At 58.3% G+C, this 57,671-nt stretch carries 43 protein-coding genes, 1 tRNA gene and 1 pseudogene (1 of these 45 running past the window's edge); 16 read left to right on the forward strand and 29 right to left on the reverse strand.

Annotation, left to right across the window (positions count from 1 at the left end):
- Window positions 1-113: 113 nt before the first annotated feature.
- The 10 genes from HMPREF2651_RS06190 to HMPREF2651_RS06235 form a co-directional block, all read right to left on the reverse strand.
- Complete coding sequence (locus tag HMPREF2651_RS06190) at window positions 114-1,796, reverse strand: dipeptide ABC transporter ATP-binding protein (protein ID WP_049181796.1); 1,683 nt, start codon at window positions 1,794-1,796, stop codon at window positions 114-116.
- Entirely contained in the window at window positions 1,793-2,773 is a 981-nt protein-coding gene (locus HMPREF2651_RS06195; protein WP_049181794.1) for an ABC transporter permease, read from the reverse strand. The genes HMPREF2651_RS06190 and HMPREF2651_RS06195 overlap by 4 nt, the downstream gene beginning before the upstream one ends.
- Window positions 2,766-3,692, reverse strand: a complete 927-nt coding sequence (locus HMPREF2651_RS06200) for an ABC transporter permease (protein ID WP_038626862.1) — start codon at window positions 3,690-3,692, stop codon at window positions 2,766-2,768. The genes HMPREF2651_RS06195 and HMPREF2651_RS06200 overlap by 8 nt, the downstream gene beginning before the upstream one ends.
- Window positions 3,693-3,696: 4 nt before the next feature.
- On the reverse strand, window positions 3,697-5,442 hold the full coding sequence (locus HMPREF2651_RS06205; protein ID WP_049181793.1) for a peptide ABC transporter substrate-binding protein: 1,746 nt from the start codon (window positions 5,440-5,442) through the stop codon (window positions 3,697-3,699).
- Between the two features lie 527 nt (window positions 5,443-5,969).
- Window positions 5,970-7,586: a protein adenylyltransferase SelO gene (locus HMPREF2651_RS06210; protein WP_049181791.1), complete on the reverse strand. Its 1,617-nt coding sequence runs from the start codon at window positions 7,584-7,586 to the stop codon at window positions 5,970-5,972.
- Between the two features lie 48 nt (window positions 7,587-7,634).
- On the reverse strand, window positions 7,635-8,393 hold the full coding sequence (locus tag HMPREF2651_RS06215; RefSeq protein ID WP_235191276.1) for an MOSC domain-containing protein: 759 nt from the start codon (window positions 8,391-8,393) through the stop codon (window positions 7,635-7,637).
- A gap of 31 nt (window positions 8,394-8,424) precedes the next feature.
- Window positions 8,425-9,702, reverse strand: coding sequence for a PDDEXK family nuclease (locus HMPREF2651_RS06220; protein WP_168162261.1), 1,278 nt, complete (start codon window positions 9,700-9,702; stop codon window positions 8,425-8,427).
- A gap of 443 nt (window positions 9,703-10,145) precedes the next feature.
- Window positions 10,146-12,377 (reverse strand): 3-hydroxyacyl-CoA dehydrogenase NAD-binding domain-containing protein, encoded by a 2,232-nt coding sequence (locus HMPREF2651_RS06225; RefSeq protein ID WP_049181787.1) that lies wholly within the window; start codon window positions 12,375-12,377, stop codon window positions 10,146-10,148.
- A gap of 74 nt (window positions 12,378-12,451) precedes the next feature.
- Window positions 12,452-13,687 (reverse strand): acetyl-CoA C-acetyltransferase, encoded by a 1,236-nt coding sequence (locus HMPREF2651_RS06230; protein WP_049181786.1) that lies wholly within the window; start codon window positions 13,685-13,687, stop codon window positions 12,452-12,454.
- 227 nt (window positions 13,688-13,914) lie between these two features.
- Window positions 13,915-17,124, reverse strand: a complete 3,210-nt coding sequence (locus tag HMPREF2651_RS06235) for a type I restriction endonuclease subunit R (protein WP_049181785.1) — start codon at window positions 17,122-17,124, stop codon at window positions 13,915-13,917.
- Window positions 17,125-17,322: 198 nt separating this feature from the next.
- On the opposite strand from HMPREF2651_RS06235, the gene HMPREF2651_RS06240 reads away from it, so the two are divergent.
- A complete protein-coding gene (locus tag HMPREF2651_RS06240; RefSeq protein ID WP_049181907.1) occupies window positions 17,323-19,044 on the forward strand; it encodes a DUF5635 domain-containing protein in 1,722 nt (573 codons plus the stop codon).
- A gap of 136 nt (window positions 19,045-19,180) precedes the next feature.
- Here HMPREF2651_RS06240 and HMPREF2651_RS06245 read toward each other — a convergent pair whose 3' ends face one another.
- The 4 genes from HMPREF2651_RS06245 to HMPREF2651_RS06260 all read right to left on the reverse strand — a co-directional run bounded on the left by HMPREF2651_RS06245 (window position 19,181) and on the right by HMPREF2651_RS06260 (window position 23,971).
- Complete coding sequence (locus HMPREF2651_RS06245) at window positions 19,181-20,365, reverse strand: restriction endonuclease subunit S (protein WP_049181784.1); 1,185 nt, start codon at window positions 20,363-20,365, stop codon at window positions 19,181-19,183.
- Window positions 20,362-21,411, reverse strand: a complete 1,050-nt coding sequence (locus HMPREF2651_RS06250; protein WP_070559806.1) for a virulence RhuM family protein — start codon at window positions 21,409-21,411, stop codon at window positions 20,362-20,364. Before HMPREF2651_RS06250 ends, HMPREF2651_RS06245 begins: the two co-directional genes overlap by 4 nt.
- Window positions 21,404-22,981, reverse strand: a complete 1,578-nt coding sequence (locus HMPREF2651_RS06255; RefSeq protein WP_049181782.1) for a type I restriction-modification system subunit M — start codon at window positions 22,979-22,981, stop codon at window positions 21,404-21,406. The genes HMPREF2651_RS06250 and HMPREF2651_RS06255 overlap by 8 nt, the downstream gene beginning before the upstream one ends.
- Before the next feature lie 99 nt (window positions 22,982-23,080).
- Window positions 23,081-23,971 (reverse strand): class I SAM-dependent methyltransferase, encoded by an 891-nt coding sequence (locus HMPREF2651_RS06260; protein WP_239663075.1) that lies wholly within the window; start codon window positions 23,969-23,971, stop codon window positions 23,081-23,083.
- 93 nt (window positions 23,972-24,064) lie between these two features.
- On the opposite strand from HMPREF2651_RS06260, the gene HMPREF2651_RS06265 reads away from it, so the two are divergent.
- A complete protein-coding gene (locus HMPREF2651_RS06265; RefSeq protein WP_049181780.1) occupies window positions 24,065-25,243 on the forward strand; it encodes a glycosyltransferase family 4 protein in 1,179 nt (392 codons plus the stop codon).
- On the opposite strand, the gene HMPREF2651_RS06270 is transcribed toward HMPREF2651_RS06265, so the two are convergent.
- Complete coding sequence (locus tag HMPREF2651_RS06270) at window positions 25,223-27,055, reverse strand: MmpA family trehalose lipid delivery protein (protein WP_049181779.1); 1,833 nt, start codon at window positions 27,053-27,055, stop codon at window positions 25,223-25,225. The two genes, HMPREF2651_RS06265 and HMPREF2651_RS06270, sit on opposite strands and share 21 nt — an antisense overlap.
- A gap of 92 nt (window positions 27,056-27,147) precedes the next feature.
- Window positions 27,148-28,308, reverse strand: coding sequence for a cell envelope lipid trafficking protein PgfA (locus HMPREF2651_RS06275; protein WP_038626836.1), 1,161 nt, complete (start codon window positions 28,306-28,308; stop codon window positions 27,148-27,150).
- A gap of 256 nt (window positions 28,309-28,564) precedes the next feature.
- Here HMPREF2651_RS06275 and HMPREF2651_RS06280 point away from each other — a divergent pair, with 256 nt between their 5' ends.
- Window positions 28,565-29,761 carry an acyltransferase family protein gene (locus HMPREF2651_RS06280; protein ID WP_224792279.1) on the forward strand — a complete coding sequence of 399 codons (1,197 nt, stop codon included), beginning with the start codon at window positions 28,565-28,567 and terminating at the stop codon, window positions 29,759-29,761.
- 6 nt (window positions 29,762-29,767) lie between these two features.
- On the opposite strand, the gene HMPREF2651_RS06285 is transcribed toward HMPREF2651_RS06280, so the two are convergent.
- The 3 genes from HMPREF2651_RS06285 to HMPREF2651_RS06295 all read right to left on the reverse strand — a co-directional run bounded on the left by HMPREF2651_RS06285 (window position 29,768) and on the right by HMPREF2651_RS06295 (window position 34,279).
- Window positions 29,768-33,379 (reverse strand): alpha-(1->3)-arabinofuranosyltransferase domain-containing protein, encoded by a 3,612-nt coding sequence (locus tag HMPREF2651_RS06285; RefSeq protein ID WP_049181777.1) that lies wholly within the window; start codon window positions 33,377-33,379, stop codon window positions 29,768-29,770.
- Between the two features lie 29 nt (window positions 33,380-33,408).
- On the reverse strand, window positions 33,409-33,603 hold the full coding sequence (locus HMPREF2651_RS06290) for a DUF2613 domain-containing protein (protein WP_005510537.1): 195 nt from the start codon (window positions 33,601-33,603) through the stop codon (window positions 33,409-33,411).
- Between the two features lie 196 nt (window positions 33,604-33,799).
- Window positions 33,800-34,279 (reverse strand): universal stress protein, encoded by a 480-nt coding sequence (locus HMPREF2651_RS06295; RefSeq protein ID WP_005510532.1) that lies wholly within the window; start codon window positions 34,277-34,279, stop codon window positions 33,800-33,802.
- Between the two features lie 185 nt (window positions 34,280-34,464).
- Between HMPREF2651_RS06295 and HMPREF2651_RS06300 the strand changes: the two genes are divergently transcribed.
- Genes HMPREF2651_RS06300 through HMPREF2651_RS06310 form a run of 3 tightly spaced genes read left to right on the forward strand, consistent with a single transcriptional unit; the run spans window position 34,465 to window position 37,660 of the window.
- Window positions 34,465-35,796 (forward strand): MFS transporter, encoded by a 1,332-nt coding sequence (locus tag HMPREF2651_RS06300; RefSeq protein ID WP_049181775.1) that lies wholly within the window; start codon window positions 34,465-34,467, stop codon window positions 35,794-35,796.
- Between the two features lie 56 nt (window positions 35,797-35,852).
- Window positions 35,853-37,022 carry a sensor histidine kinase gene (locus HMPREF2651_RS06305; protein WP_038626830.1) on the forward strand — a complete coding sequence of 390 codons (1,170 nt, stop codon included), beginning with the start codon at window positions 35,853-35,855 and terminating at the stop codon, window positions 37,020-37,022.
- Window positions 37,019-37,660 (forward strand): response regulator transcription factor, encoded by a 642-nt coding sequence (locus HMPREF2651_RS06310; RefSeq protein ID WP_038626828.1) that lies wholly within the window; start codon window positions 37,019-37,021, stop codon window positions 37,658-37,660. The genes HMPREF2651_RS06305 and HMPREF2651_RS06310 overlap by 4 nt, the downstream gene beginning before the upstream one ends.
- 210 nt (window positions 37,661-37,870) lie before the next feature.
- Here the strand turns inward: HMPREF2651_RS06310 and HMPREF2651_RS06315 are convergent.
- Window positions 37,871-37,941 (reverse strand) — tRNA-Gly (locus tag HMPREF2651_RS06315).
- A 207-nt stretch (window positions 37,942-38,148) separates the two neighbouring features.
- Here HMPREF2651_RS06315 and dcd point away from each other — a divergent pair.
- Window positions 38,149-38,730, forward strand: coding sequence for a dCTP deaminase (gene dcd, locus HMPREF2651_RS06320; RefSeq protein WP_038626826.1), 582 nt, complete (start codon window positions 38,149-38,151; stop codon window positions 38,728-38,730).
- 201 nt (window positions 38,731-38,931) lie between these two features.
- The gene (locus HMPREF2651_RS06325) at window positions 38,932-40,314 is read left to right on the forward strand and encodes a UDP-glucose dehydrogenase family protein (protein WP_049181771.1); all 1,383 of its coding nucleotides are present in this window, start codon (window positions 38,932-38,934) and stop codon (window positions 40,312-40,314) included.
- Here the strand turns inward: HMPREF2651_RS06325 and HMPREF2651_RS06330 are convergent.
- From HMPREF2651_RS06330 to HMPREF2651_RS06340, 3 genes are all read right to left on the reverse strand, one after another.
- Window positions 40,311-41,759 (reverse strand): YibE/F family protein, encoded by a 1,449-nt coding sequence (locus HMPREF2651_RS06330; protein ID WP_049181769.1) that lies wholly within the window; start codon window positions 41,757-41,759, stop codon window positions 40,311-40,313. The two genes, HMPREF2651_RS06325 and HMPREF2651_RS06330, sit on opposite strands and share 4 nt — an antisense overlap.
- A 600-nt stretch (window positions 41,760-42,359) precedes the next feature.
- Window positions 42,360-43,730, reverse strand: coding sequence for a pyridoxal phosphate-dependent aminotransferase (locus tag HMPREF2651_RS06335; protein WP_275452450.1), 1,371 nt, complete (start codon window positions 43,728-43,730; stop codon window positions 42,360-42,362).
- Window positions 43,731-43,877: 147 nt separating this feature from the next.
- Entirely contained in the window at window positions 43,878-44,414 is a 537-nt protein-coding gene (locus HMPREF2651_RS06340; RefSeq protein ID WP_038626820.1) for a YceI family protein, read from the reverse strand.
- 138 nt (window positions 44,415-44,552) lie between these two features.
- Here HMPREF2651_RS06340 and HMPREF2651_RS06345 point away from each other — a divergent pair, with 138 nt between their 5' ends.
- Window positions 44,553-45,677: a CE1758 family FMN-dependent luciferase-like monooxygenase gene (locus HMPREF2651_RS06345; RefSeq protein ID WP_038626818.1), complete on the forward strand. Its 1,125-nt coding sequence runs from the start codon at window positions 44,553-44,555 to the stop codon at window positions 45,675-45,677.
- A complete protein-coding gene (locus tag HMPREF2651_RS06350) occupies window positions 45,674-45,943 on the forward strand; it encodes an NAD(P)H-dependent oxidoreductase (protein WP_053088418.1) in 270 nt (89 codons plus the stop codon). The genes HMPREF2651_RS06345 and HMPREF2651_RS06350 overlap by 4 nt, the downstream gene beginning before the upstream one ends.
- 235 nt (window positions 45,944-46,178) lie before the next feature.
- Here HMPREF2651_RS06350 and HMPREF2651_RS06355 read toward each other — a convergent pair whose 3' ends face one another.
- Window positions 46,179-46,370, reverse strand: coding sequence for a hypothetical protein (locus tag HMPREF2651_RS06355; protein WP_038626815.1), 192 nt, complete (start codon window positions 46,368-46,370; stop codon window positions 46,179-46,181).
- Between the two features lie 518 nt (window positions 46,371-46,888).
- On the opposite strand from HMPREF2651_RS06355, the gene HMPREF2651_RS06360 reads away from it, so the two are divergent.
- Genes HMPREF2651_RS06360 through HMPREF2651_RS06370 form a run of 3 tightly spaced genes read left to right on the forward strand, consistent with a single transcriptional unit; the run spans window position 46,889 to window position 48,812 of the window.
- On the forward strand, window positions 46,889-47,482 hold the full coding sequence (locus HMPREF2651_RS06360; RefSeq protein WP_016421574.1) for a hypothetical protein: 594 nt from the start codon (window positions 46,889-46,891) through the stop codon (window positions 47,480-47,482).
- 47 nt (window positions 47,483-47,529) lie between these two features.
- Complete coding sequence (locus HMPREF2651_RS06365) at window positions 47,530-48,204, forward strand: hypothetical protein (protein WP_016421573.1); 675 nt, start codon at window positions 47,530-47,532, stop codon at window positions 48,202-48,204.
- An 8-nt stretch (window positions 48,205-48,212) separates the two neighbouring features.
- Entirely contained in the window at window positions 48,213-48,812 is a 600-nt protein-coding gene (locus tag HMPREF2651_RS06370; RefSeq protein WP_038626812.1) for a hypothetical protein, read from the forward strand.
- A gap of 123 nt (window positions 48,813-48,935) precedes the next feature.
- Here the strand turns inward: HMPREF2651_RS06370 and HMPREF2651_RS06375 are convergent, their stop codons facing one another.
- The 3 genes from HMPREF2651_RS06375 to HMPREF2651_RS06385 form a co-directional block, all read right to left on the reverse strand.
- The gene (locus HMPREF2651_RS06375) at window positions 48,936-49,589 is read right to left on the reverse strand and encodes a response regulator transcription factor (protein ID WP_038626810.1); all 654 of its coding nucleotides are present in this window, start codon (window positions 49,587-49,589) and stop codon (window positions 48,936-48,938) included.
- Window positions 49,590-49,725: 136 nt separating this feature from the next.
- Complete coding sequence (locus HMPREF2651_RS06380) at window positions 49,726-50,829, reverse strand: histidine kinase (protein ID WP_222867072.1); 1,104 nt, start codon at window positions 50,827-50,829, stop codon at window positions 49,726-49,728.
- 249 nt (window positions 50,830-51,078) lie between these two features.
- Window positions 51,079-54,330, reverse strand: a complete 3,252-nt coding sequence (locus HMPREF2651_RS06385) for a heterodisulfide reductase-related iron-sulfur binding cluster (RefSeq protein WP_049181768.1) — start codon at window positions 54,328-54,330, stop codon at window positions 51,079-51,081.
- A gap of 373 nt (window positions 54,331-54,703) precedes the next feature.
- On the opposite strand from HMPREF2651_RS06385, the gene adhP reads away from it, so the two are divergent.
- A complete protein-coding gene (gene adhP, locus HMPREF2651_RS06390) occupies window positions 54,704-55,765 on the forward strand; it encodes an alcohol dehydrogenase AdhP (protein WP_049181765.1) in 1,062 nt (353 codons plus the stop codon).
- A 22-nt stretch (window positions 55,766-55,787) separates the two neighbouring features.
- On the opposite strand, the gene HMPREF2651_RS10975 is transcribed toward adhP, so the two are convergent.
- Window positions 55,788-56,186 carry an NAD(P)-binding domain-containing protein gene (locus tag HMPREF2651_RS10975; protein WP_070586005.1) on the reverse strand — a complete coding sequence of 133 codons (399 nt, stop codon included), beginning with the start codon at window positions 56,184-56,186 and terminating at the stop codon, window positions 55,788-55,790.
- Between HMPREF2651_RS10975 and HMPREF2651_RS06400 the strand changes: the two are divergent.
- A pseudogene (locus tag HMPREF2651_RS06400) lies at window positions 56,152-56,382 on the forward strand (AMP-dependent synthetase); the annotation flags it as partial. The gene HMPREF2651_RS10975 and the pseudogene HMPREF2651_RS06400 sit on opposite strands and share 35 nt — an antisense overlap.
- 260 nt (window positions 56,383-56,642) lie before the next feature.
- Here HMPREF2651_RS06400 and HMPREF2651_RS06405 read toward each other — a convergent pair.
- The gene (locus HMPREF2651_RS06405) at window positions 56,643-57,419 is read right to left on the reverse strand and encodes an enoyl-CoA hydratase (protein ID WP_038626800.1); all 777 of its coding nucleotides are present in this window, start codon (window positions 57,417-57,419) and stop codon (window positions 56,643-56,645) included.
- A gap of 247 nt (window positions 57,420-57,666) precedes the next feature.
- Here HMPREF2651_RS06405 and HMPREF2651_RS06410 point away from each other — a divergent pair, with 247 nt between their 5' ends.
- A protein-coding gene (locus tag HMPREF2651_RS06410) for a cyclase family protein (RefSeq protein WP_049181762.1) crosses the window boundary here: on the forward strand, window positions 57,667-57,671 show its start. 760 nt of this gene lie beyond the right edge of the window; only the first 5 of its 765 coding nucleotides appear in the window; it begins with the start codon at window positions 57,667-57,669; its stop codon lies off the right edge, out of view.

The following is a 57,671-nucleotide window of genomic DNA, read 5'->3' on the forward strand; positions in this document are numbered from 1 at the left end:
TCATGCCACCTCCACAGCTGGCACGAGGTGACATAGGTGTCGTGAAGTGCGATCTGCCCCAGCCCAGAGGGTGGAGTGAAGTGCTGTGTGTGGGGGGGGGCGGCACCGCCCAGCTACAGATCCAAATCCAGCGAAGCGCCCGGAATAGCGTCCAGCAGCCGCTGGGTGTATTCCTTCTCCGGGTGGTCGAAGAGATCGTCGGTAGGACGGTGTTCAACCATCTTGCCGTGCTCCATCACGATGACCTCATCAGCCACCTGCCGCACCACAGCGAGGTCATGCGTAATAAAGAGGTAGGCCAAATCCATCTCTTCCTGCAGCTCAGCAAGCAGTTCGAGCACCTGAGCCTGAACCACCACGTCGAGGGCTGACACCGCCTCGTCACAGACCACAACCTCAGGGTTCAGGGCCAGTGCACGCGCAATCGCAACACGTTGACGCTGGCCACCCGACAGCTCACCGGGGAAGCGGCGACCCATCTCCGCGGGCAGCGCGACGCGGTCGAGAAGCTCGAATACGCGCTGCTCACGCTCCTGCTTGGTGCCAATCTTGTGAATTTGCAGCGGCTCCTCGATGGAGGAATGCACCGTGCGCATCGGGTCCAGCGTCGCATACGGGTTCTGGAAAATCGGCTGAATGCGACGCCGCAGCTCGAGCTCCTCTTTACGATTCCGGCCCTGGACGCGGTTACCGTCGAAAAGCACTTCGCCCTCTGTCGGATCGAGCAGCCCCAGCGCCATATTTGCGACAGTGGACTTACCCGAACCGGACTCGCCCACGATTCCGATGGTGCGACCGCGGCGCAGCGTAAAGCTGATGTCATCGACGGCGCGAAAGGAATCCTTGCGCCACGGACGGTCGCCGGGGATGGCAAAGTCGCGCACCAAGTTCTTCGCGACCAGAATCTCCTTCTGATCCGCATCCGATGTCGTCGGCGCCGCCACCACGCGATCACCGCGGCGGGCAGCCAGCGACGGAGCCGCCGCGATCAGCTGCTTGGTGTATGGATGCTGCGGGCGAGTGAGGACTTCCAGGGCAGGGCCGGTCTCCACGACACGTCCTGCTTGCATAACGACGAGTCGGTCAGCGCGCTCGGCAGCCAAACCGAGGTCATGAGTAATAAGCACCACGGACGTGCCGAGTTCGCTAGTGAGCTTGTCGAGGTGGTCAAGGATCTTCTTCGCCACGGTCACGTCGAGCGCGGAAGTGGGCTCATCGGCAATCAGTAGCTTTGGGTGCGCGGCCAAGCCCATCGCGATAAGTGCGCGCTGGCGCATACCACCGGAGAACTCGTGCGGGTATTGGTCGATGCGCTTTTTAGCATTCGGCAGGCCGGCCTGTTCCAGCAGCTCAATCGCCTTTTTGTAGGCTTCAGAGCCAGTGGCGATGTTATTGGCGCGCAGCGCCTCCTTAATCTGGGAACCGATAGTCCACACCGGATTGAGGTTGGTCATCGGATCCTGGGGGACCAGGCCAATACCGTTGCCGCGGATGCTAACAAACTCGCGGTCCGTCAAGTGTGTGATGTCACGGCCATCGAAGGTGATGGTGCCACCGGTGACTTCACCATCACCGGGCAACAGCCCCAGTGCGGCGTGGACAGTGGTGGACTTACCCGAGCCGGACTCGCCGACAATGGCGACTGTCTCACCGGGGAAAACCTCCAGGTCGACGTTGTGCACCACATCGGTCAACGATTTACTGCGGCGGCCGGACGCTGTGGTCGTCGGAAAGCCGATGCAGACGTCCTTCAGGGTGAGAATTGGTGCTGAGGAAGTATTGGTGTCGGTGCTCATCGACGACGCTCCTTCGGGTCGAGAGAATCCTTCAAAGCGTCACCCATGAGGATGAAGCCGAGAACGGTAATCGCCAGGGCGAGTGCTGGCCAGAACAGGTTGGACGGGGCCTGGCGGAGCACCTGCTGTGCGACAGAGATGTCGTTGCCCCAGGAAACGGTGGTCGTCGGAAGGCCAATGCCCAAGTAGGACAGCGTGGCTTCGGCGACGATGTAAATACCCAGTGAAGTCGTGGCCATAACGATGACAGGGGCGAGGCAGTTCGGCAGCACATGGCGGAAGAGAATGCCAGTGTTGGACAGACCGAGCGCCTTGGAAGCGGTGACGTATTCCTCGTTCTTCACCGAAATCACCGAGGAGCGCACCACGCGCGCCATCTGCGGCCAGCCGAAAGCAGCGAGCACGAAGACCACGGACCAGATGGTGCGTTCGGTAAACAGCTGCATCAGCACGATGCCGGCCAGAATCAGTGGAATGGCAAAGAACATGTCCGTGATGCGAGAGAGCACCGCATCGACCCATCCTCCCAGGTAGCCGGCGATTGCGCCGAGGATGATGCCGACGATGGTCACGGCCAGGGTGACGCCGATACCGACGATGACCGAGGCGCGGGCACCGTAGATGACACGGGCGTAGACGTCATAGCCCTGCTGCGTGAAGCCCATGGGGTGGCCTTCGCGGGCCGGCGCCAGGGAGTCGCGCAGGTTAGCTGCCGACGGATCCACCGAGGTGAACAGCGACGGGAACGCGGCCACTGCGATGGAGAGCAAAATGATGAATGCGGAAACCCAGAACAGTGGGCGGTAACGCAGGTTCTGCCAGGCCGAACCCCACAGACCAAGTGGTGGGTTGTCGGGCAGCTGCTTGTGGTCGGGGTTCGTCGCCGGATTTGGTGCCTGCGCGGTGTTGGCCTGTGCGGTGTTGGCCTGCTTTTCTGGCTGAGTCGAATCTAACTGCGTCGAATCTGGCTTAGGCATAACGAATCCTCGGATCCAGGACTGCGTAGAGCAAGTCGATGAGCAAGTTGGCGAACATGTAAATAACCACCAGGATGGTCACGATGCTGACCACGGTGGGAGCTTCACCAATCTGGACGGCGTGGAAGATCAGGCCACCGATACCGGGCACGTTGAAGATGCCCTCGGTGACGATTGCGCCACCCATCAGAGCGGCGAGATCAGCGCCGATGAAGGTCACAACGGGAATCAGCGAGTTACGCAAGATGTGGCGGCGGGTGACTTCAGAGGTTGGCAAGCCCTTGGCGCGGGCGGTGCGCACGAAGTCAGCATGGCGTGCCGACGAAACCTCCGAGCGCGTCAGTCGCAGAACATAAGCAACCGAGACGAGACCCAGCACGAATGCCGGAAGTAGCAGGGAAGTAAAGGACGCATCGCTACCGACAGTGGGGGAGACAATGTGCCAGCGCACACCGAAGAGGTAGCGGGCAACGAAGCCGAGCACGAAGGTCGGAGTTGCAATGACTAGCAGGGACAGAACCAGGACGGTGGAGTCGAAGAAGCCGCCCTTGCGCATGCCTGCGATGACGCCAAGGCCGATGCCGAAGATTGCCTCAATGGCAACGGCCATCAGTGCCAGGCGAATAGTAATGGGGAAGGCCAGAGCAATTTCCTCGCCGACTGAGCGGCCGGAGAAAGTCTCGCCCATATCCAGTGTGAACAGGCCCTTTAAGTATTCCCAGTACTGGACGAAGAAGGGTTCATCCAGGTGGTAGTGCGCGCGCAGCGCAGCGACCTGCTCCGGCGGCAACTGCTTGTCGCCGGCCAATGCGGCGATGGGGTCACCGGGCATGGCGAAGACCATCGCATAAATCAGCAGCGTGGCACCGAAGAAGACCGGCACCATCTGCAGGAGTCTCTTTCCGATATACCAACCCATGGCGCTAGTCCTTTTCAATCATTGGGTAGTCCAAAATGCCATCCCACATCACCACGGCATTACGCAGCTTCGGGTTCCACGCCACCGAAGCATTCGGGTACCACAGAGGGATTGCAGGCAGGTCTTCCATCAGCACAGACTGAGCCTTGACGTAAATCGGCTTGGCCTCCTCTGCGCTCTTTGCCGAGGACGCTTCCTGAATGAGCTTGTCGAACTTCGGATTCGAGTAGTGGTTGTCATTCGCGGAACCACCGGTGGCGAATTGCGGAATCATGTAGTTGGCAACCGATGGGTAGTCCGCTGACCAGCCGGTACGGTAGCCGCTGGTCAGGGTCTCATTAGTGATCTCATCGCGCAGCTGCTTGAAGGTCGGGTAGGCCTTGCCGTGAGATTCAATTCCGAGGGTTTCACCAATCATGTTGGTCACCGCTTCAACCCACTGCTGGTGCCCGCCGTCGGCGTTGTAGGCAATATCGAACGAGCCCGTAAACGGCGCAATTTTGTTGGCCTCGGCCCACAGTTTGCGAGCCTTGTCCGGGTTGTACTTCAACACATCCTGCCCAGGCACATTCGGATCCAAGTCACCGAGCGTCAGTGAGCTGAATTCGCGCGCCGGGGTGCGCGTGCCGAAGAAAATCTTGTCAGTGATGAGCTGGCGGTCAAACGCCATGGAAATTGCTTGACGACGGAGCTTGCCCTCTTCACCCGAAAAGCCTGGCAGATTTCGCGGAATTGCGAAGTATTGCGCTGAGGAAGTTGGGACGTTTGCGCTGGAGTCAGGGAAGTCGGTTTCAAAGCTGGCCATCGCCGTCGGTGGAATGGTGCGCGGCAGCGTGTCCAGGCGGCCTGCCTGGAGATCCGCGTACGCGGTGTCCATGTCCGAGTAGAAGCGGTAGACCAGACCGTTGTTGCGAGCCTTGTGCTCACCGGCGAAGTTATCATTTTTGACCAAGGTCAGCTGGTTATTATGCAGCCACGCACGACCTTCGGCCATCTTGTAGGGACCATTGCCGATGGGGTGTTCACCGAAAGCCTTCTTGTCTTCGAACGCTGCCTTCGGCAGTGGCATAAACGCGACATAGCCGAGGCTGAGCGGGAAGGAGGAATCTGGGGTGGTCAGATCTACGGTGAACTTCAGATCGTCGACCTTTTTCAGACCGGAGAGTGTTTTCTCCGTGGCCTTTTCTCCCGAGACAGCATCAAAGCCCTGCACGTTGGCGAAGAAGGACTGCTGCTTCTGCAGGTTCGGGCCGTAGGCAGCGTAATTCCAGGCATCGATGTAGCTCTGCGCGGTGACGGGTTCGCCGTTGTGGAAGGTCCAGCCCGGTTTCAGCGTGATGTCGAAATGAGTCGAGTCCTCGTTGGGCTTAATTTCTGCCGCATGGTCCAGGATCATCGAGCCGTCGGTGTCGTAGCGCACCAGACCTGAGTAGAGCACGCGGAGGATATCGCCACCACCGGTTTCATTGGTGTCAGTGGTGTACAGCAGCGACTGCGGTTCGGAGTTCTGAACCACAATGAACCCGGCGCCGACCTGTTGCTGGTCAGTGCTGCAGGCAGCAAGTGCAGCGCCCGGTAGGACAATTGCCAGCAAAGCCGCCAGGATTTGGCGGACATGCAGCGTGAACTTTCCTTTTTCGCTGAGCGCTGTTGCGTGCAGTTTTGTGGCACGGAACTTCTCTCGCTGTCGGAGCTTCCGCCGGAGTTCCTGCCGGGTGTGGAAGGGGCCGGAGGCAACGGGTCTATGCATCGCGAGCCTTTCTAGATTCTGCCAGCTAGGCGATATGAATTTGGTGATCGGCTCACTCCAAACGACTCAGCTACCCACCTCCCAGCTGCTTAGCAATGGTGGTGGTGAAACCTTTGGTTGTGACGGATTCTAAGGTTTGGATACGACCGTTCAATACAGTCTCTAACCTTACAAGTCCAAAAAACATATGAGTATTGATCAGGCGAACCATCCCTTATTTGACGGTGTCTTTTACCCTCGATTGGGGAGTTAATTCTGTGCAGCGGTGAAAGTCTGTGACACCCTGGCACCCCCGCAGGGGTTGTCCTCTGGTGCTCCGCGACGTTGGCGCTCAGCCAGGCTCCGTCCGCGTTGGGCTTATTCGCGTTGGTCCCATCCTCGGGCCCCGTCCGCGGGCCCCATCCGCGACTTCACGACAGCTATGTCACCTCATGCCACCTCCACAGCTGACACGAGGTGACACCCGTGTCATGAAGTGGGCTTTGGGGCTTGGTAGAGGGGCGCCGGAGCGCCGCCAAGCCAGCGCATTAAGTCCCGCAGTACGAGTGGAAAGCCCCCAACTCCCGCGGTGCCGGCTCAGTGAACCCCGCTGGGACGTCTTGCAACTCAAAGGGGTTGGTTACCGCCTCCAGCAGGTGCCGGTAGGCGGCCAAATCCCTCGCCCCTGCTTCTCCTGTCGCCCCTGCCTTCGCTAACGCTTCCGTGACCAGGTGATTCCGGGGAATATACAGCGGATTGGTTGCCTCCATCAGCGAAAGGGCCGTCGTCTGGTCGATTCCCAGCTCCTCCCGCGTCCGCTGCCACAACTGCCCCCACTCAGTCGCGGCAGCGGGGAGCGCAGAATCATCAGACAGCCTGGTCAGCGCGGTCAGCGCAGTGAAATCCTGCCCATCACCATCGGCCAGAGCCTCAATCAGCGCCCGATGAGCATTCGTGTGGTCGAGCCCAAACTTCGCCAGCAACGCCTGCCACTGCTGTACCAAGGGGATGGCCAGCGGGTCGTCGTAAAGCGAGGGGAGAATCCCCAACTTGGGCAGCCACCTGCGGCTGAGCGCATCGGTGAACTCGTCGGCGAATTCTCCCAGGATGTCGCGGGCGCGTGCGAGGGCATCCTCCGGGGTGCCTGCGAAATGCGGTAGCAAAGTCTCCGCGAGTTTCGACATGTTCCACCCCGCGATTGTTGGCTGCGCGCCGTACGCGTATCGACCGCCGCGATCAATACTGCTAAACACCGCCCGCGGATCGTGCGCATCCAGAAACGCACACGGCCCAAAGTCGATGGTCTCGCCCGCGATGCTGGCATTGTCGGTGTTCATCACGCCGTGGACAAAACCGCAGGCCAGCCACGCCGCAACGAGATTGGCTTGCCGCTTGACGACGTTTCGGAGAACCGACTCCGCCGAACCCTCGTAGCCATGCCGCTGCGCGGCGAAGTCGATGAGCCGGTCCATGATTCCGGTGTCCGCTCCGGAGCGTGCGACCAGCTCGAACGTGCCAACTCGCAGGTGGCTGGATGCTACGCGCACGACAATGCCGCCCGGTTGAAGTTCGGTGGTGGGATCGGTGTTGTCGAATGGGGTTTGCGAGCCGCGGTAAATCTCTTCGCCAGTTTTGACGACCGCCAGCGCGCGGGTGGTGGGGATGCCGAGCGCATACATGGCTTCGCTGATGAGGTACTCCCGCAGGGCGGAGGTCAGCGTGACTTTGCCGTCACCGCCACGGGAGAAGGGCGTGGGGCCGGTGCCTTTCGCCTGAATCTCGTAGGCCTGGGTGTTGTCGCTGTGGGGTGTCTCTTTGGGGTAATCCGGCAGCCCAGTCAGCCCCGGTTCAGCCTCAACTGTGGCAAGCAAGAGCGCGCGACCATCACCGAGTAGGCCTGCGAAGTTACCGAACTGGTGGCCGGCGTAGGCCGTGGCCATCGGGGTTGTGTATGCGCCGGGTGGGGTATCGGTTTCCTTGCCGACTCCGCGGCCAGTGAGGAACTTCAGGCCAGCGTCTGACCGGAGCCACTGTGGGGAGAGACCGAGCTGGCTCGCGAGTTCGTCGTTAAGCATGACGAGCTGCGGTGATGGGGCGTCAAACCCCTCCTGGTCGATAGCGAGTTCAGGAAGTGCAGTGGGTAGATCAGCGACGTTTCTAGCCATGTGCGCAGTTTAACGGGTAGGCCGGATTGAGAATATGCGCTTTTATGTTCAGGGCTTGCTGAGGCGAGCGGTGTCGTCTTCAAACTCGCCGTTCAAGCGGCGATAGAGCGTTGCTCGCCACCGCTCCGGAAGCTCAGGGGCGGCGAGGAGACGGTGGATGCCCTCGATGTCCTGGCGGTCGATGTTCATGACGCGATTGGTCTCTGCAACAGAGACAGCGCTTGGAAGACGTTTGGCCAGCCGCATGGTGTCACCTTCAGCGATGGTGCCGGGATGAAGGACCCGCAGGTAGTAGCCGGAACGGGACTTCGACTGCATGAGCCTGGGCAGTCGGCGATCACTCCAACGTGCCGAGACCGTGGCACACGGACGACGCGGTTGCGTGACCTGGACTGTCAGATCGTTCAGTTCGAAGATGTCACCCAGACAAACCACCTGGTCAGGAAGGCCTTCTAGCGTGAGATTTTCGAAGAAAGCGCCCTCCGGCAAATCGAATCCATCAGCCGCCCACTGAGCCATGAACTCGAATGGGTAGCAGCACATCGCTTTGTTTGGTCCGCCATGGACCTTCAAGTTGCCCTGGGCGTCGCCGTCAAGGCCGTTTTCTGCGACTATTACGCGGCCCGTGCGTGGTGATTTGGCGGCGCCGGTGCTGATTTCACGGCCGCTCCACTTTTGCGTCACTACCGGCCCGGTGCGGACACGGCGCACTCGGCCGATGAGTTCTGGGAGTTGGTGGCTCGGCTGTGGGCGGCTTGGTTGTTCCTGGCTTGGTCGTTGGTGGCCTGGCTGGGTCTGCGGGCTCATGTCTTGAGTCTGCCATGTGACTGGAAGCGTTTTAGCCAGAAAAGGAGAATTTATATGCGCCTCTTGGAAGTGCGGTAATGGCATCAAACCAGCGTCCGCGCGGTGTCGTTGAGGCTGCCAATGCCTTACGAATCATGCCCGCCGCCGAGCCGTCAAAGATCGCATCCCACGTCAGGTGGATGATGGCGTAGCCGAGGTTGGTGAGTTGGTAGTCGCGACGCCGGTCATGCCAGATGTTGGCGGTGCCCGCGTGGTGTTGGCCGGCGCCAGCGCGCGTTTCTGATTGCACTGTTGATTGCATTCTCGATTGCGCGGGCTCGTACTTCATTCGCCCGTCGCACTCGATGATGATTCCGTGAGCCGGAAGCAGGAAATCCACACGCGCAACGAACACCCCGGCCTCATCTACTATTCGTGGTTGCTGCACAAATGACAGCTTTAGCTCCACGAGCAACGCCTTTGTCACCGACTCAAATGCACTTTCCGACCACGGCGATGCCACCATCAGCACCTCCAGCATGCGGGGCCCACGCACTCGACCCCGTTGGTCGTGCACGTGGGGTAAGAAATCAGTACTGGAAATGGCCACGTGCCGCGGCGCTGCGAGCTGCGGAAACTCCTGTTCAATGTCCCAATTTGGTGGCTCAAAGCGCAGTGGCGCCTCCGGCCACGGCAGGGCTTGCTGAGGCTGCATTCCCGTCGAACCAAGTGTTCCGACCGAGCCACGCAGGGCGCCGTCGGCAAGCGCGATAGCTTCGGCAAAGCGTCGAAAGACCTCGGGTTTGCGGCGCGTGGCATCGTCGACGCGCGGCTGAGCAGCAGCGATATCAACCACGGTTCGCGCCAGAGTAGTGACCCGCACGCCATCGATGGTGGTCGTGGCACTTGGGGGCAATGCTAAGTAATTCTGGTGAAATTGCAGGCCATGGTGTGTTTTAAGTGTCGACGACCCACTTTTTACACTGGAACTGAGCGTCAGCGTTTGCGGAATATCGAGCAGTGGCAGGCTATGTATCAGCGCTGCTGCGATTCCGGTTAATACGCGATCTGGGTGTGCCTGTGAAATGGCAATGCATTGAATCCGTGCCCGGATGAGTTCCGCCTTAATGGCAAGAATTCCTCGTGGAAAATCGCTGTTAGATGGCCATATTCGTGCATCCGCGTAAGTGCCCCGAAACAACTGAACAAGTTCACCGCGCTCGACCGCCCGGCTGAGAATCCCTCGTGCTGTATTTCGGCTGATATGAGTCTGTTCTCGCAGGTGCACAATTCCGGAGGAATTGAAAATGAGCTCGCTCGTTTTCCGCATGGCGGACATTCTCATCGATGGTGCGGAAGCCCGCTGGCCAAAGACCGTTGTAAATCAACTTTCTGTGGATAGTTTTCGGACTGTGGATAACACATCAATTGAGCCAGACTGCAGATCCAAAAGTAACTGTTAAAGGCGTTTACAAGGGTCAAAATTACCTAGACTCGCATGTTTGGTGCCTTTTTTGCCCAAATCCAGGGAGCTGACCTGGGAGTTTCTAATTTGAAGCCCACCAAACATGCGAGTCTGCGTCAAAACACCCCTGTTAAATGGCGATAACCGTTGTTTTCGCTTTACGACGGATCCAAGTCCACCAACCTTCCCTCGAAAAGCCGAAACCCCGACCCGCAGTTAGTTAAAAACTGCCGGTCGGGGCTGGTTGGTGTGCTGTATGGCCTAAGCCGTATGAACTAGTGAACTAGCTAGCCGGGGTGAAAAGAGCCCTACTTCTTCAGGGATTCCGGAGCGTTGAAGCGCTCGCCGTGCTTATCGGCCAGCTCTTCGGCGCGCTCGACGAAGCCTGCGACACCGCGGCGCTCTGGGTGAGCTGCAGCCGGGTCGACGACAGTGGCGCCGTCGTAGTTCTTGATGAACTGGCGAGTACCACCGGTCCAGGCCGGGTAGCCGATACCGAAGATGGAGCCGATGTTGCCGTCGGCGTCGTGAAGCAGAACGCCCTCGTCGACGCACTTCTGAGTCTCGATGGCCTCGATGAAGAGCATGCGGTCGACCAGCTCCTGCAGGTCGGTGTCTTCCGGAGCGATCGGGGTGATGTTCAGCTCCTCGCGCAGCTCGTTGAACAGGCCCGGCCAGAGACCGGAGCGCTTGCCGTCGACGTACTCGTAGAAGCCCTTGCCCTCGAGCTTGCCCGGGCGTTCGAACTTGTGCAGCATGGCCTCGACCAGAGCCGGCACGCCGCCCTCGTCCAGGGACTGACCTGCAGCCTCGGCGGCAGCGCGGGTCTCGCCAGCGATCTTCTCCATGAGCTTGAGATTCAGCTCGTCGGCAAGCTGGAGCTGCGGTGCCGGGTAACCAGCCTGGCGGCCAGCGGCCTCGATGATGGCCGGGTCATAGCCCTCGGCAACCATGCGCAGAGCCTCGTTGATGACGGTGCCGATGACGCGGGAGGTGTAGAAACCGCGGGAGTCGGTAACGACAATCGGAATCTTGCGAATTGCAACAGCGAAGTCCAGCGAAGCGGCGAGGATTGCCGGGTCGGTGTTGTCGCCGGAGATGATCTCAATCAGCTGCATCTTGTCCACCGGGGAGAAGAAGTGCAGACCGATGAAGTCCTTCTCACGCTTGACGTGGGAAGCCAGCTCGGTGATTGGCAGGGTGGAGGTGTTGGAGCCCAGGATGCAGGTCTCCGGAACCGCGGCCTCGATTTCGGCGTGAACCTTGTGCTTGAGGTCGGTGTTCTCGAAGACGGCCTCGATGACCAGATCGACGTCGGACAGGTCGTCGTAGGACTCGGTCGGCTTGATGCGGTTCAGCAGTGCTGCGGACTTCTCCTCAGTGGTGCGACCGCGCTTGAGAGCCTTCGCCTCCAGCCCCTCAGAGTAGGCCTTGCCACGCTCGGCGTTCTCCAGGGAAATGTCCTTCAGGACAACTTCCATGCCAGCCTTTGCACACACGTATGCAATACCTGCGCCCATCATGCCGGCACCAACGACGGCAACCTTCTTGAACTCGCGCTTCGGGTACGGGGTGCCGTCAGCCTGCAGCGGACGGGAGCCGCCGCCCTGAGCGTGATTGAGGTCGAAGAAGAACGCCTGCATCATGTTCTTCGACTGAGTGCCGGTGACCAGCTCGGTGAAGTAGCGGGACTCGATACGCAGTGCAGTGTCGATGTCGACCTGAGAGCCCTCGACGGCAGCCTGCATCGCAAGGCGCGGAGCCTTCATCGGGGAGCCCTTGAGCTGCTTGGTCAGGTTTGCCGGGAAGGACGGCAGGTTCATTGCGAACTTAGGAGTCTTCGGGTCGCCGCCCGGGATCTTGAAGCCCTTCTCGTCCCACGGCTGTGTGGCCTTGGCATCTTCGCTGGTTAGCCATGCTCGAGCAGTGTCAATGAGCTGCTCCGGAGCAACAACCTCGTCAACGAGACCAGCTGCGAGGGCCTTGCCCGGGTTCATCTGAGCGCCGGTCAGAATGACCTTCATCAGCGCGTCCTGAATACCCAGCATGCGAACGACGCGGGAGACACCGCCGCCACCCGGCAGCAGGCCGAGGGTGACCTCTGGCAGGCCAATCTTGGAACCGCGGGCATCAGCCGCAACGCGGTAGTTAGCAGCCAGCGCGACCTCGAGGCCGCCGCCCAGTGCTGCGCCGTTGATGGCGGCAACAATCGGCACCGGGAGCTTCTCCAGGCGACGCAGGGAGGCCTTCATGTCCTCGACCATGTTGAACATGTCAGCTGCATCGTCCTCAGTGGCCTTGGACATCTGCTTGATGTCACCGCCTGCGAAGAAGGTCTTCTTCGCAGAGGTGATGATGATGCCCTTGATGGAGGTCTCAGAGCCGTCGCCAATTTCGTTTTCCAGGCGCTCCACGGTGGCGCGGATGTCGTCCTGGAAAGTCTTGTTCATGGTGTTGACCGGCGCATTCGGGTCATCCATGGTGAGGGTGACGATTCCGGCGTCGTCCTGATCCCACCGGAACATGTTATCTGTGCTCATAAATCAGTCAGTCCTTTGTGGTTATCGCGGTGTGGCCGCGGTAATTGTCGCTGTGAGTTTCGTTCCGGTTTGCTTTAGACGCGCTCGATGATGGTTGCAACACCCATACCGCCAGCCACGCAGAGCGAAATGAGGGCGTAGCGGCCACCGGTGCGGTGCAGCTCATCGATTGCGGCGCCGGTGATCATGGCACCGGTTGCCCCCAGCGGGTGACCCATGGCCATCGCGCCGCCGTTGATGTTGAGCTTCTCGTAGTCGATGCCCAGGTTCTGCTGAGCATGCTTGACGACGGCGGCAAACGCCTCGTTGATTTCCCACACGTCGATATCGTCGACCGTCAGGTTGGCCTTGGCCAGAGCCTCGCGGACGGCTGGCTCGATACCGGTGAGCATGATGGTCGGTTCGACACCATTGACGGCGGTGGCGACAACGCGTGCGCGCGGGGTCAGCCCCATGTCTGCGCCAGCCTTCTCAGAACCAACCAGGGTCAGTGCAGTGCCATCGACGATGCCGGAGGAATTACCTGCGTGGTGGACGTGGTTGATGCGCTCGAGCTGCGGGTACTTCTTCAGTGCAACTGCGTCGAAGCCACCCTGCTCACCCATCATGGTGAAGGCTGCGCGCAGGCCGGAGAGGGACTCTGCGGAGACGCCCTCGCGGATAGTCTCATCGCGGTCGAGGATGGTCAGGCCGTTAGCGTCCTTGACCGGGACGACGGAGCGGTCGAAGCGGCCCTCAGACCAAGCCTTTGCGGCACGGGCGTGGGAGAGTGCTGCCATTTCGTCGAGGGACTCGCGGTCAAAGCCGTCAAGCGATGCAATCAGGTCAGCGGAGATACCCTGCGGGACGAAGTCAGTTGCGAACGAGACCTGTGCATCCATTGCCATGGCGCCGCCGTCGGACATCATCGGCACGCGGGACATGGATTCAACGCCACCGGCAAGGACGAGCTCGTCCATGCCGGAGCGGACCTTCTGAGCTGCCAGGTTGATGGCAGACAGACCCGAAGCGCAGAAGCGGTTGATCTGGACACCGCCGGTGCGGTACGGCAGACCTGCGGTGAGCGCTGCGGTGCGGGCAATGTCCGCACCCTGGTCGCCGACCGGGCTGACGCAGCCAACGATGAGGTCGCTGATGCGTTCTTCATCCAGCTCCGGGAAGCGGTTGCGAATTTCGTCGATGAGGCCGACGAGAAGTGATACCGGGCGTACCTCGTGGAGGGAGCCGTCCTTCTTGCCCTTGCCGCGCGGGGTGCGAATTGCCTCGTAGATGAAGGCTTCGCCGCCCGGCTGAATGGTGGCGGAAGTCATGTGTTTTTACCTCACAGATTCGTCGTAAAGTGTCGTGCGTCACTCTATAACGAATGGCGGATTGCCGGGGGTGATTTGAGGGGTACTGGGGAGAAAGATGATCCGTTGCAGTCATTTACCTGCGGTTATGGGAGAAACCGGGGGTAATTACATAAGTAGTTTTGGGCGCAGAGTCGCGGAGGCAGACCGGCAAAAGTCGAATTTCCGCAAACGCCCGCCCGCAACCATCAAGCCGCCTCTTCACCATCGCCGGCGAACCCCAAGTTCCAATAGCGCTCGACAAAGGCCTGGATGCGCTGCAGCACCCGCGTCTTGACCTTCTCGCGCTCATTACCTGGGGTAAACCGCGACATTGGCGGAAGAACACGAACAATTCCGGTGCCAAGCGTGCTGACAATGCCGGTGGTCAGCGCCTCTTCAATGAAAGATTGCGCCGTCGGCATCCGCAGCTTTTCTTCAGTGATGATCGCATTGAGTTCTTCCGTGCGTTTGGTCCTGATGAATTCCTCCCACTGCTCGTCAACGGGCTGTGTCAGGCTCACGGTGCTGACGAACTCTTCAATCAGGTCGCGCTTGTTCCGTAGCGATGGGCTGGAGTTTGCAGCACGAGAAATCTGGGCACGAATTTCTTCTCTCTCGTCACTGCCGTGGGTTTCGCGGTATTGCTCGACGAGCATGAGAATGTAGTCGACATTGATCTCTACCTGCTTAATCAGCTCCATCTCGAAGACCACATCTTCGTTGATGGACTCCCGTTCCCCGTCGCTTTCAGTACGGAATTCCGCGAACAGGTCGAGGTAGATACTGCGGTAGTCCTGCTCCTGGCGAGGCGTCAGCAGCGCGTCATCGGCGAATTGGTCGAAGGAGGTCAGGATGTTTTGGACACACAGTATCGCTCCGAAAAGCTTGATGAACTCCTTTTTCGCCTTCTCGCCAACAATTGCCTTATCCAGCGGGTATTCCTGGAGCAGCTGATTCACCAGCTCGGCGTATTCGGCAAAGTACTCAGCGTAGGGCTTGAGCAGCACCACGCTTTGCGCTTTGGTATCACCGAAGAGCCGCAGCGCCTCATTTGTGGCATCTTCGAGGTCTCGGAAGCAGACAATGTTGCCGTACGTCTTAACTGAGTTGAGGATTCGGTTGGTACGCGAGAATGCCTGAATCAACCCGTGGTACTTCAGGTTCTTGTCCACGAACAGGGTGTTCAAGGTGGTCGCATCGAACCCGGTGAGGAACATGTTGACCACGATGGTCATATCGACTTCCCTGTTCTTCATTCGCAGGGAGAGGTCTTTGTAGTAGTTCTGGAATTTCTCGGCTGAGGTGTCGTAGTTGGTCTTGAAATACCCGTTGTAGTCGGCAATCGCCGCTTCCAGGTAATCGCGCGCAACCTTGGGTAGCTGCTCGGGCTCCATGCCTTCTTCAAGGAGCAAGCCTGTCTCGTCGGCCACGGCAGTAGCTGCCGCAGCGCTTTTCTTTTCGCTTGACGACGGAATCGTCGGTGACTCATCCTTTTCGGCCTCATTTGGCGCGAATGAGTAAATCATGGCAATTTTCAGCCGCTCTGCTTCCGGCAGTGACGCTTGCGCTTCTTTGAAGAGGCTGTAGTAGGTGTAGGCAGCCTCAACAGAAGCGGTGGCGAAGATAGCATTGAAGCCACGAACTCGTTGATTTTTCTTTATTTCCTTAATTCGACCGCGGTGCCGGGCCTTTGCTGAGGCGGATACGTTCTCGACAACGCGGTGTTCGTAGAAGGTTTCCCGCTTCGTTTTCTGCGCGAAGTGTTCGAGCGTGTAGTCGACGACGTTTTTTAGGCGTGGCTCGGCCAGGAGTGCGCCTTCAGTATCGATGCCTGTGACTTCCTTGTCCTTAACGTTTCCAACCGAGATGGTGTTGACGTAGTCGATCCGGAAGGGCAGGACATTTTTATCGGTGATGGCGTCAACGATGGTGTAGGCGTGGAGTCGTTTGCCGAAAGCCTGCTCGGTGGTTTTGAGGTTGGCCTTGGTGCCGCTGGTGGAGTTGTCAGCGAAGATGGGTGTCCCGGTGAATCCGAAGAGGTTGTACTTCTTGAATGCCTTAGTAATGGCAGTGTGCATGTCGCCAAATTGGGAGCGGTGGCATTCGTCGAAGATGATGACTACGTGCTTGCTGTAGACATCGTGGTGCTTGTTGCCTGCGATGAAGTTCGACAGCTTCTGAATTGTGGTGATGATGATGGCCGCATCGTCGTCTTCCAACTGCTTCTTCAGCACGGCGGTCGAGGTGTTGGAGTTGGCAGCACCCTTTTGGAAGCGGTCATACTCACGCATGGTTTGGTAGTCGAGGTCCTTGCGGTCGACGACAAAAAGGACCTTATCGACATGCGAGAGTTTACTAGCCAGCTGTGCTGCCTTGAATGAGGTGAGGGTTTTCCCCGAACCGGTCGTGTGCCAGATGTAGCCGCCGGCCTCCGTGGTGCCAAGGCGTTCACGATAGTTATTGGAAATCTCAATTCGTTGCAGAATCTTCTCAGCAGCGACAATCTGGTACGGGCGCATCACCAGTAGTTCTTCCGCGGCGGTGAAGACGCAGAATTTAGTCAGAATATTGAGAAGCGAGTGCTTGGACAGGAATGTCTTAGTGAAGCCAACAAGATCCCGGATGGGTTGGTTGTTTGCGTCAGCCCACCACGATGTGAATTCAAAGCTCTTAGCACCGCGTGCTGGGCGGCCTTTTCCTCCCGTTTCCTTGATGTGCAGTTCACGGGTGGTGTTGGAGTAGTACTTGGTCAGCGTGCCGTTACTGATGACAAACAGCTGCACATAATCGAACAAACCGTCGCCAGACCAGAAAGAGTCACGCTGGTAGCGCCTGATCTGGTTAAAGGCTTCACGCAGCTCTACGCCACGACGCTTGAGTTCGATATGCACCATGGGAAGGCCATTGACCAGGATGGTGACGTCGTAACGATTGGAGTGTTTCGCACCGCTTTCGCCCTTTTCCACCTCGTACTGGTTAATGACCTGCAGCCGGTTGTTATGGACATTTGCTTTATCCAGCAGTCGGATGTTTTTGCTTGTGCCGTCGTCACGCGTAAGAACCTGAATGTGGTCTTCGTGGATGCGACGGGTCTTTTCCTTGATTCCGTCGTTGGCGCTGGTGATGCAGGTGCGATAGAACCGTTCCCATTCCGCGTCGCTGAAGGTGACGTGGTTGAGGGTTTCTAGTTGGCGGCGAAGGTTGGCAACGAGGTCTGCTTCGCTGTGGATGGGCAGGTAGTCGTAGGCCTGCGACTGGAGGATGTCGATGAGCTCCTGCTCCAGTTGCGCCTCGGTTTGGTAGTCCTCCGAGGTGCGCTCCTCGGCCTGGTACTCCGCGACGACGGTGCTCTGCTCACCGACAGCGATCGGGTCGTACTTGGTTACTCGTCGCTTGCCGACGCCGTCCTGGTTCATGCTGCCAGCACCTTTTCCATAGTGTTAATTTGAAGCGTTACTTTTATGAGTCTCTATCTTAGAGAGTCCGGGGTAGCACGGGGTGGTGCAGCTAATCCACCAAGGTTCCCACAAAAACCACAACCACTGTTAGAATAAGGGGGCTCTAATCTAACAATCCCCAGGTGGTGGTTCGCTGTGGCTCCGACTTTGCCGGGAATGGAAGTTCGCCGGGAGCAGCTGATAGCTCAAGTTGACGCTATTTTGGAGTCGGCAATCGACGATTGTGTGCGTAAAACCAAAGAGACCCAGTCGATTGATTTCAAAGAGGAAGCTGGCCGACGTAGAGGTTCCCAGATTGAACCTGGTAAGTTGGAGAATCCGACAGCTGCCGACAAACTTGCCGACGAAGTGGCCTGCATGGCCAATACTCCTGGTGGCGGTGCCTTGATTGTTGGAATCGAGGATAAAACAGGGCGGATTATCGGTACCGAACTGGACATAGATTGGTTGCGGCAGGCTATCTATAGCCGGATTGATATTGCGCCCGATGTTGTCGAAAAGCGTGTGCAGGGCCAGCGAGTGCTTGTCATTTATGTTGCGGCAGCCTCTGAACCCGTTGAAGATACTGGGAACAGGCTGCGTTGGCGTGTTGGTGATTCGTGCAAGCCGGTGGACCGGTCGGAATGGTGGGAGTATCGGCGTGCGCAGGACGGCTTTGATTCAATGGCGCAGGTTAGTGCCGCAACACTTTCCGATGTCCGTCCCGGTGCCCTGGCGTTGGCCAGGAAATGGGACCCAGTGTTTGCCGAGCTTACCGACCAAGAAGTGCTGCACGGCATTGGTGCTCTTGATGCCAATGGATTCCTATCAATGGCAGGAAAGCAGCTATTTACTTCGGCAGGGCGTACGGTTATTGAGCTCAGCATTTTTGATGTTCACGGTGGTCAGGTGCTTAACAGAGTGGTGCCGGAACCTGAGAAGTCGTGTCTTGAGCAGCTTGCGTACATAGAGCAGGCTCTGAATGTGGTGAATAAAAACAACACTGTGGTGGAGGGGTTCGTACATAAGCCAGTGCCAGAGATTCCACGCGGTGCAGTGCGTGAGGCGATGCTAAATGCCATGATTCACCGCGATTGGAATCGAAGCGAAGCCATTGATGTGCGATGGATTGAGCTCGACAGCACCTTGATTGTGCGAAGCCCCGGTGGTTTTCCAGGAGCAATCACCGAAAACAATGTGTTAAGTAACCGTTCTGCTCGTTACCCCGCTCTGGCTGATGTGTATCGCGCAATTGGGCTCGTAGACAAGCAGGGTGTTGGGGTGGATCGCATGTACCAATCGATGATTGCCCTGGGGCATCGGCCGCCCACCATTGAAGAAGTAGCGGGCCCGTTTGTGGAAACGACTTTGGTGGGTGGCAGTCCCGTGCTGCCCGTTCTTGAGCTGATGTCAAGGATAATCCCGCAAGCACGGCAGGAAGATTACCGCATTGCAATCGTGTTGTATCTACTTTTTCAGCGCCCATTTGTCACGGTTGCGGAAGTAGCGCGTGGGCTGCAAGCCGGGCCTGAATCGGCTCACAATGCCCTGGATGCAGCCCGACAAACGACGGTACTGGGTGAACCGCTGATTGTCCCCCATGCTGGAGTGTGGGTGCTTGGCGAAACATGCCGAGCAATCTTGCGCAAAGCTGAACCGACGCCATTCTTGCCTGCGCGGTACCTCACCACCGATCAGGATGAACTCCAGAAAGCAGCGATGTTGTGGCTGTGTGAGGTTGGGGATATCGCTACAAGTGACCTCATGGTTCTGTCTGGAAGCTCCCGCGGCACAGTGAAGGCCTGTATCGACGTCATGGTAGAAACCGGCATTGTCACTGCCATTGGCAACGGCCGATCGCGCAGGTATCGGCTCACTAATCCGTCAAGGTCCCTGTAGAAACCGAAATCATTGTCAGATTAGACACTGCCTAATCTGACAATCCGGAGGTGGGTGATGAATGCGGAAGTATCGCTGACCTGATGGAGCGAGGGAAGTCCGGCGTCCCGCTGGGACTCGCCGACGCCTCCCTGGTTTATGCCGAAAGCTCCTTAAACGTGAGTAGTTGATCCCGGTAGAACTCGTACTGCTTCCGGCGAGCTTCAATCTCGGCAGGCAGGCCGGAGGTGAGGTCGTTCACGAGTGCATCGAACTTGTCGAGAATATTCACGATGCGCTGCTGCTCTTCGAGGGGAGGGATGGGGATTGGAACAGATTTCAGCCGCTGCACAGATAAACCTGGCTGGGCGGATTTTGTTGCGTATTGGTTTAAATCAAGAAATTTGAGCATGTGGTAGGCCCAGCGTGTGTTGACCGAATCATGGGCGTTCATGACAATCGCGTGTTCTGTTGCGTAGAAATCTTCAGGAGCCCAATTTACATTTCCGCAAAGAGCCCCTTGTCTGCCTATCAGCACAGCCCTTTCTGGATTGGATGCCTCCCGAACATAGCCGCGAACTCCATTTCCACCAAAGGCGGGAAATGGGTGAGAAGCCGTACGTACCGGACTGATTTCGTCTCGTCGTATCGCTTTGCCGGCTTTCATTTCGAATACGTCTCCTAGCGTTGTCCGCTGGACTCTCTCTCTCTCGGTGAACGTCAGCAGTTGATCACGATAAAATTCATACTGCTTTTTCCTAGCTTCCAGCTCCGCTTCCAGCTCCGCTTCCAGCTCCGCTTCCAGCGATTGGAAGGTGTCGAGGATTTTTACAATTTCTTGTTGGATTTCCAAAGGAGGGCATGGCAAGAGGATTCTCCCCATATTCGTGCCCGAGATGGAGCGGACCTTTGTGCCGAAAACAAACTTTCGTTTTTGTTTCTGGAAAGGCAGTGAGCGTAGAAAGTATGAAACAAACTTAGGATTTAATTCAGTTGTAAAGATCAATGTGTGGTTACTAACTGCGACTGAATCTTCACCTAGCCAAGCAACTGCTTTGCATAAATCTTCATCATTTTCACTGGTATCTGCGATGATAATGTCGCCTGGTTGAGCTTTCTTTGCTTTAGAGAATGTTAACGAGGAAACAAATGACTTAGTTTCCGTAGCCCAGATTCCGTAGTGGGTATAAATCTGGCCGTAGTGAATACAGCCGACACCGCTTTCGGTGAAGTCTTTCTTCTGGAGTCCGCCACCACGACTGAATTTTCCTAGCTCGCCCAAAGGCTTGTACTCCACACCATCCGGGCAGAGTTCCTCGATGAGTTTTTCGATCTGGTTCACTTCTGCTCCTTCGGTGGTTGCTGGATCTGCTTCTGAACTGCAGTGATTTCCTTGAGATAGTCCCGTTCCACACCACTCGGTTGGGCATCCATCACAGTTTTGTACTTCTCGTATTCCTCATGGGCCTTCTGTACCGCTTGGCGGTGGGAAACCGTTCCTGCTCCCTCCAAAGACTTGCCACCCATGGCCGCAATCATTGTGGTGAGATGATCCATCCAGTCCGCCATGTACGTCGGCTGGTGCATCTGCGCACGGAATTCTGCCGCATCGAAGTAGGCAGAAACCAAGGTATTTAGGCGTTTTAGCTCGTCCTCGGCAAGGAAATTCTTGGCAATCTCCATCTCGGCCTTGGTGATGCGTTCGCCCTTCCAATTGGTCAACCCCATGTTTGGCTTTGTGGCATCCGAACGCTCGAAAACCACCTCGGCTGCCGTGTGGCCGTGAGCACCAAAATGAAGCTTATTTTGGACCGTGGCAAAGAACTGCTTACTCACAGCGGCCCGTGGATCGTAATCCACGCTGGTGGCGTACAAATCTAGAACCTGGCGATGAATGACCTTCTCACTAGAGCGAATATCGCGGATACGCTCCAGCAATTCACGCCAATACGTTCCGCCGCCGCCTTCTTTCAGCCGCTCATCATCCATGGCGAAGCCCTTGATCAGGTATTCGCGCAAGACACCTAGCGCCCACTGTCGGAACTGAGTACCGCGCAGGGACCTCACTCGGTAGCCCACGGAGATAATCACGTCGAGGTTGTAGTGCTCCCGCTCGCGCGAAACTTCCCTTGAGCCTTCGAGTCGAACTGTTCGGAATTTCCGAACAGTTGCCTCTGACCTGGGCAGCTCGCCTTCCGCAAACACATTCCTAATATGTTCGGAGACATTCGCCTTCGACGACTGAAACAGCTCCACCATTTGGGCCTGGGTGAGCCAGACGGTTTCGTCGACAAGCCGTACCTCAATGCGAGTAGCGCCGTCGTCTGTGCGGAACATCACCAGCTCGCCTGCAGACGCCATGTTCATGTCGCCGTTCGTGTCAGGCATCGGTGCGGGTTCCCTCAAGGTCTGCCACGATCTCATCGATCGCCTCGCGTAGCTGGCGCTGGCGCTCCACAATGCCAACGATCTGCTTATTCAGCTCTACGATGTCTATGACCTCGCGGGTGTCTTCGGGTTCGACGTAGGAGGAAACTGCGATGTTGTAGTCGTTATCCGCAATCTCCTCAGCGGGCACCAGCTTGGTGAAATACTCCACATCCTCTCGGGCAGTGAAGGCATCCAGAATCTTCTTCTGGTTCTTGTCATTCAGTCGGTTCTTGTTGCCACTGCGCTCGAACTCTGCGGAGGCGTCAATGAAGAGGACCGAATTGTCCTTCTTCGACTTCTTCAACACGATTATGCAGGTTGCGATGGTGGTGCCGAAGAAAAGATCCGGCGGCAACTGAATAACCGTATCGACATAGTTGTTATCCACCAGGTACTTGCGAATCTTCTTCTCCGCGCCGCCGCGGTAAAGCACACCGGGGAACTCAACAATTGCGGCTGTGCCATTCGTCGCAAGCCACGAGAGAATATGCATCGTGAAAGCCAAGTCAGCCTTTGACTTCGGCGCAAGGACGCCTGCCGGTGCGTAGCGCGGATCGTTAATCAGCAGAGGATTGTTATCGCCCTCCCACTTGATGGAGTAGGGCGGGTTGGACACGATTGCCTCAAACGGCTGGTTATCCCAGTGCGCAGGTTCAGTGAGTGTATTGCCCAGCGCAATGTCGAAATTGTCGAAGTTCACATCGTGCAAAAACATGTTGATGCGCGCAAGGTTATACGTGGTCAGGTTGATTTCCTGGCCGTAGTAGCCCTCGCGGACACCGCCCACGCCCAGCACCTTCTTGAACTTCAACAGCAGTGAACCGGAGCCAACAGCCGGGTCATACACCCTGTTCACACTCTTCTTGCCCACCACAGTGATTCGAGTCAGCAGCTCAGAGACTTCCTGCGGCGTGTAGTACTCGCCACCGGACTTGCCTGCCTGAGAGGCGTACATGCCCATCAAGTATTCGTAGGCATCACCGAATAGGTCGATGGAGTTGTCATCGGCTTTAACCGTGAGAGGCATATTGCCGATATGTCGCATCAGATCGTAGATCTTGTTATTGCGTTCGATGACTGAGTTGCCGAGCTTGTTGCTGTCCAGGTTGATGTCGTCGAAAAGCCCTTGAAGATCGCTTTCGCTAGCGGTGCCTTTTGCAGATGCTTCGATATTTTTGAATACCTGCTGCAGTCGCTCATTGAGGTTCTCGCGGTAATGTTCGTCAGCCGCCTGCTTGCAGACATTCGTAAACAACTCAGAGGGCAAAATGAAGTAGCCCTTTTCCTCGACGATACTGGTGCGTCCCCACTCAGCATCCTTGTCAGAAAGGGAAGCGTAATCCGCGTCCTCATTTCCGGCGTCACGTTCGCCGTCATCGATGTACTCGGAGAGCTTCTCTGAGATGAAGCGGTAGAACATCATGCCGAGCACATAAGACTTAAAATCCCAACCGTCCACGCTGCCACGCAAGTCGTTGGCGATGTTCCAAATAGTCCTGTGCAGCTGTGCCCGGTCCGCGTCGCTCATAGTGAAAATCCCCGCTCAATCAGTAAAAATGCTTGAGCTCCCAGTCTAGTGGCAGACGATACGAAGTCAGGGGAGCACGCTCCGAGAGAAACTGGCCCCCTACCGCTTCCGCAGCACCAACACCAGGTTCGACACCGCGAACTCGCGCAGCCCCGGTACGTGCACCATCCACCAGGCCCACCACGGGTGGTAGCGCGGGAACGCGGCCAGCAGTTCGCAGTCACCAGCCTCCGCTGCAGCGCGCGCCCACTTCAACCCTTCACCGCAACCGACCTTGAACAGGGACTCGCCAAAGTAGTTCTTCGGCCGCTTGCCGTGCTTCCTCTCATACATGCGCCGCGCGCGGTCGCCGCCCAGGTAATGCGTCATCCCCATCTCGTGGCCGCCGAACGGGCCGTACCAAATGGTGTACGAGTACACGACCAACCCATCCGGCTTAGTTACACGCAGCATTTCCTCGCCCATCGTCCACGGCTCGGGCACATGCTCGGCGACGTTCGACGAGTAGGTCAGGTCAAACGCGTCATCGCGAAATGGCAGCTCCAGTCCCGATCCGCGTACCGACGACTCCAGCTTGATCCCCGCCGCCGCCATCTCGCCCACATCGGGCTCACAGGTGTAATATTCCACGCCACGCTGGGCAAACGCTCGGCCAAAGTACCCAGGGCCGCCGCCGACATCAAGGATGCGCTTGCCACGCAGTGCGGTATTCGTCGTAACGCTTGACGACGTGCCCCCTGCGCCCGGCGACTCCGCCGTACCAGCGGTGCCCCTCGCATCCACCGCGCCCACTGAACCATCCGCGCCAGCCGCGATGCCTTCTAGGAGGCCGATGGTGTCCTCGGCAAGGTGCCCGTAGAAGATATCGGGATCGGTTTGCTCGTATTTGAAGTCGTTGAGCAGCCCAAATGAGCGCGACAGTGTAGCAAAGCTGCGCAGCTCTTTCAGAGCGGGCGGGACGATAAAAGCGGGAAAGCGAAAGCTGGTCACGTCAAACAATCTAATGGACTGGTTGGGTCTGGGAGTATGGATTTGAGCTAAAGCGGCAACGAAAGCCGTGCCGAGCGTTAGGCTCATATTGTTATGAAAATCTTATTGTTGTGTTGGCGCGACACTGGTCATCCCGAAGGTGGAGGTAGTGAGCGCTATTTGGAGCGCGTCGCAGGTTACCTTGCCGACCAAGGCCACACTGTGGTGTTCCGCACGGCCAGCTACCCAGGCGCACCGGCCCTTTCACGTCGTGACGGCGTGACTTTCTCCCGCGCTGGTGGAAACTTCTCCGTCTACGTGCGCTCCTGGACCGCGATGCTGGGGGCTAGATTTGGCGTGGGGCCAATTGCCAAGGCGCTCGGCGGCAAGCCGGATGTCGTGGTCGATACCCAAAACGGTGTCCCCTTTTTCGCGCGGATTTTCTCCGGCGCACCGACGGTGCTCCTGACACATCACTGCCACCGCGAGCAGTGGCCAGTGGCGGGGCCGATTATTAGCAAGCTTGGGTGGTTCATCGAGTCGCGTCTGTCGCCGATGATTCACCGCCGCAGCCGCTACATCACCGTTTCCGAACCAAGTGCCGCTGAACTGGTAGAACTCGGAGTGTCGCCGGGGCGCATCGCGGTGATTCGCAATGGTGTGGACCCGATTCCGGAGGAGTTGCAGTCGACCGAAATCATGGCAGACCTATCCGAGTGCGACGGTCCGGCACCGCATCTGGTGACGCTGTCGCGATTGGTCCCGCATAAGCAGATTGAGCACGCCATCGATGTGCTCGCAGATCTTGTGCAGGATTGTCCAGGTGCGATTCTCGATGTTATTGGCTCGGGGTGGTGGCACGACAACCTCGTGGAATATGCCCGTGACAAGGGTGTTTCGGATCACGTGGTCTTCCACGGGCAGGTCACAGAGGCGGATAAACACCGCATCCTCTCCAAGGCGTGTCTGCATCTGATGCCTTCCCGCAAGGAGGGCTGGGGGCTCGCCGTCATCGAATCGGCGCAGCACGGCGTGCCAACGGTCGGTTACCGTTCCTCGGCGGGATTGCGCGACTCGGTCAACGACGGTGAAACTGGCCTGCTGGCCAGCGATGAAGCTGACCTAATTACCAAGACACGACAGATTCTCGATAACGGCGAACTGCATCGCGCCATGTCCAAGGCCTGCGTCGCCCGTGCTGCGGAATTTGGCTGGGACAAAACCGGCGAGGCAGTTCTGAATGTCTTGGAAAACCCAACTCTGGACAATCTGCTACCTGCGGCGGGGCAGTAGCGCTTCCTTTACTCCAGCCAGTAGTCCCGCCAGTAGCCCAGCGAGTAGGCAAAGAGTCCAGATTGCAAAGGCTATCCACGCAGCTGTATAGGCACCTTGGCTCGGTCGCGTGGTCGGATCGATAACGCCGGGAACATGGTATAGCTGCAGGTCAGGTGTTTCATAGACGGGATCTAGCGCTGCCACAATGTCAGCTGAATCGCCGAAGTTGCCGGGCGAATTCTCCACTAGGATCCAGCCAACGCCCTGGTCCCGAAGGCTCTGGAGCGCAGACGCAAGCTCCTCCTTCCTCTTTGCACCGCCGAGCAGCGTACGCTCAACGGTTGTGGCTCCCTCGCCAGACACCGACTGCCCAGACACGATCAATTCGCCGGAGCTCACCACCGGAGCGGGCAAAATCTTCGTAGCCGGGTCGAGGACAGGGCGCCCATTAATGATGCGGTAAGAACCGGCAGGTAGAACCGCAACGCGATCGTCGTCAAGCGCGACGACACCGGAAACCGCCGACCAGCCCTCCCATGACGGAATGGGGCGGAGTGGAGCGACATCGGCGGGCAGCGTGGGGACAGCGGCAATGATGATGAGCGCGCTGACGCCAGTAGCCAACCACTGGCCGATATTGACGGTGGCGCTGCGAGCGCGGCGTGCCAGGTACTCCGCACCGCTGGCGGCGAGGATGACATAGGCAGGGACAGCGAGCGCGATCCACTTCTGTGCATCGCGAAGCAGACCCGCCCCCGGGATGTGCTCGAGCGCCCAACCCATCATCAAAATGCCCGGCGTTGTTGCGGCGAGAGCGACGAGCACAATGCTCACGGCGCCGGTGATAATCAGCCCCCGCCAGCGCTCTTGCGAATGCCAGACACGACGGAATCCCAGGCCCATGAGTACCAAGAGCACCAGCACCATGATCGCCGAAAAACCAGCCTCGCGAGTTAGCGGCACAGCCTGCTTATTCCAGATACCGCCCAGCCCCAACAGGCTGCCGAGCGTGCCGACGTGTGCCTCTGCTCTGGCCGCAAATGCGGCAGCGCCAGCAACATCGGAGGACCTAGCTGCACTCGGGTTCAGCAAAGATGCCACCAGCCACGGTGAACTGACCGCCACTGTTGTGGCCGCAACCCAAGCGCGGTCGCGGTTATTGCGGGCGGCAACAATGCCGGTGATACCAGCTAAAAGGGCACCGGTCGGTGTGAGGCCCGCAGCGGCAATGGCGCTGGTGCGCCACAAAGCACTACCCATCTGTGTTGCCAGAACTACTGCCGGAAGTAACAATACGGCGATGACCAGTGACCACTGTCCCTGGAGTAAACGCTCGACCACGAACGGGTTCCAGAGCAGCATCGTCGGTGCGATCAGCTGACTGGCCAAGCTCGGAGTCATGGGGATAAGGCCGGCACTGGATGCGCTACTGGCACCAGAGCCGTGGCGAGTGAACCTGCGGGCGAGCTCAGCAGCTGCAAGACCACCAATCAAACAGGCGCCCACCATGGCGAAGCGCACCCAATGGCTGGCATCCACAAAGTATCCCAGTGCCCACAGTGCGGTGTCCTGAGGGACAGCTCGTGCCGCAGCGGGGCCGAGTCCCAGGGCCGCGTCGGTAAGCGGTGGGTGATTGGGGATGACCATGTCGCGCAGCAGGAATATCGGCGCCCCAAAGCGACCATCAGCCGGGGCCTTGAGGGGCGCAAAGAGAGGCCAGCACACGGCAGCGGTCAGTAAGAGAATCCACGACGACACAAAAACCCAGGCGACTCGCTCCGAATGAGAGCGAGCCGACTGGGTCAGAGTAGTGCGGAAACGTTGTGTCACGTGCCCTATATTAAATTATTTTTCGCTTTCCTCAGTGAAACTTAGGGTAAGCGAGAGCCTGAGGCATCTTAAGGGCCTCGTGGCTTGGTCTCTTAGGCAGACTTGCTGCGAATGCGGAAGCCAATCACGATGAGAACCAGGCCGAGGATACCGAGGATCCACGGTGCGACAGTGCCACCGATAGTCAGCGACTTACGTGCTTCCTTAGCGCGGTCCATCTGACGGCCCTTGGAGCCTTCGTCCCACTGAGCGGTGTACTTCATCGCGGTACGGTTCTGCTCCTTGGCTTCCTTCTCACGGCCAGCCTTGGAAGCAATTTCTTCCGCTTCCTTGTCGTCCTTGGCGTAGAACATGAACATCTCTTCAGTACCGTTGACGATCACGCCAGAGGTTGGCTCGACGCGAACAGTACGGACGTTGGTGTAGTAACGATCCAACTCGACATCGTCGTCACCCTCCAGGCCCCACTTGTGAGCCGGGAAGCTCAGGCGCATGGAAGCCAGCGAGGACTTGTCAGCCTCGGTGAGCTTGCGGCCGTCGCGAGTGAAGTGCTCGGTCAGGGACTCGTAGAGGTTCTGCGGCGGAATGGTCATGGAGTACTTGTAGACCTTGACGCCATCCTGAGTTTCCTCACCGACGAAGTCGATCTCGAAGTTACGCATCGCCTGGACGTCATAGTACGGGTAGGACTTCTTCTGAGCACCAAACGGGAACTGGTACTGGATGCCCGGGCGGGTGAACGTCGGCGGCTTGGTGTCCGAACCACCCTGGGGTGCGTTAATAGCAACGCTGGAGATCGGGTCATCTACCGGGTACGCAGTACTGCGATCAACAGTGATGCGGTCGAGGGTCGCATTGATGAGGTTCTTCGGCTCTTTGCGGTCATCGCGCAGCAGGGTGGTACCGACCTGGAGAGTTGCGATCTTCTCGTCGGCCGGCTCCTCGATCTCAACGTGGCGCTTCGACTGCATCGGAGTCTTGTCGTTGATGAAGCAGTGGACCGGGAGGTCGCGCTTCTCTTCGTCCGTCTCTGCCTTGCAACGCGGGTCATTCTTGCGGTTTGGCGTTGGCTCATTCTTGCCCAGCTGGCTGGAGTCCAACAGGGTGCCGTCGCGCACCTCCGTGATGGTGTCGCTCACAGTGTCAAGTGGGATGACCCGGAGGCGAGGCACCAGGAAGGTTGGCAGAAGGACGGCAATGACAATCAATGCAGCACCGATGATAATCAGTGCATGTCCGAGAGTTCTCTTCATCAGCGGATAGTCCTTTAACTGTACGTAACTTTCTGCTGCAAAACCTAGCAGGAAGTTAGGAGTTATGTGGTGTGTTTTTAAAAAATAACTTGTCGGGAAAACAAAAGAGTTTTGGAAAAACAGGTCTGAACAGGATTTATTTCATAATAGAATACAAGTGATTTTACTCATTCCAGTATCCGTGTAAGAAAGTACTATGACGTCCAAGGCATTTGCGGCAGCTCCAAGCGCTAGGCAAGACACAGCGTCGAGCGCTATGCCGAACCCTACGCCGAGCGCTATGCCGAACTCTGCCACCACATTCCGCCCAGGCTTCCTGCCCTCGCTGGAGGGGCTGCGCGCTGTGGCTTCGATGGGCATCATCGGTACGCACGTCGCATTCCAGACCGGGCATGATGTGGGAGCCCTGTGGGAACGCGTCCTCGGCCGCTTCGACTTCTTCGTGGCTGTTTTCTTCGTGCTGTCCGGATTCCTGTTGTGGCGTTCTCACCGCTCGGGTTATGGCGGAATCCCCCGTCGTAAAGCATTGGCCGATGCCGACGGCGGACGGAAGAAGAGCTGGGCGAAGTATTACAAGAAGCGCGTCGCGCGCATTATGCCTGCGTACTGGGTGCTGGTGCTTATTGTGCTCATTGCACTGCCGGTGGGGCGTGGCGCGGATCTCAAGATTTGGCTGACAAACCTGACGCTGACACAGGTGTATTTCTCCGGCTCTCTGCACGGTGGGTTGACGCACCTGTGGTCATTGTCGGTGGAGGTCGCGTTCTACATCGCGCTGCCGCTGTTTGCCATCGGGCTTAGCCGGTTGGACCCACATCGCCAGCAGGGGCGCCGCATAGTGGCAATTTCCCTGCTCGCAATCTTGAGCTTCGGTTGGCCCTACCTACCGCTGCCGTACCCGGAAGGCGTTAACCCGCATATTCAGCCGATCGCATACTTTTCCTGGTTCGCAGCTGGCATGATTCTCGCCGAGCTGGAATCGCTCCAGGGTGTCGATACCGATGCTGCCCGCGCGAGGGTGGGAACCATGCAGCGCTGGGCGCGCCGCCGTTCGCTGTGGCTGGCTATCGCCGTGGGCGCGCTGGTGCTGGCTTCCTACCTGGGGCCCGAAGGACTAGTCGAGCTAACCAACTGGGAATTCACTCGCCGCCTGCTGTGTGGGCTGGTCTTCGGTGCCGCCATCATCGGCCCCTGGACGATGGCGCCGGAATCGCGCTTCCTCGAACACCCCATTATGCAGGCGCTGGGGCGCTGGTCTTACGGCATCTTCCTCTGGCACGTGGCGATGCTCTCCATCGCATTCCCGCTGCTTGGTGTGAAGCTATTTACCGGCCATCTGCTCAGTGTCACCATTGTTACGGTCGCACTGTCGATTCCCGTGGCCGCCGCCTCCTACGCGCTCGTCGAGGAACCTGCCCGCCGCTTCTTCGCACGCGTCTGGGTCAACCGCTAACGGCTCTTAATCAGCGGCGTTGTCGGTGTTGTCGACGTCGCTGTCGGTGTCGTCATCAGCACCGCCATCGGAAAGCATCGAGCAGCACGCCACGATCGTCAGCGCCGCCGTCACCAGTAACTGAAGCGGCCAGTCGGCACCGGCGTAGTCATCCTTCGGCCACGGGTTCGCCGCCAGCACCAAGCCCGCAATCGACATCGTCGCAGCAAGTGTCACAATAAGGGCGTTTCGCACGTTCAGCCATGGCTTGACGACGTCCCCACGCTTCCGTGCCCAGAAAACCGCACCAAGGGTAGCGGCAACCACCACGAGGGCAACGACCACGCCAGGCCAGCTGGATACCAGTGTCACTGTCGCGGCAGCCGCAATGCCAATAGCCGCCCGCGGCAGGTCATTGCTCAGCGAAGACGCGGGAATCGGGGTGGTGAGAGCGAAGCGTCGCCAAGCGAAAGCCAGCCCCACAGTGACCAGTGCGTACACGGTTGCGAGTGCGCCGCCTGCCAGGATGCCAGTACGCCAGGTCTGCTGCGGTGGGTAGGTCAGCTCGACCGCACCACCAATACCGGCCGGAATCGTCCAACCCTGCTGCCAACCAGAGACCGTTACCGGCTTCATGGCGGCGCCTCCGACACGGAGCTCATGGCCAGCATTGACAGAGATTGGCAACCACACGATGCGATCGTGGTCGGCAGCGTCAATGGGATTGTTCAGATCGATTGGCGTCACTTTCTGCTGCTCAGCTGACGGCGCGAAGTAGTCAGTCGAGGTGAGCGACACCCAATCGGACTTGGCATCGATGCGCCATGGCCCCGGTGAGAGCTCAATCTCTTCACCACAGGTCAGCTCGCGGTGATCAGAGCCGTCACCGCGCTGGAGGCTGGCCCACGGGGCTCCGATGCTGCTGCGGCAGGTATCAGCATCGATCTTTACCTTTACCGGCTTCGGAACGGTGAACAGGCGCACCAGCGTGCCCTCATGAATCTCCTGGCCGAAGACCCAACGCTGAGCCAGCGAAGAGGAATTCGGCACCACCGGGACACGAACCGGCGTGAGGTCCTCCGCTATATCCTCGGTGGAAAGTTCCGCCTCTTCATCGGAATCGGGACTGCTGGATTCGAATGCGTCGAAGCCAGTGTCTCGCTGTGGAATCACCAGGCCTAGCTCGGAGATAGCGAAGCCTACAGGAGCAATCTTTGCTGTGATGAGCACAGATGTGGTCTTGCCGCCGGGCAGCGGAATACGAGTCGTCTCACCCGGGACCAACTGTACGGAGCTGGAAGCCGTGTCGGTCTGGATGCGCAGTTGCACCGGAACGCGAGCACCGGTCAGGCTGAGCACTGCGTTATCGGTCGGTTCCTTCCACGACAGTTTGACCCACTCAGCCTGGCTCTTGCCCGCCAAGGGTTCCCACCAGGTGGAGGTGTCGCCGTCGAGCATTGCGTTGACCGAGTGGTCAGCCGATGCACCACCGACGTTGTATGGCTCAGAGGCCGACGACGAAACCTCAATTGTGGCGCGACCCGTTGCTGTCTGCGTCAGTGGCAGTCCCACGACGGGGTAGTCCGGAACGAGGTTGCGAACATATGAGTCCTCGTCTTCGGCCAGGATTGCTGACTCCGCACCGACGACTTCACCATAGTTGCGGCCGCGGCGGGCGGGCGTGTCGGTGACAGTGCCGGCATTCTTGCCAGACAGGATGCGCACCGGAGCATCGGAATCGACTTCGTCAAGCCGCGGGAGCACTTCGGGGCCGCCGGCGACCAGCGGTATCTGGGTAGTGTCTACCAACCGCGGTGAAAGTGCGTGATTGCGCAGCTCCTTCGGGCCCGCACCCCAAATCTGGATAGCGGTATGGCCGTCCTCGTCCGCGAACTCCGCCACCTTTTCCATGGTCGGGGAGTCCTGCAGCGTGGAAGTGATGGCGCGCAGCGAATCGCCCCTCGAGGTAACTCTCAAGTCGTGGCGGACCAGCACGTAGCCGATACCGTTGTTGCGCAGGGTGGCATCCAGTGCCGGTACCTCACGGCCCCGAGTCAGTGAATTGCGCAGACCATCGAGGCCGCGAATCGCCTCTGGAGGCACTAGTGGCACGGTATCGCGGACGGCCCAGGGCACGTCGGCGAGCGGCTGGAGCGGTTCGTCGCGAGTATTGCCCCATGTCTGATCAGCAAACGGCGATGACGGCACCACCAGCGTGCGGGTGTCCTTGCCCTGCTCATTCAGCCAGTCGGCCGCTTCGTGCCAGTAGCCCGGAACCTCGGAAAAACCACCTGTCGGAGCGAGGCGTGCGCTCCACGCAGGGGCGGTGGCACTGGCGATAACCACCAGAACCAGCATCGATGCGATAGCGCGCGGGTGCTTTTCCGGGTGTAGCCACTGCTGCCAGCCAGTGGTCGCTGAATCGCTCGCCGTCTCGTTCGTGTGCTCGTTCGCCGGCTCTCGCCACGGCCATGGCAGCTGGGCTGTCGCATGAGCGAAGCCGATAACAAGTGGCAGACGCACAATAGTGTCGAATTTGTGCAGGTTGCGCACTGCTGCGAGCGTGGAATCGAGCACCTCTCGAGCCGATTCCCACGCCAGCCCGAACGGCTCCGTCCAGGCTGCCATGATAACAAGCCCGATGAGCAGCATCATCAGCCACATTCGACGCAGCGGAAGTGAGCGCATGACCAAGCCAAGTAGGCCAATCGCCGCTACAGCCAGGGTGGCGTAAATGAGAATGGGCTCCGCGACCAGCGCATTTCCGCCGACTCGCTCGAAAGAGACAAACGGAGTCCACGAAGTGGAACCGCGGAGCGTCTCGCCGAGACTCAACCAACGAGTGGTCACACCGGAGGACTCAATGTAGTCCGTAAACGGTGGTGAGTACTTGCCCAGCAGGAGCAGCGGCACAATCCACCACATGCTGACCGCTGCACACGCAGCCAGCCAACCGCCGAGCATCGCCCACGCACGCCCGCGACGAGGCCCCGTAAAAGCGAAGAAGAGCAGCATCAGACCTGCGGGGATGCAAGCCGCCGCTGTACTGACCGCATTGACCGCGCCAGTGCACAGTACCGCTAGGCCGGACAGCAATACGGCACGGGCAGTCGCACGCCAGGGCAGTTCCTCGCGCCGGGCTGCGACCCGCAGGAGCGGAAGCAGAATCCACGGTGCCAGTGCGACCGGCCAGGTCTCGGACGAAATCGCGCCCAACGTCGTAATCACACGCGGCGACAACGCGTACAACAATGCCGCCAATACGCGAGAGGTATGCGTGCCGACGTTTATAGCTTCGGCCACGCGATATGCGCCGGTAAAAGCCACGCAGAGAGTAAGGCTCCACCACAGCGCCTGAATCAGCCAGCCGGGCGCTAGGACATCGGGCAGCAAACTAAACAGCGCGAAGAATGCGCCCTGTGGAAAGAGATAGCCATATGCCTGGTTTTGGAGCTGTCCCAGCGGCATGGTGTCTGACCACATGTTGAGCGAGGCGGACAAAAACCCGATGGGGTCTTCTGTCAGGTCGTGCTTTGTGTCAGCGACAGTCTTGCCGGGGGACTGGATGAATGCCAGCAGGCACAGCAAAGCCCACCAAGGTACAAGCACGCGCTTACGCGCTCGAACAAAGGTGGGCATAGCTTTAAAGGAGGGTTAGCGTTAAAAACTTAACGCTGACCGTACTCGACACCGCCAAGCAGAGCGTCATCGGTGGAAACAGCCTGTGCTTCCGGAATTCGGTCTTCGGTCAGAGCCTGGCCGATGCCGAAGATAGCGGCACCACCGAGAAGGGCGCCAATGAGCGCCGAGGCCAGGGCAGGGCCAACGCTACGACGCTGCTCGGAATCAGTTTCGTATGCCATGTTGAGGACTCCTCGTGTGCATTAAGTCAATACTGTTTATAAAACTACACTCTGTGACTTCTGTAAACCAGTGGAACAGCTGGGATTCTCTCCCCGCCTTGAATTTTGAGCGGTTTCAGCGGTCATTGAGTTTTCTTAGTTGAGAGATTAACCCATTTTCTATCAGCTAAGTAAGTTTTTAAAAATTTTCTGGAAATTATTCCTTTTCCCCCGGAACGACGAGGACCGGGCGGCCAGCATTCTTCAGCAACGCGTCAGAGGTCGAGGCGGTGAACAGACCACGCAAACCAGTAACACCGCGAGTGCCGGAGATAATCACGCCCGCATCGAGGTCGTGAGCTGCATCGACGATGGCCGACCAGATAGTAGTTTCAGTCTCTACCAAGTAGGGCTCCGCGACGAAGCCAGCCTCAGCGGCAATCTGTACACCCTCACGGCAAATACGGACGGCCTCGTCGTGAGCCGGATCGCCGTCTTCAGTCGTGGCATCCCAGTCGGGCTGCATCATGCCAGAGGCGCCAGCAGTGCGAGCTGCAGCGCGCTGCAGGGGTTCCCAGGCAGTCAGAATGTAGGCCTTCTTAACGCGCAGCAGTTTTCCGGCATAGGCCAGCGCCCGCTTGGCTTCGTCGGAGCCGTCGTAGGCAATGAGCATGGAATCAGAAATCGGTTCAACCATTTTTGAGTTCAATCCTTACGTCAGAGATAGCCGAAAGACTGTCAATAGATAAAGAAAAAGAGATGTCCTTGTAGTCCAGGATAGGACAACAGCGACATTCAGTACGCTAGTTTTTAAGCTTCCTCGAACGAGCCGGCTTGGGTCGGCGAGAGAGTCATTAGCAGGAAGCGGTAACGTCCATTGTTATGGCGATAGAAGAAAAACCAGGGCAACAACAGCCAAAGGCCGCTGGGTCCTCGAAGAATGCCATCGCGCTCAGCGTTCCCGTTCTCGTTATCGCCGTAATCGTCGCGGCGCTGAATTTGCGCCCGAGTATTGCGTCAATCGGTCCGGTGATTGATCAGCTCCTATCCGACCTTGGTGCTTCCTCCGCCTTTGGTGGTTTGATTACAGCGATTCCGGGGCTCGCATTTTTCGCGATTGGGTTGTCCGCGGTTTCCGTCGGCAAGCGAATGGGCTTAAGCGGTGCACTCACACTGTCTGCGACGTTGCTATTCGTCGGTCTTGCGGTGCGCCCGTGGGTGAGCAGCATCTGGCTATTCCTTCTGTTTACGGCGTTGTCGGTTGCGGGTATTGCGCTGGGTAATGTACTGCTACCTGCGTGGATCAAGGTGCATGGCGGCCGTCATGCCGTCGTGCTGATGATGTTGTACTCCAGCATGCTCGCCCTCGGGGGCGGACTGGGGCCGGCGACGGCGTTTTTGATTAGCGATTCACCCGAAGCGTCCACAGGCGGCGTCGATATGTGGCGCTGGGCGATTGCCGTATGGGCGATAACCGCCTTTGTTCAGCTCGTTGTGTGGTTGCCGCTGCGTGCGCGCATCGGATTCGACTATCCGAAGGCCTCGGTCAGCTCCTCGGTAAACACGCCAATCTGGAAGTCGCCGACAGCCATTGCGCTGGCAGTTTTCTTCGGCGTGCAGTCGATGAACGCCTACGTGCTCATGGGCTGGATGCCGAAAATGCTTATCGACGCAGGCATCAGCGTCAGCGTAGCTACCGCGGCATCCATGATTGTTCAAGGGCTGGGCATCATCGGCGGGCTGCTGATGCCACCGCTGATTGCACGGCTCCGCACCATGTCCTACGTAGCCTTTGGTCTCGGCTGCCTTTTCTTCCTCGGGTATGCGTTGATGATTCTGATCGACCAGTGGGGAGCGGCGGAAACTGGTGTTGGATACGCGATTGGGGCTGCGTTCCTGCTGGGCGTGGGTGGTTTTTGTTTCCCCATGGCTATCGCGCTGATTCCGGGCCGCACGCGCAGCCATGAGCTGACCGCGCGGCTGTCCGGCTTCGTGCAGCCAATCGGCTACATTTTCTCCGCAGTCGGGCCATTCCTGGTGGGTGTGGCCGCTGGAACGACGGAAACGTGGACACCTATTCTGGTCGTGCTGCTTGGTACTACGGTCGTGCTTGCAGTGCTTGGGCTGGCTGTCGGTCGGCCAACGTACATTGATGACGAACTGGCCGACCGAGGTATCGGTGAAAAGAAGCCGGGACGTATTCAGCTCGACTGAATTTAGGGGAGTTAGCTCCACTGTATTTGAACCCGGGCCAACTTAGCTTTGAACCTATGACAAAGAAAAAGAATTTAATCGCGCTGGCCTGGAGTTTTATTCTCGGCCTGCTGTTCATTCCGGGTTTGATTGCCTCTGTTGTGCTTCTGCCGTGGATTCCGCTCATCGGCCGAGGTGCCGACTGGCTCTCTCGCTGGGTGGCATCGTGGTCCGGCACCCCGATTGCCAACCGCGTGACCAATCGTTGGTTCGACATCCGCAACTTCGTCAACCTGCTCGTCCAACTGGTCATTGGGTTCGTCACCTTTACAGCGTGGGTCGGCGGTGGTTTTACTGTCGGAGTGCTCTTCGCTGCACCTTTCCTGGTTGATGAAGTGCAGTTTTTCAGCTGGACTCTGACGGACCCAACACAGAAAATCTCTGTTGCCTGGGTTTTCGCAATCCTCTTTTTGGTGCTGACCATCGCCATCAACCTCGGTGCCGGCCTGCTGTCCATTTGGCTCTCCCGCGTCATCCTCGCACCATCCAGCGAAGAAGTTACCCAATCCCGCGACGTGCTCATTGACTCCTTCTCAGGCGAGCGCCATCGCATTGAGCGCGAGCTTCACGACGGTCCGCAGCAACACCTGACCGCCTTGAAACTCAACATTGCCGCTGCTCGCATGGGTAAGACTGAAGAAGATGTAGCCGAGGCGCTCTCCGCCGCCGACCGCAATGCAACGCAGGCTCTTGCACAGCTGCGCTCCGTGGTGCTTGGCATTGCCCCGCCGGTACTGTTTGAAAACGGACTGGTCGCTGCCGTGAGGGAGCTGGCAGCGCACTCCGGAATGCAGGTATCCGTTGGTGAAAATGGTGTTTCCGACTTCGGCCCGATTGACGAAACCACAGCGTTACTCGCTTACCACAGCGCAGCGGAGGGGCTGACCAACGCCACCAAGCATGGCCATGCCAATCGAGCTGATATCACTCTCGCGGTTCAGACTCCGAAGAGGGCGCTCGTGTCTCATCCGGGTACGCTTACGGTCACTGTGCGCGACAACGGTGAAGGTCTGATGGAACCATCGGGGGCGGACGCTGTAGACGTCGTAAAGCATGGCACGGGAACCGGCATTGCGGGCCTGCGCGAACGGGCGGCAGCGCTCGGCGGAACCGTGACGCTCACCAACGCCGACGGTGGTGCTGAATTGCGGCTGGAACTGCCTGTTCGCCAAGGAAGGACGCGATGAAAGTACTGCTGGCCGAGGACTCCGTACTCCTGCGCGAGGGGCTGACCGGCCTGCTGCGGGCGCTGGGATACGAGGTTGTCGCCGTCGGTGATGCGGATCAGCTGCTCGACACTGCCGAAGGGCAGACGTTCGATGTCATCGTCAGCGATGTCCGGATGCCACCGAACATGCGTGACGACGGATTGCTCGCTGTCACCAAACTTCGCCAGAGCAACCCTGACCAGCCGGTTGTCGTGCTCAGCCAGTACGTGGCGGCCAGTTACTTAGATCGCCTGCTGCAGCATGGTGGCTTTGGGTACTTGTTGAAAGAACGCGTCTCTGATGTCGAGCACTTCGTTGCGGCGCTGGAAGAAGTACGCGGTGGCGGTACCGTGGTCGACCCTGAAGTGGTTGCGACGCTACTGGCCGCAAAGCAGGACGGCATCGCCGCGCTGACTCCACGTGAGCGCGAAGTGCTCGACCTAATGGCGCAGGGGCTCAGTAATAAGGAAATAGAAAAACGCCTGGTACTAACCGCAGGCGCTGTGAGTAAGCATGTGGCGAATGTGTTCTTGAAGCTCGGCTTTCAGCCGGAAGATAACAACCGTCGTGTCAAAGCAGTGCTGCGGTGGCTGAGATATACCGCGCCATCGAGTTAGGCTTTGCCGTTGTCTATGGTTTAAACCGCGCCCTACGCAAAAGCCTCGCGCCGACTCCTGCGAAACTGGAGTCGATGCGGGGCTTATGGCTAATTGGTGTTACTCGGATGTGCTACTCGGAGTAGTTTTGGCTGTTTTGGTGCCGCGGGGGTAGCTGAAAAGTAGCGGAAACAACAATGAGGCTCAGCTTGACGCTGAGCCTCATTAGAGAGCCGATGACGGGAATCGAACCCGCGCCGCCTGCTTGGGAAGCAGGAGTTCTACCATTGAACTACATCGGCACACAGTAGGCGGAATGATTAAAAGCACGCCACGGGATTGGCACAGTAGGTGTGGCATGCAGGAAATCAGTCGCCCTCTGTAACTTCAATGTAGCACTCTCGATTCGCGTCGAAAAAATTGGTTGGCAGCAGCTCCGCTGAATTTATCGCGGGCATATCCTGCAACCCGCACACGCTGTGCATTACAGAGCGGTTAAGCTGGTCTATGTGTTGCTCTCAGATCGTGATATTCGTGCCGCTATCGATGCCGAAGGCTCCGGCCATCTCGGCATTGATCCTTTTGACCCGAAGATGATTCAGCCTTCGTCCATCGACGTGCGTCTGGACAAGTTCTTCCGAGTTTTTAACAACTCGCAGTACACGCACATCGATCCGAAGTTGCCGCAGGAAGAACTGACGTCCCCGCACGAGGTTCCAGAAGGGCAGCCCTTCATTCTTCACCCGGGCGAGTTCGTCCTGGCATCGACCCTGGAGTACTTCACTATTCCTCCGAACTTGGCAGGCCGCCTGGAAGGTAAGTCTTCGTTGGGGCGTCTGGGCCTGGCAACGCACTCGACCGCCGGCTTTATTGACCCAGGGTTTTCAGGTCACATCACGCTGGAGCTATCCAATGTGGCGAACTTGCCTATCGCACTGTGGCCGAATATGAAGGTCGGCCAGCTGGCACTGTTCAAGATGTCCTCGCCGGCAGAGGTGCCTTACGGTTCCGGCAAGCTCGGTTCGAAGTATCAGGGGCAGCGCGGCCCGACGCCGTCGCGTGCGTACCTGAACTTCCGCGATGAGGAATAAGGCACCTGAAACTCGGGATATGAACTCGGAATATAAATGAATTGCGAATAGCCCCGAGTGAATTCTCGGTGAAGAAATGGAAACAATTTTCCAATAAAGAGTTTCCGCAGGTGAAAAGCCTAAATATGGCCCTTTAGTTCACACCATTTAAGGGTTAAATCGGCTTGAGGGCCTTTTATCTTTCGATAAATAATAGCCCTTATGCGTATTACGGTTATTGGTACGGGTTACCTTGGTGCCACTCATGCCGCGGCGATGGCGGAGTTAGGCCACGAGGTTCTCGGCGTAGATGTTGATCCCGCCAAGATTGAGGCATTGTCCGCAGGCCAAGTTCCTTTCTTTGAGCCCGGCTTGCCCGAACTGCTAAAGAAGCACGTTGAGTCGGGGCGACTACGTTTCACCACTAACTACGACGAGGCTGTTGAATTTGCGAACGTCCACTTCGTAGGTGTCGGAACTCCGCAGGTCAAGGGTTCGTACGCAGCCGATGTTCGCTATGTGGACGCAGCTGTTACCGAATTGGCCAAGCGCGTCGTCGGCAAGCATTTAGTGTTTGGTAAGTCCACTGTGCCCGTCGGTACCGCACCGCGCTTGCAGGAGCTGGCTGCGGAGATGATTAGTGAGCGCGCCGCATCCGGCGATGATGAGTTGAAGAACACCAGTCTCGAGATTGCCTGGAACCCGGAGTTCCTGCGCGAGGGCTTCGCGGTAAAGGACACTCTCGAGCCGGACCGTGTGGTGCTGGGCACCCAGAAGCCGGGGATGATCCTCAATGGTGCAGGTCAGGAAGTCGAATCGATCGCTGAGGGAAGCCTGCGCGAGTGCTTCGGCCCTATCTTTGAGCGTGAGACGCCGTTTATCGTCGCGGACACCGCCACCGCAGAGCTGGTAAAGGTGTCGGCGAACGCATTCCTCGCCACCAAGATTTCCTTCATCAACGCGGTCTCTGAAATCTGTGAGGTCACAGGTGCAGATATCACTACGCTTGCCGACGCCATCGGTATGGACGCCCGAATTGGCCGCCGCTTCCTCAATGCGGGGCTGGGCTTCGGCGGCGGTTGCCTGCCGAAGGATATCCGCGCATTCATGGCCCGCGCTGGTGAGCTGGGCGTTGACCAGGCGCTGACTTTCCTGCGCGAGGTCGATGCAATCAACATGCGTCGCCGTGAAAAGACCGTTGACCTGGTACGCGGCAGCTTCGGTGGCTCGTTGCTCGGTCACACCGTGACTGTGCTGGGTGCGGCGTTCAAGCCGAACTCTGACGATGTGCGTGACTCCCCGGCGCTGTCGATTGCCGGTTCGCTGTCGTTGGCAGGCGCTTCGGTGAGCGTTTACGACCCACAGGCCATGGAGAACGCCAAGAAGAATTTCCCGACCTTGGAGTACGCACCGAGCATCGAAGCAGCTCTGGAAGGCTCGGAGATGGTTGTCGTCGCCACCGAGTGGCAGCAGTTCCGCGACATCGACCCGGTGGCTGCGAAGAAACTGGTCAAGCGTGCAGCGGTGCTTGACGGCCGCAACTGCCTGCCAACCGATCAGTGGCGTGCCGCAGGCTGGGATGTCACCTGCCTCGGCCGCGGCTAAATGCTAGCTGCTCTCGAGCGCTTCGGAAACTTCATACCCTCCGGAGCCACGGTATAGGCGGCGATGAGGGTGGTAATCGGCACCGCGAGTACCAAAGCGACCGCACCGATGGTGGAACGCAGCAGTTCTGTGGCCACTACATCGGAGGTCAACGACTGCATCAGCGGCCGGTCGGAGACGCTTAACAAAATCGATAGCGGCAGTGCGGTGCCGAGGTACGCCAGTACCAGTGTGTAGACCATCGACGCGATGTGGTCGCGACCGACGCGCATTGCCGAGCGGAAGACCTCCATAGGCCGCGACCGCGGAGCTGCTTCGTAGAGCTCCTGGACGGTAGAGGCCTGGGCGATGGTGACGTCGTTAAGCACCCCCAACGCGCCGATGATGAATCCCGCCAGAAGCAGACCTGTGACGGAGACGTCAGGCAGGTAAAGCTGAATAAGTAGGTTGTCCTCGTTGCCGAGACCACGTAGCTGCGACGTGGAGATTGCGAGGTTGGCCAGGCCCGCCGCCAGCACCATCGTGGTGAGTGTTCCCGCCAGTGCGGAAGCTGACTTCCAGTTGATGCCATGAACGAGGAAGAGCACTGGGAAGAGAATCGCCGCGCCCGCCGTGATGGCTAAGGCCACAGGATCGCCGCCGCGTAGCAGTGCCGGAACCAGAAATCCCATCACTGCGGCCAGCGTGATGCCAAGACCAATGAGGCTCAAGACCCCGCGAGTCATGCCGACGAGGATGATGAGAAGTACTGTCGCGCCGAGCCACAACCAGATTGTCGTGGTGCGATCCATGTCCAGGAAGGTGTAGGTGTTCCCGATGCTAGCGGTGTCGACAACCTGATGAGGTGCGACGTCGACGACGTTAGTGTCGGCGGCAGGAGCCGCGGGGGCAGGTGGTGCGGGTGGAGCAGGAGCAGCAGGAGCTTCTGCCCCGGATTCAGGTGCTGGTTCCTGCTCCGGAGCCGGTGCCGGTGCCGGAGCCTCAGCATCAGGAGCAGACTCCCCCTCTGCGCCCTCAGGGGCAGGCGCGGGAACAACGCCAGGAGCTGGTGTCATCAACCCCGGATTCGGCACGGCACCATTGTCGACAGCTCCGGTACCGGCAGCGTTTGGACGGTGAATTGCCAGGACGACCTTGTCGCCCTCCGCCAGCTCCATCTCACCGGGCAGACCGGATGCCTCCAGAAGAGTCTTCTTGCCCTCGTCTGGGCCCGAGGTCAGTTCAATGACCGAGAGCTGGCACTTCGGCGCCGCGGGGTCGTTGAGCGAAGCTGTCAGCCCTGGCCGCGGCTGGTCGTCGAAGACACGTCCGTTGTCAGGCGAATTGCACGCGCCGACGCTGTGCTTTACGACGGTTCCCTTGACCGTCTCCGCAGCTGATGTCTGTGACTGCAGGAATCCCGGCCCCGGACTCGGAGCTTCACCCGATGGCCAGCGTCCAATCACAGCGAGGAAAGTGGCAATGCCAGCAACTGTAAGAACTGTGGCCAGTAAGCGACGTGCTCTTGTGGGGTTGTGCCGCGGTTTTGTCGGTTTTGGTTTGGCTTGTGCAGGTTCGGTTTGCCGCGCCGGTGCTGGTTTTGAATGTGCGGCAGGTTCTGCATGTCGTGCTGGGGCAGCCGAGGTTTCAGAGTTGGGTTGATTCGCGGCGTTGACAGCCCGGCACCGGCCGGTAGGGGAGCCGCTGTTCGAGTTCTTCAGTACGTCGAGATGCGCACCTATGTCGGAACCCGGAGCAACGCGAAAAGGTTGCTGATTACTAGAGTTCATTGAATCTTTTGAATGCCTGCCCACCCTTAATAACCTAATCGCTGTACCAGCTCCGGAAGGCGTACCGCCATTCCGGCGCGCCGAGCCCTGGTCATCAACACTGTGCCCACTTTTCGAAGCAATACTCACTTATCGATGCGCTCCAGCGTGTCTATAAGTGAATAGCGCATCGATATGTGAAAGGGGTAGAACCCGCAGCAACGCGAAAAGCCTGCTGATTCCCGGAATCCACTGAACCTTTTGAGCACCTGCCCACCGTTAACAGCCTAATCCCTGTTACTGCTTGTAGCTGACCAGGAAGTTGCCCAGGCGCTCGATGGCTTCCTTCAGGTCGCGCGCCCACGGCAGGGTGACAATTCGGAAGTGATCCGGCGTCGGGTAGTTGAAGCCAGAGCCGCCGACCATCAGAATCTTCTCTTCACGCAAAATGTCGAGCATCAGCTTTTCGTCATCGTGAATTTCGTAGACGTTCGGATCCAGCTTCGGGAATGCGTACATTGCTCCCATCGGCTTCACGCAGCTCACGCCCGGAATTGAGGTCAGCCCCTCGTAGGCGACATTGCGCTGCTCCAGGAGGCGACCGCCTGGCAAGATTAGGTCCTCGATGGACTGGTAACCGCCAAGTGCCACCTGAATGCCGTGTTGAGCAGGGACATTCGGGCACAGACGGGTGCTGGCCAGCAGGTTGATACCCTCGATAAAGCCCTCTGCGTGGCGCTTCGGGCCAGTCAGCACCATCCAGCCCGCGCGGTAGCCGGCCACGCGGTAGGTCTTGGACAGGCCGTTGAAGGTGATACAGAGCAAATCCGGGGCCAAGGAGGCAGTGGAAATGTGCTCTGCATCGTCGTAGAGGATGCGGTCGTAGATTTCGTCGGAAAGCAGCAGGAGTGAGTGCTCACGAGCGATATCGACGATGGCTTCGAGTGTCTGGCGTGTGTAGACCGCGCCGGTCGGATTGTTCGGGTTGATGATGACAATCGCCTTCGTGCGATCCGTCACCTTCGAGCGAATGTCTTCGACATCCGGAGCCCAGTTATTCTCCTCATCACATGTGTAGTGGACGGCCTTACCGCCGGCGAGGGTGGTTGCTGCCGTCCAGAGCGGGTAATCCGGAGCTGGAATGAGGACCTCATCGCCCTCGTTGAGCAGCGCCTGTGTGGTGATGGAAATCAGCTCGGAGACGCCGTTGCCCAGCCAGACGTCGTTGACGTCGAAACGGGGGAAATCCGGGTCCATCTCATAGCGCGTGACGACGGCACGGCGTGCGGAGTAAATACCCTTGGACTCGGAGTAGCCCTGTGCGTGGGGGAGGGCCCGGACCATGTCCTGCACGATGGTGTCAGGTGCATCAAAGCCGAACTTTGCCGGATTGCCGGTGTTGAGCATCATGATGCGGTGGCCGTCGGCTTCCATCTGCTCGGCGAGAGTAGTCACCGGACCGCGAATGTCATAGAGGACGTTCTGCAGCTTGGAGGATTGATCCAGTGTCTTCAGCGGAGTGCGGCGAGGTGCCCTGATGTTTCCACGACGGGCGGCAACGCGGGCGGCACGGGACTGCTCGGCCTGAGTGGCCTGTGCAGTCTGAGCGTCCTGCGTTGTCTCGTTGGTGGTTTCGGTGCCCTGGGAAGTGTCTTTGCTGGAACTCACCTGTCTAAGCATGCCACTTTTTTGCTCCCGCACCATGCTTTTCTCATAGTGGGGGCAGATTAATTGCACATTGATTGCGCAAAAGCGTCCTGCATGAGGATGCAGGACGCTTTTCTGGGGTTCTGGCTGCTGGGTTCCGGCTGCTAGTTACTGCTTGACTGCGGAGCCGTCGATCTGCAGGGAAATCTCATTGCCAAGGAGCAGGCCGCCAGTCTTAATAGGAGCGTTGTAATCGATGCCGAAATCGGTGCGGTCAATCTTGGTGGCTGCCTCGAAACCAACGCGAGTCTGCCCCCATGGGTCTTCAGCGGAGCCGAAAATGTCGACATCCAGGGTGACCGGCTTGGTAATGCCGTTGATGGTCAGGTCGCCGGTAACGGTGGCCTTTTCTTCGCTCTGGAGCTCGATAGCGGTGGAAACGAACTCGAAGGTCGGGTTTTCGTCGGTGCCGAAGAAGTCCTTCGAGCGCAGGTGGTTGTCGCGCTCTTCATTGTTGGTGTTGATGGAGTTCGCCTGAATGGTCGCCTTTGCCGTGGAATTCTCCGGCTTGTCGACATCAAAATTAATAACGGACTCAAACTCAGTGAACTGACCGTGGACCTTAGTGATCATAGCGTGACGAACGGTGAATCCAACGGTGGAGTGCTGTGCATCAAGAACGTAGTTACCAGACTGAAGAGCCATAGTGAATCTCCTAAAAGTTAAAAGTATCTCGAATGTTTCGAAGTATTTTTGTCCGCCGGAACCAACCCCCGGTGTTGACGTGTCAACTATAAGTCAGTGAGAGATGACGTGTCAACAAAAAGGTCTTAATATGGAGCCATGCAATTCGGAATTTTTACAATTGGCGACGTCACAAAAGATCCCACGACCGGACAAATCCCTACTGAACATGAGCGAATTAAGGCAACTGTCGCGCTAGCGAAGAAGGCTGAAGAGGTTGGCCTCGATGTATTTGCTACCGGCCAGCACCACAATCCACCGTTTGTGGCCCCGGCGAACCCGCCGATTCTGCTAGCAAACCTCGCAGCGCAGACCGAAAATCTGATTCTGTCGACCTCGACAACGCTGATTACCACCACCGACCCCGTGCGCATCGCTGAGGATTACGCCTACCTCCAGCACCTTTCCGAAGGCCGCATGGATCTCATGATGGGCCGCGGCAACACCGGGCCGGTTTATCCGTGGTTTGGCAAGGATATCCGCAAGGGGATTCCGCTGGCCATTGAGAATTACCACCTATTGCGCACCCTTTGGCGTGAGGAAAATGTGGATTGGCAAGGTCAATTCCGCACGCCGCTGCAGTCCTTTACGTCCACTCCGCGTCCGCTCGACGGGGTAGCGCCTTTCGTGTGGCATGGCTCAATCCGGTCCACCGAGATTGCTGAGCAGGCCGCCTTCTATGGGGACGGTTTCTTCCATAACCACATTTTCTGGAATATCGAGCACACCACAGCCATGGTCAATCTCTACCGCCAGCGCTTTGAGCACTACGGTCATGGTGCTGCTGATCAGGCAATTGTCGGACTTGGTGGGCAGGTCTTCGCCGCTGAGACGGAAAAGAAAGCCAAGGAAATTTTCCGCCCCTACTTCGACAATGCCCCGGTCTATGGACATGGGCCATCGTTGGAAGAATTCGAGAACATCACTCCACTGACCGTCGGCACGCCTGAGCAAATCATCGAACGTTACCTGGGCTATGCAGATGCCGTTGGTGACTACCAGCGCCAGCTTTTCCTCATCGATCACGCCGGCCTGCCGCTGGAGATCGCGTTGGAGCAGGTTGAGATCCTGGGAACCGAAATCGTTCCGGTCCTGCGTGAAGAGTTCGAGCGCCGCCGTCCGGCACACGTGCCCTTCGACCCGCCGACGCACGCCTCGCTCGTCGCCGAAGGCGCAGATTCCCCGCACCTGCTGGTCCGCCCGGCGGAAAGGAATCAGCAGTGAAAAACCTCGTCGTCGTAAGCGCTGGCGTTTCCGACCCATCGACCACGCGCATCCTCGCCAATCGCATCGCGGAAGCTGTTGACGTGCAGGTCTCCAAGCGCGGCGAAGGCCTCGAGATCGAGTACGTCGAGCTGCGCGAACTCGCTGTCAGCCTCGGCACGGCGATGTCCACAGGGCTTTACGACGAAAAATTGCGCGCCGCCCTCGATACTGTCAGCGGTGCTGATGGATTGATTGCCGCGACCCCGGTGTTCGCTCGGCCGTAGTCGGTTTTGGTCCAGATTTTGGGAACGAAGCTGAAGAAAAGGGTGCAGCACATTCAGCAGACGGGGTCAGTGAGGGCAATCAAGGTGTTGGTGCGCCGAACCATCGGCGCAGTACGAACACGCAGGTGGATGCTAACGTCACGGATTTTGCCACACTGCTAGAGGGGCTCGACGGCACCGCGAAGTAGCCGCGCTCTCGCGTGAAGGGGAGGGCAGGGGAGAGACCGGCGCTCTATTAGCGGCACCACGGAAGGTTGTAGTAGTCGCAAGAGAAGGTATCGGAAAGAGCGTATTCCTTAACCTGTAGGTCGTCGCTGCCGGTTGTAGCTGTCGGTGCTGCGGCAGCGGCCGGGGTGCCGGTCAGCGCGCCTAGGGAAAGTGCTGCGGATGCAATGGTGGTAGCAAGAACAGAAGTGCGTCGAAACATTAGGTAGTACTCCGAAAGATATCTGCCTCGGCAAAGTGTCAGGGCTTTGTGGACTGCCGGACTTCGCCAGTGATTAATAAAGAAATCATAACTATTTAATCAAGAGTGTGAAGCGTGAGGGACCCTTCGTCTGCCCGCGGCTGGGGGTGGCCACTCGGCTACTCTCTGGTGTCTTTATGTAGGTAGGTTAGTGGCCGAAATGTTGATTGCCTAATACCAAGTGGCTGACCAAGGCATTTTTGAATTGGTTCAAAAGGCGTAGTTCTAATGCGATTAAATTAATCGCTGAAATTTTATTGTGGCGCTCATAATCGCTGGTCACACGCTGTAATATACCGTATTTTCGCAAGGCAGAAATCTGTGAGATTCCATTTTTACTATGTGGATAATCGCTGTGGCCGTCGTAAAGAGAGTCGAAAATTTTCCATTACAAAAGGCTGAATTTCGACTTACCTTAGCAGGTGTTAGTTCAAGTATTTCCTTACGAGTTGTTCGTCACGCCCTGAAAGGATTTCGCCGTGAAGAAGACCCTGCTCTCCGGCTCCATTGCAGCCCTGGTTACCATGTCCTCGCTGGCTGTCGCCCCGATGGCCGAAGCTGCCCCAGCCCCCACCCCGGGCACCGTCGGTGGCACCTGCTCCGTTGAAGGCCAGTCCGGCCAGTCCCTGAAGATCACCGGCTCGAAGTTCGAGGTCGAAGGTACCGCCACCGTCGCTAACTACGGCGATACCGACCTGCCGCTGACCCAGACCCTCAAGGAGGGCAAGACCAAGTCCTGGAACGTCGGCGGTTCGGTCGACTTCGACCTGCTCAAGCTCTTCCATGTCACCTTCAGCGCCGGCTACCAGTCCACTCAGACCTGGGAAGTTGGCCAGACCCTCGGCCCGTACCCGGTCAAGCCTGGCTACACCGGTGTTCTGGAGTATGGCTTCCTGAACCAGTCCTTCGAAGGTACTCACCTGACCTGCAAGGGCGGAAAGTGGATTGACGCAGGTCGTCCGTACTGGGGCACCATCCCGAAGGAGCGCCACATTCGCGTTTCCATGCGCGCCAACGAAGCTGATCGCTCCGTGGACGGTGCTGCTCCGCAGGTCAAGGAGTACGCCGTCTAAGACGGGCTGAGCCTCTTTAAGACCTCGAAGTAGAAGGAAGTTTCTCCATGTTGAGCCTGAAAAAGAAGGCCCTGGCCTGCGCGGTGATGGGTGCAAGTCTTCTTGCACCAGGCATCGTCGGACAGGTCGCTGCGACCCCGCTGACCCAGACCCCCGACCAAGATGAGCACCACACCGGTTTCACCAATACGGATAAATGTGACCCGGTCAAGGATGCCAAGCGTCACCCCTGGGAACAGTGGATTACCGACGAATGGGATCGCTACAACGGCACTAACTCATTCACCAACCGCACTGACCGCCCGATTCAGTACACCCTCGAGGTGACAGAGGGGGTCAACGAGTCCGTGAAGGCCATGAGCTCCGGAAATATGTGGGACGTGTTCCTCCACGGGGTGAAGAACAAGTACGGCATCGTCGAGGTCAGTCAGTGGTCTGTTGGCGACAAGCTGGGCCCGGTGACCGTCAACCCTGGTGAGACCGTTCGCGCAGACTACGGCGTGCACATGAAGTCCTTTATTGGCCGTGTCCGCACCTGCGATCAGAAGACCGGCCTGTGGCGCGGTGAGCCCTACTTCGGTGAGTACAACGGCAAGGGGCCGTCGACTCGCTTCGTGGTCTGGCACAAGACCACCAAGGAGGGCGAGCACCGTCAGCAGTGGGCGCCTGTCAGCGGTAACTCCGGTGACGGCGGCCCGGCATCCGCCACGATTAACGACTAGGAGTAGTTATGAAAAAGCGTGTTGTCGCCATGTGCTTGACGACGGTCTTTGCGCTCGGACTCGGCGCTCCGACAGCAGTGGCCGCCCCGAATCCAGGAGCTGGTGAACCGTTCGCGCCGGAGGAGTGGGTACCAGTGCCCAAGCCAGCGGCAGTTGACCGCGGTCCGGCACCGGGAACCACTTGTGAAGCTCCGGGTTCGGTGGCCGAGTTCGTGGAAATCACCGGTTCTCGCTACGACGTTGAGGGCGTTGTTTCTACGAAGAATGACATTGGTGATGAGCCGATTCCGCTGACGCAGACCATTAAGGAGTCCAAGACCAAGAAGTGGTGGACCAATATCTCTGTCAGCGTGAAGGTCAGCAAGGAGCTCAACCGCAAGTACTCCTGGGAGTACTCCCGAGAGATGGTTTGGAGCCTCGGGCAGAAGATCGGACCATACGAAGTACGCAAGGGTGAAACTGGTCGTCTGAGCTGGGGATTCCTGGTTGACGAGTTCGCTGGACAGACAGTCCGCTGCAACGCCAACTCGAAGACGTGGCAGCCGATTGGGCGCAGCTACTTTGGCGTGGCTCCGCGTGAGCGACATGTCGAGGTGACCATTCAGTAGTTACACAGTTCTCTCTCCACACTCAGCACGGGTAAAAGGGGGCCTATTCACGAAAGTGAATAGGCCCCCTTTTTGCTACTCCGGTGTTTTGCTATCCCGCTGTTTTGCTACTCCGTCTTTTTGCTATTGCGCGGCAGCGGATGCCGGAGGCTGGAAGCCTGCGTCTATTGCTTTCAGAGCCAAGTCCAGGCGTGAGGTAGCCCCGAACTTATTGAACATGCTGGAGAGGTGCTTCTTGATGGTGCCCGGCGACTTGCCGAGTTCCTTGGCGATGTCGTGGTTCGACTTACCGCGACAAATCAGGCCGAGAACCTCTCGCTCGGCATGAGTGATCTTGTACGAGGAAATGTTGCGGGACGGCAGCGTTTTAATCAGCCGAGTCGCAGAAATCGGGGAGATGACGGTGCCGCCCTGGAAGACATCTTCAATGGTGCCAATGACGGATTCGGGGCGGGCGGTTTTGAGAATGTAGCCGTTTCCGCCGAGGCTCAAGATTTTCAGCATTGTTTCATCGGTATCGAATGAGGTGATAGCGATGAATTTCGGTGGATTCTCCACCTTCTTAATGCGCTCGAGCAGCTCAACGCCGTCCATGTTGGGCATATGAATATCGGTCAAAACTACGTCAATGCCACCGCGGGCAATGATATTGAGGGCCTCGTGGCCATCGCTGGCTTCATCGACCACGGTAATGTGCGGTGCCTTCTTGAAGTAAGTTCGCAGCGTCGAGAGTACGAGTGGGTCGTCATCGACAATGAGAACCTTGATGTCAGACATCCGCGAACCTTTCATAGAATTTATAAAAACCGAACAATATCTGTCATTGTGCGATATTACTACGCTAACCAGGACGTTTCGAGAGTCATATTCGCCACAATGAGCTTTTATATCTATCCTACGTTAGCGTAACCTACTAATTGGTAGGTGGCATGTGGAGTTTGGTATTCCACACATTTCCTTCTCGTTCCGACGTGATGGAACCGTCCCACGGTCGCACTCGCCGATGCAGTGAGGAAAGCCCCAAACCGCTCGATAGCATCGCCCGCGGCAGAAAATTCGGTAGCGCCTTCGATATCTGATTGCTGATGTCGAGCGTGAAGCCATCCTCCTCATTGCCCAGCGCCAGAATGTGGACGTTCGTTTGCGGCTCGCCGTACTTCTGAATGTTCGTGCAGAACTCCGACAGCGCCGGCGAGATAACTTCTGAAATCTGCGTCAAAGAGGGCTCGGTTTCAATCCTCGTGGCCAGCGAAACGTTAAACCCAGCTTCCTGCAGTTCATCCTTGGCCTGCTGGAGCACCCTGTTCATGCTAGGAACTCGCTCATCTTGGCCAATAGCCGAGGTCAAAGAGCTTTCTTCGTCAGCGGATTTCAGCAGTGAAAGCAACTGGCGAAGCTGTAGCAGACCTTCTCGGGAGGTTTCTGCGATGTCCTCTAGGGACTCTTCAAGCTTTTCATCTGTCCCTTCTCGCTCGATGGCGAGCGCCTGCGCCAGCATGGTTACGCGAGTAAAGGACTTGGCGGTGGAGTCGTGCAGTACGGTCGCCAACTCAAGGCGTTGTTCTTCCAGGGCGCGGTTAGATTCAATCGTTGCCTGCCGGCGTTGCTCTTTGTAGCGACTGCGCATCATGCCGATGGCGTAGGCAATTACAAAAAGTAGCGTTGTCACAAAGGTCGCGACGTGGTCGCGCGCGAAAGTACTTGTGTTTACGTCGTAGTTTGAAATCACCAACAAGAGCAACGCAGTGATTCTCGCCGGCATCTTGTTGTTGTTAGCACGCATCACTTCCACAATGAGAAGCGCGCAGAAAATCTGCATTGGAGCCTGCTCTGTAGGAAGGAAAGTCAATGCCAAGAAATTCGCTGGGACAACCACCATGGCAAAGAGCGGCAAATACGTCGCCACTGCAACAAGAATGACCTGAAGGCCACCGATAATGGTTGGCAACAAAAGATCAGAGTTGCTCTCGCGGAAAATTAGCGCATCGAGAGCAGTGAGGATCAGCGCAATGACCATCTCCACTGACCCCGGAGTCCTCAGAAAGTCTCTTATCTGTGACAGCGATTTCTTAATCACTACGCCAAGACCTCTTTCCACACCACAACGCGGTCATCTCTAACGGGATGCAGTAATCAATATATTGTCAGTGCGGTTGAGAGTGCCATTTGCATGATTAATGCCGTGGCGCAGGGGTCGTCGTAAAGCACAAAAAATCCGCCCGGGAAGAATAACCTCTCGGGCGGATTCTCGCTTATTTAGGGAGCGTTACTTACGTCGCGCCGATCCTGGCAGCGGAACTCCGTGCTGGTTGCGCGGAAGGTTCTTAGCGCTTGCCGACGGTGCCTGCGTCTCCTCGGCAGGAGCATCAGCAGCCTGCTCGGTGGAGGTGGCTTCTTCCGTCGCCTGCTCTTCGGTAACCTCTGGCTGTTCCGGAGCCTGCTCCGCCTCTGGCTGGGCAGATGCTTCCTGAGTCTCGGTTTCCTCGACTGCCGGGGCAGGGGCGCTAGCGACTGGCTTGGCCTTGCGTGCGCCACCCGGAATCGGAGCACCCTTACGTGCGCCGCCCGGAACCGGAACACCGGATGCGGTCTTCGGCTGCTCAGCTGCTGGCTGCTTGGACTCGGTGGCCGCTACCTCGGCAGCGGTGTCCTCGGCAGGAGTAGCTTCCTCGGCCTTCGGCTTGGCGGCTGGAGCTGCCTTCTTAGCGCCACCTGGGACAGGGGCGCCCTTGCGTGCGCCACCCGGAATCGGTGCGCCCTTGGTTGCCTTCGGGGTCTCAGCCGGAGCTTCGGTTTCCGCAGCTGCTGGCTCTGCCTGCGTGGCCGGCTTAGCAGCCTTGGCGCCGCCCGGAACCGGAGCACCCTTCTTCGCGCCACCTGGGGTCGGGGCGCCCTTCTTCGCGCCACCTGGGGTCGGGGCACCCTTCTTCGCGCCACCCGGAGTTGGGGCACCGGACTTGGCGCCACCTGGAGCTGGAGCGCCCTTCTTGGCGCCGCCTGGGGTCGGTGCGCCGGCCTTTGCTCCGCCTGGCTTCGGTGCGCCACCTGGAGCTGGAGCGCCCTTCTTGGCACCACCCGGGGTCGGAGCGCCGCCCTTGGTGGCAGCGCCTGCAGCAGCACCAGCAGCTGCGGCACCAGCGCCGGCAGCAGCCTTCTCTGCCTTCTTCTTCTCGGCAGCCTCAGCCTTCTTGCGCTTAGCGTCCTCTTCCTCGAGGCGCAGGCGCTCTTCCTCTTCAGCCTTCTTCGGATCGACCCAGCCACGCTCTGGCTGCTCAATCCACTCCGGTTCGCGTGCCTGCGGCAGCTCGCCGTCGACCTTCACGGAGTCACGGAGCATCTGGGCGATGTCCAGGACCTCCGGCTTCTTCTCGTCGTCCTCGATGACGTTGTTGACGCCATCGTTCATCATCGTCTTACAGAACGGGCAGCCGATGGCAATTGCCTCAGCACCGGTTCCGACAGCCTCTTCGGTGCGGTTCACGTTGATGCGCTGACCGATGGTCTCTTCCATCCACATACGCGCGCCACCAGCACCACAGCAGAAGCCGGTGTTCTTATTACGAGGCATTTCGACGAGGTTAGCGCCGGACGCGCCAATCAGCTCACGCGGAGCCTCGAATACCTTGTTGTGGCGGCCCAGGAAGCATGGGTCGTGGTAGGTGACCTGGCGGCCCTGGCCGGAAGCAACCGGCTGCAGACGGTTAGCGCGAACCAGCTTATTTAGCAGCTGGGTGTGGTGGACAACTTCGTACTGCCCGCCCAGCTCTGGGTACTCGTTCTTGAAGGTGTTGAAGCAGTGCGCACAGGTGACGACAATCTTGCGCTGCTTCGGTGGGACACCGTCGAAGACCTCATCGAGCTGTTCGATGTTCTGCTCAGCCAGCATCTGGAAGAGGAACTCGTTACCAGCGCGGCGAGCGGAATCACCAGTACAACCCTCAGCCTGGGAGAGCACAGCGTACTTCACACCGGCGGTGTAAAGCATCTCCGCAACAGCCTTGGTGGTCTTCTTCGCATTGTCGTCGTAAGCACCGGCACAACCGACCCAGAACAGGTACTCGGTGTCGTCGAAGCTCTCGACATCCTCGCCCCAAATCGGGACGACGACGCCTTCCTTGCGGACCTCGTTGATCCAGTCGGCACGAGTGGAAGCGTTCTGGCCCCACGGGTTGCCCTTGGTCTCGAGGTTCTTGAACAGGCCAGCCAGCTCGGTCGGGAAGTCCGACTCAACCAGAACCTGGTAGCGGCGCATATCGACGATGTGGTCGATGTGCTCAATGTCAACCGGGCACTGCTCGACACAGGCACCACAGTTGGTACAGGACCACAGGACATCCTGGTCGATGATGCCCTCGTCGCCGTCGCCAACCAGCGGCTTGGTCAGCAGTGCGGCGCCAGCGCCTTCGCCCTCGCGAGCGGTTTCGATGGTCTCGCCAGCCAGCAGGTACGGGGCGGAAGCGTAAGCGTGGTCACGCAGCTGGTTAACCAGCAGCTTCGGGGACAGTGGCTTGGAAGTGTTCCATGCCGGGCACTGCTCCTGGCAGCGACCACACTCAGTACAAGAGGTGAAGTCCAGCAGAGCCTTCCAGGAGTGGTCGGTGACCACACCGGTACCCATGGAGTCAACTTCTGGGTCAGCTTCTTCCAGGTTCAAAATCTCGCCGTTAGAGGTCATCGGCTTAGCGCCAGCGAGGGCGTTGTAGCCATCAGCGTTGCGCTTGAGCAGGATGTTGGCGAATGCCAGGAAGCGGTGCCATGCGACACCCCAAGTCAGGTTGCGGCCAACAACGAAGAGCCAGACCATACCGGACAGCAGCTTAATCAGCGCGAAGATGGACACCATGACTTCGGAGGCCGGCAGAATCTGTGCGATACCACCGGTGACGAAGTTCGCCCAGTTCCAGACCTCGGCGCCAGTGTGACCGTGGTCGCCGTAGGTAGCCAGCTTGGCAGCCTTGACGAACATCATGCCCAGGCCCTCGATGAGGACGACAGCCTCTACGAAGTAGGCAGCCTTGGCGTTGGAGCCGTAGAAGCGGCTCAGGCGCTCCTTGCCCAGGTTGGTCTGGCGGACGAGGATCAGTGTCAGGATGCCCAGGGTGGTGCCCAGGCCGAGCAGTTCGTCGATGAAGTGCCAGGCGGTCAGATTCCTGAGGACTGGCCAACCACCGGCTGGCCAGAAGGTCTGAATGTACGCCTCGAACCACACCAGGGAGCCGAGGAGGAAGCCCACCATGACGAACCAGTGAGCCACAGCAACGCCGGGTTTCTTGGCCATCTTGGTGTGACCGACGATCTCTCGGATCATGGTCCAAATACGGGTTCCCCATTCACCGGTGTGACCGTATGTCTTTTGGCCCACCATGATGGTCTTCACCATATGGGTGAATCCCTTGATAAAGATGAACCAGCAGGGCAGGGACAACAGGACGCCAATAACGCCGACTGCGACGGTGAATCCGGTAGATTCCGGAATCGCCGTGTCAGCCGTCGCCGCGGCGAGGTTGAGCACGCTCATAATGTTCCTTCTAGGCTGGCTCAGCCAGGGTGATGGCTGAGTGAAAATAGTTCTCTTGTGAGTTCTATCACGAGCCAAGGACGTGTACATAACTAACGCCGTAATTAGTGCTGAAATCATGGCTATGCGGTGTAACCTGCGCGTTTTCGGCGATTTTCGCAACGAATGGGTTTCTTAATTCCGTCCGCTGATCATGCTCTAAATATGTTTCATTAGAAAAATAAGGGTTTACAGTGTGGCGTGCGTCACTGTATGCCGACTTTTGCGCCCCATAGTTTTACAAACGAAACGAAATATTCTAATGCAAACCGTTTTCAAAAAGCGTGGGGTTGCACGTCAGTTATTTTCCGACCAGTCAAGGAGTTGATTGATCATGACCTCCGTGCAGCCAGTCCGTGTCCGTTCTGGGCAGTCCTCCCAGTTCACTGCCGCAGTTGTTGATGAATTCGGGCCAAACCTCAATGTTCGCGACGTCGATCTGCCAAAGCCGGGGCTGAATCAGGCGCTCGTGAAATTGATTGCCTCCGGCGTCTGCCACACTGACTTGCATGCGACAGAGGGGGACTGGCCGGTGAAGCCGGAGCCGCCCTTCATTCCGGGGCATGAGGGAATCGGTGAGGTGATCGAGCTCGGTCCTGGAAAGCATTCGGTCAGCGTGGGTGACATTGTCGGCAATGCATGGCTGTGGTCCGCGTGTGGTGACTGTGAGTACTGCCGGACCGGTCGTGAGACTCAGTGCAACGACGCCGAGTATGGCGGCTATACCCAGGACGGTTCCTTTGGCGAGTACATGCTGGTCGACACGCGGTATGCCGCTCGCATACCGGAGGGCGTGGACTATCTGGAGGCTGCGCCGATTCTCTGCGCCGGCGTGACTGTATATAAGGGCCTCAAGGTTTCCGAGACGAAGCCGGGTCAGTTTATGGTGGTCTCCGGCGTCGGTGGATTGGGGCATTTGGCGGTCCAGTACGCCAAGGCGATGGGTATGCGTGTAATCGCCGTGGATATCGCGGAAGACAAACTCGACCACGCAAAGGAGTGGGGTGCCGAGTTCGTGGTAAACGCCAAGGATGAGGATCCGGTCCAGGCGGTTCAGGCCTATACCGATGGTGGAGCTCACGGCATTCTGGTCACTGCTGTCCATAGGGATGCGTTCGGCCAGGCTCTTGGTATGGCGCGCCGCGATGGAACCATTGTCTTCAATGGCCTTCCGCCGGGGGAGTTCCCGGCGAGTGTGTTCGACATTGTCTTCCGCAATCTCACTATTCGTGGTTCACTTGTCGGCACGCGCCAGGATATGGCCGAGGCTCTCGACTTCTACGCCCGCGGGCTGGTCAAGCCGACCGTTAAGGAGTGCTCGCTGCATGAGATTAATGACGTCTTCGAGCTGATGCGCCAGGGCAAGATCGATGGTCGCATGGCCATTCGCTACTAGCCCCAGGAGTTAGTTGGCGCTTCTATTCCTCGACCGCCTGCCTCATCTGATCTGCAGATAGCCACACTCCGAAAAGGTCGCCGTCGGGCCTAAATCGCTTGCCGACGCTCACGTCAACGGGCACGGGTTCAAATCCGAAGGCTTCGACTGTTGCTCGTGCGGCCTCGAGGGCCGCCGGGTCAGTCGACCTGACCGCGATTGCTCGGCGCGGTGCGCCCTCGGCGATCTCTTCCGGGGTTCGGTAGTCGCTAATCAGTTCTTCATAGGAGACGTGGTTTAGCGTCTTGGCGATGTGGGCCCCTGGGGATCGCTTGGCGAGGTCCGCCGTTGTTACGGACTCTGCGGAGTTGGTTCCGGTGGCCTCCCAGGGGTTGGTGGCGTCCGCCGAGCCGTCCGCTGAGGTGGCGGAGTCGATCCTCAAGTACTGCCACGACAATCTGGCGCCGTACAAGAGGATTCGCCGCCTTGAGTTCTACGAACTGCCGAAGACGGTGTCCGGCAAAATTCGCCGTGTTGACCTGCGTAAACGCGAAGGTGAGATCCACGCCAGTGATGGCGGCGAGTCCAAGGCCTCGACCGAGTACGCGGACACTGACTTCCCCGGTCTGAAGGGGTAGGGCGGTAGGCGGGAGGTCGGCGGTCAGCGTCGGCCCCTCCCTGGGCGGTCTTGGCCCCGGTGCGGCTTTGCCTCCCCCCCCTTGAAATGTTTTTGCCAGCTTTTTGTAGGAAGTAACCGCGAATTCGGCGCTACTTCCTACAAAAAGCTGGCAAAAACGTGCGTGTGGTGCGCTGGTGGGCGTTCGCGCCGACATTTACCGCGCACACACCCCGCACCTCCTGCACGCACACGCCTGCGCCCCCGCGCCCCCGCGCACTCTTAGGAATTGGTGAAGTTTGCCTCACGCTTTTCGGTGAAAGCGGCCATGCCTTCCTTCTGGTCATTGGAGGAGAATAGGGAGTGGAAGGTGCGACGCTCAAAGAGCAGTCCCTGCGACAGCGTCATTTCGTAGGCCTGGTTAATCTGTTCCTTAATCTGGGTAGTGGCAACCAGTGACTTCGACGCAATGGTGTCGGCGACCTTCAGGGCCTCGTCGAGAAGCGCCTCCGGCTCGACGACGCGGGCGACCAGGCCTGCGCACTCGGCTTCTTCGGCGCCCATCATGCGGCCGGTGAGGCACATCTCCATTGCCTTAGCCTTGCCGATTGCGCGGGTGAGACGCTGCGAGCCGCCCATACCCGGAGAGATGCCGAGGTTAACCTCAGGTTGACCGAACTTGGCTTTAGCGCCAGCGATGATGAAGTCCGCCATCATGGCGACCTCGCAGCCACCGCCCAGGGCGTAGCCGTTAACGGCGGCGATAACTGGAGTGCGGACGGAAGTCAGAACATCCCAACGTGCGAACCAATCGGAGATGTACATCTCGGTTCCGGACTTGTCCGCCATCTCCTTAATGTCCGCACCTGCGGCAAACGCCTTCTCGGAGCCGGTGATGATAATCGCGCCAATGCCTGCATCGCTGTCGAAAGCGGTGGCTGCTGCACCGATCTCTTCCATGGTCTTGTGATTGAGGGCGTTCAGCGCCTTCGGGCGGTTCAGGGTAATAATGCCGACGCGACCGCGGGTTTCGGTAAGGATGTTTTCGTAGGTGGTCATCAAATGCTCCTTCGTGATGGCTTAATTTTTGGTGAAAGCCGGATGCGTAGCCCAGCACTTCATAATCTGAAGAATTTGGCTGCGGATTGAAAAGTCTTTCCTGTGTGCGAGGGTACCTGGGGTGGCGGGTGTCGTCAGGCTGTTTGGGCTGATGGATGCCGTGTAGGGCGAGTTGGTGTCTTTTGGTGCTCGATGTGTCGGTAGTTATGTTGGCCAACTAGACAGCTTTGTCTATATACTTTGCCTTATGTC

It is taken from the genome of Corynebacterium sp. HMSC063A05, assembly GCF_001809695.1.
Classification (GTDB): domain Bacteria; phylum Actinomycetota; class Actinomycetes; order Mycobacteriales; family Mycobacteriaceae; genus Corynebacterium; species Corynebacterium amycolatum.

Bases quoted from the DNA above. Each gene is read 5' to 3' on its own strand.
- HMPREF2651_RS06190 (WP_049181796.1), bottom strand. From the start codon at position 1,796: ATGAGCACCGACACCAATACTTCCTCAGCACCAATTCTCACCCTGAAG.
- HMPREF2651_RS06195 (WP_049181794.1), bottom strand. From the start codon at position 2,773: ATGCCTAAGCCAGATTCGACGCAGTTAGATTCGACTCAGCCAGAAAAG.
- HMPREF2651_RS06200 (WP_038626862.1), bottom strand. From the start codon at position 3,692: ATGGGTTGGTATATCGGAAAGAGACTCCTGCAGATGGTGCCGGTCTTC.
- HMPREF2651_RS06205 (WP_049181793.1), bottom strand. From the start codon at position 5,442: ATGCATAGACCCGTTGCCTCCGGCCCCTTCCACACCCGGCAGGAACTC.
- HMPREF2651_RS06210 (WP_049181791.1), bottom strand. From the start codon at position 7,586: ATGGCTAGAAACGTCGCTGATCTACCCACTGCACTTCCTGAACTCGCT.
- HMPREF2651_RS06215 (WP_235191276.1), bottom strand. From the start codon at position 8,393: ATGAGCCCGCAGACCCAGCCAGGCCACCAACGACCAAGCCAGGAACAA.
- HMPREF2651_RS06220 (WP_168162261.1), bottom strand. From the start codon at position 9,702: ATGCGGAAAACGAGCGAGCTCATTTTCAATTCCTCCGGAATTGTGCAC.
- HMPREF2651_RS06225 (WP_049181787.1), bottom strand. From the start codon at position 12,377: ATGAGCACAGATAACATGTTCCGGTGGGATCAGGACGACGCCGGAATC.
- HMPREF2651_RS06230 (WP_049181786.1), bottom strand. From the start codon at position 13,687: ATGACTTCCGCCACCATTCAGCCGGGCGGCGAAGCCTTCATCTACGAG.
- HMPREF2651_RS06235 (WP_049181785.1), bottom strand. From the start codon at position 17,124: ATGAACCAGGACGGCGTCGGCAAGCGACGAGTAACCAAGTACGACCCG.
- HMPREF2651_RS06240 (WP_049181907.1), top strand. From the start codon at position 17,323: ATGGAAGTTCGCCGGGAGCAGCTGATAGCTCAAGTTGACGCTATTTTG.
- HMPREF2651_RS06250 (WP_070559806.1), bottom strand. From the start codon at position 21,411: ATGCCTGACACGAACGGCGACATGAACATGGCGTCTGCAGGCGAGCTG.
- HMPREF2651_RS06255 (WP_049181782.1), bottom strand. From the start codon at position 22,981: ATGAGCGACGCGGACCGGGCACAGCTGCACAGGACTATTTGGAACATC.
- HMPREF2651_RS06265 (WP_049181780.1), top strand. From the start codon at position 24,065: ATGAAAATCTTATTGTTGTGTTGGCGCGACACTGGTCATCCCGAAGGT.
- HMPREF2651_RS06275 (WP_038626836.1), bottom strand. From the start codon at position 28,308: ATGAAGAGAACTCTCGGACATGCACTGATTATCATCGGTGCTGCATTG.
- HMPREF2651_RS06280 (WP_224792279.1), top strand. From the start codon at position 28,565: ATGCCGAACCCTACGCCGAGCGCTATGCCGAACTCTGCCACCACATTC.
- HMPREF2651_RS06285 (WP_049181777.1), bottom strand. From the start codon at position 33,379: ATGCCCACCTTTGTTCGAGCGCGTAAGCGCGTGCTTGTACCTTGGTGG.
- HMPREF2651_RS06290 (WP_005510537.1), bottom strand. From the start codon at position 33,603: ATGGCATACGAAACTGATTCCGAGCAGCGTCGTAGCGTTGGCCCTGCC.
- HMPREF2651_RS06295 (WP_005510532.1), bottom strand. From the start codon at position 34,279: ATGGTTGAACCGATTTCTGATTCCATGCTCATTGCCTACGACGGCTCC.
- HMPREF2651_RS06300 (WP_049181775.1), top strand. From the start codon at position 34,465: ATGGCGATAGAAGAAAAACCAGGGCAACAACAGCCAAAGGCCGCTGGG.
- HMPREF2651_RS06305 (WP_038626830.1), top strand. From the start codon at position 35,853: ATGACAAAGAAAAAGAATTTAATCGCGCTGGCCTGGAGTTTTATTCTC.
- HMPREF2651_RS06310 (WP_038626828.1), top strand. From the start codon at position 37,019: ATGAAAGTACTGCTGGCCGAGGACTCCGTACTCCTGCGCGAGGGGCTG.
- HMPREF2651_RS06325 (WP_049181771.1), top strand. From the start codon at position 38,932: ATGCGTATTACGGTTATTGGTACGGGTTACCTTGGTGCCACTCATGCC.
- HMPREF2651_RS06340 (WP_038626820.1), bottom strand. From the start codon at position 44,414: ATGGCTCTTCAGTCTGGTAACTACGTTCTTGATGCACAGCACTCCACC.
- HMPREF2651_RS06345 (WP_038626818.1), top strand. From the start codon at position 44,553: ATGCAATTCGGAATTTTTACAATTGGCGACGTCACAAAAGATCCCACG.
- HMPREF2651_RS06355 (WP_038626815.1), bottom strand. From the start codon at position 46,370: ATGTTTCGACGCACTTCTGTTCTTGCTACCACCATTGCATCCGCAGCA.
- HMPREF2651_RS06365 (WP_016421573.1), top strand. From the start codon at position 47,530: ATGTTGAGCCTGAAAAAGAAGGCCCTGGCCTGCGCGGTGATGGGTGCA.
- HMPREF2651_RS06370 (WP_038626812.1), top strand. From the start codon at position 48,213: ATGAAAAAGCGTGTTGTCGCCATGTGCTTGACGACGGTCTTTGCGCTC.
- HMPREF2651_RS06375 (WP_038626810.1), bottom strand. From the start codon at position 49,589: ATGTCTGACATCAAGGTTCTCATTGTCGATGACGACCCACTCGTACTC.
- HMPREF2651_RS06380 (WP_222867072.1), bottom strand. From the start codon at position 50,829: ATGGTCATTGCGCTGATCCTCACTGCTCTCGATGCGCTAATTTTCCGC.
- HMPREF2651_RS06385 (WP_049181768.1), bottom strand. From the start codon at position 54,330: ATGAGCGTGCTCAACCTCGCCGCGGCGACGGCTGACACGGCGATTCCG.
- adhP (WP_049181765.1), top strand. From the start codon at position 54,704: ATGACCTCCGTGCAGCCAGTCCGTGTCCGTTCTGGGCAGTCCTCCCAG.
- HMPREF2651_RS06405 (WP_038626800.1), bottom strand. From the start codon at position 57,419: ATGACCACCTACGAAAACATCCTTACCGAAACCCGCGGTCGCGTCGGC.